At 70.8% G+C, this 56,562-nt stretch carries 54 protein-coding genes and 1 pseudogene (2 of these 55 running past the window's edge); 32 read left to right on the forward strand and 23 right to left on the reverse strand.

Annotation, left to right across the window (positions count from 1 at the left end):
* The 3 genes in view from OG542_RS25995 to OG542_RS26005 are tightly spaced (each overlapping or abutting the next) and all read right to left on the reverse strand, a layout consistent with a single transcriptional unit that may run on beyond the window.
* On the reverse strand, positions 1-1,089 hold the 5' portion of the coding sequence (locus tag OG542_RS25995; RefSeq protein WP_328413857.1) for an ABC transporter permease/substrate-binding protein. 864 nt of this gene lie to the left of the window's left edge; 1,089 of the gene's 1,953 nt are visible here — the first part of the coding sequence; its start codon is at positions 1,087-1,089; its stop codon lies beyond the left edge, outside the window.
* On the reverse strand, positions 1,079-2,599 hold the full coding sequence (locus OG542_RS26000) for a sugar ABC transporter ATP-binding protein (RefSeq protein WP_328413858.1): 1,521 nt from the start codon (positions 2,597-2,599) through the stop codon (positions 1,079-1,081). The genes OG542_RS25995 and OG542_RS26000 overlap by 11 nt, the downstream gene beginning before the upstream one ends.
* Positions 2,596-3,663 carry a LacI family DNA-binding transcriptional regulator gene (locus OG542_RS26005; RefSeq protein WP_311125825.1) on the reverse strand — a complete coding sequence of 356 codons (1,068 nt, stop codon included), beginning with the start codon at positions 3,661-3,663 and terminating at the stop codon, positions 2,596-2,598. The genes OG542_RS26000 and OG542_RS26005 overlap by 4 nt, the downstream gene beginning before the upstream one ends.
* Before the next feature lie 212 nt (positions 3,664-3,875).
* Here OG542_RS26005 and OG542_RS26010 point away from each other — a divergent pair, with 212 nt between their 5' ends.
* From OG542_RS26010 to OG542_RS26020, 3 genes are all read left to right on the forward strand, one after another.
* On the forward strand, positions 3,876-4,241 hold the full coding sequence (locus tag OG542_RS26010) for a cupin domain-containing protein (protein ID WP_328338936.1): 366 nt from the start codon (positions 3,876-3,878) through the stop codon (positions 4,239-4,241).
* Positions 4,242-4,322: 81 nt separating this feature from the next.
* Positions 4,323-4,970, forward strand: coding sequence for a dihydrofolate reductase family protein (locus tag OG542_RS26015; RefSeq protein ID WP_328413859.1), 648 nt, complete (start codon positions 4,323-4,325; stop codon positions 4,968-4,970).
* Positions 4,971-5,219: 249 nt separating this feature from the next.
* A complete protein-coding gene (locus OG542_RS26020) occupies positions 5,220-6,071 on the forward strand; it encodes an MBL fold metallo-hydrolase (protein WP_328413860.1) in 852 nt (283 codons plus the stop codon).
* 139 nt (positions 6,072-6,210) lie between these two features.
* On the opposite strand, the gene OG542_RS26025 is transcribed toward OG542_RS26020, so the two are convergent.
* Positions 6,211-6,546, reverse strand: a complete 336-nt coding sequence (locus tag OG542_RS26025) for a hypothetical protein (protein WP_328413861.1) — start codon at positions 6,544-6,546, stop codon at positions 6,211-6,213.
* Between the two features lie 338 nt (positions 6,547-6,884).
* On the opposite strand from OG542_RS26025, the gene OG542_RS26030 reads away from it, so the two are divergent.
* Together OG542_RS26030 and OG542_RS26035 are read left to right on the forward strand one after the other, a co-directional pair.
* Complete coding sequence (locus tag OG542_RS26030) at positions 6,885-7,709, forward strand: helix-turn-helix domain-containing protein (RefSeq protein WP_193478188.1); 825 nt, start codon at positions 6,885-6,887, stop codon at positions 7,707-7,709.
* Positions 7,696-7,914, forward strand: a complete 219-nt coding sequence (locus tag OG542_RS26035; RefSeq protein ID WP_311125821.1) for a DUF397 domain-containing protein — start codon at positions 7,696-7,698, stop codon at positions 7,912-7,914. The genes OG542_RS26030 and OG542_RS26035 overlap by 14 nt, the downstream gene beginning before the upstream one ends.
* Here OG542_RS26035 and OG542_RS26040 read toward each other — a convergent pair.
* Positions 7,892-8,062: a hypothetical protein gene (locus OG542_RS26040; RefSeq protein ID WP_193478186.1), complete on the reverse strand. Its 171-nt coding sequence runs from the start codon at positions 8,060-8,062 to the stop codon at positions 7,892-7,894. The two genes, OG542_RS26035 and OG542_RS26040, sit on opposite strands and share 23 nt — an antisense overlap.
* Before the next feature lie 194 nt (positions 8,063-8,256).
* Between OG542_RS26040 and recD2 the strand changes: the two genes are divergently transcribed.
* The gene (gene recD2 / locus OG542_RS26045) at positions 8,257-10,527 is read left to right on the forward strand and encodes an SF1B family DNA helicase RecD2 (protein ID WP_328413862.1); all 2,271 of its coding nucleotides are present in this window, start codon (positions 8,257-8,259) and stop codon (positions 10,525-10,527) included.
* 178 nt (positions 10,528-10,705) lie between these two features.
* Positions 10,706-11,995, forward strand: coding sequence for a citrate synthase (locus tag OG542_RS26050; protein WP_184592880.1), 1,290 nt, complete (start codon positions 10,706-10,708; stop codon positions 11,993-11,995).
* A 672-nt stretch (positions 11,996-12,667) separates the two neighbouring features.
* Here OG542_RS26050 and OG542_RS26055 read toward each other — a convergent pair.
* The 3 genes from OG542_RS26055 to OG542_RS26065 all read right to left on the reverse strand — a co-directional run bounded on the left by OG542_RS26055 (position 12,668) and on the right by OG542_RS26065 (position 16,059).
* Positions 12,668-14,905 (reverse strand): heavy metal translocating P-type ATPase, encoded by a 2,238-nt coding sequence (locus tag OG542_RS26055; RefSeq protein WP_328413863.1) that lies wholly within the window; start codon positions 14,903-14,905, stop codon positions 12,668-12,670.
* Between the two features lie 157 nt (positions 14,906-15,062).
* Positions 15,063-15,302 carry a heavy-metal-associated domain-containing protein gene (locus OG542_RS26060; RefSeq protein ID WP_261681551.1) on the reverse strand — a complete coding sequence of 80 codons (240 nt, stop codon included), beginning with the start codon at positions 15,300-15,302 and terminating at the stop codon, positions 15,063-15,065.
* Between the two features lie 82 nt (positions 15,303-15,384).
* A complete protein-coding gene (locus OG542_RS26065; protein WP_328413864.1) occupies positions 15,385-16,059 on the reverse strand; it encodes a TetR/AcrR family transcriptional regulator in 675 nt (224 codons plus the stop codon).
* 160 nt (positions 16,060-16,219) lie between these two features.
* Between OG542_RS26065 and OG542_RS26070 the strand changes: the two genes are divergently transcribed.
* Together OG542_RS26070 and OG542_RS26075 are read left to right on the forward strand one after the other, a co-directional pair.
* Positions 16,220-18,430, forward strand: coding sequence for an MMPL family transporter (locus tag OG542_RS26070; protein ID WP_328413865.1), 2,211 nt, complete (start codon positions 16,220-16,222; stop codon positions 18,428-18,430).
* A 74-nt stretch (positions 18,431-18,504) separates the two neighbouring features.
* Positions 18,505-19,548, forward strand: a complete 1,044-nt coding sequence (locus OG542_RS26075) for a zinc-dependent alcohol dehydrogenase family protein (protein WP_328413866.1) — start codon at positions 18,505-18,507, stop codon at positions 19,546-19,548.
* Positions 19,549-19,573: 25 nt separating this feature from the next.
* Here OG542_RS26075 and OG542_RS26080 read toward each other — a convergent pair whose 3' ends face one another.
* Positions 19,574-19,774, reverse strand: a complete 201-nt coding sequence (locus OG542_RS26080) for a helix-turn-helix transcriptional regulator (protein ID WP_184592873.1) — start codon at positions 19,772-19,774, stop codon at positions 19,574-19,576.
* A gap of 3 nt (positions 19,775-19,777) precedes the next feature.
* Between OG542_RS26080 and OG542_RS26085 the strand changes: the two genes are divergently transcribed.
* From OG542_RS26085 to OG542_RS26130, 10 genes and pseudogenes are all read left to right on the forward strand, one after another.
* Positions 19,778-20,167 carry a hypothetical protein gene (locus tag OG542_RS26085; protein ID WP_328413867.1) on the forward strand — a complete coding sequence of 130 codons (390 nt, stop codon included), beginning with the start codon at positions 19,778-19,780 and terminating at the stop codon, positions 20,165-20,167.
* A gap of 139 nt (positions 20,168-20,306) precedes the next feature.
* Positions 20,307-21,257 carry a 5-dehydro-2-deoxygluconokinase gene (gene iolC, locus OG542_RS26090; RefSeq protein ID WP_328413868.1) on the forward strand — a complete coding sequence of 317 codons (951 nt, stop codon included), beginning with the start codon at positions 20,307-20,309 and terminating at the stop codon, positions 21,255-21,257.
* Positions 21,254-22,144: a Cgl0159 family (beta/alpha)8-fold protein gene (locus tag OG542_RS26095; protein WP_311125813.1), complete on the forward strand. Its 891-nt coding sequence runs from the start codon at positions 21,254-21,256 to the stop codon at positions 22,142-22,144. The genes iolC and OG542_RS26095 overlap by 4 nt, the downstream gene beginning before the upstream one ends.
* A 49-nt stretch (positions 22,145-22,193) precedes the next feature.
* Positions 22,194-22,361: pseudogene (locus OG542_RS26100) on the forward strand (5-deoxy-glucuronate isomerase); the annotation flags it as partial.
* Between the two features lie 23 nt (positions 22,362-22,384).
* Entirely contained in the window at positions 22,385-24,262 is a 1,878-nt protein-coding gene (gene iolD, locus OG542_RS26105; RefSeq protein WP_328413869.1) for a 3D-(3,5/4)-trihydroxycyclohexane-1,2-dione acylhydrolase (decyclizing), read from the forward strand.
* A gap of 14 nt (positions 24,263-24,276) precedes the next feature.
* Positions 24,277-25,785 carry a CoA-acylating methylmalonate-semialdehyde dehydrogenase gene (mmsA, locus tag OG542_RS26110; protein WP_328413870.1) on the forward strand — a complete coding sequence of 503 codons (1,509 nt, stop codon included), beginning with the start codon at positions 24,277-24,279 and terminating at the stop codon, positions 25,783-25,785.
* A gap of 199 nt (positions 25,786-25,984) precedes the next feature.
* Positions 25,985-28,642: an alpha/beta fold hydrolase gene (locus OG542_RS26115; protein ID WP_328413871.1), complete on the forward strand. Its 2,658-nt coding sequence runs from the start codon at positions 25,985-25,987 to the stop codon at positions 28,640-28,642.
* Positions 28,639-29,505: an ABC transporter permease gene (locus tag OG542_RS26120; protein ID WP_311125809.1), complete on the forward strand. Its 867-nt coding sequence runs from the start codon at positions 28,639-28,641 to the stop codon at positions 29,503-29,505. Before OG542_RS26115 ends, OG542_RS26120 begins: the two co-directional genes overlap by 4 nt.
* 148 nt (positions 29,506-29,653) lie before the next feature.
* The gene (locus tag OG542_RS26125; RefSeq protein ID WP_328413872.1) at positions 29,654-31,162 is read left to right on the forward strand and encodes a vWA domain-containing protein; all 1,509 of its coding nucleotides are present in this window, start codon (positions 29,654-29,656) and stop codon (positions 31,160-31,162) included.
* Positions 31,163-31,320: 158 nt separating this feature from the next.
* Positions 31,321-32,043, forward strand: a complete 723-nt coding sequence (locus OG542_RS26130) for a chaplin (protein WP_328413873.1) — start codon at positions 31,321-31,323, stop codon at positions 32,041-32,043.
* A 188-nt stretch (positions 32,044-32,231) separates the two neighbouring features.
* Here OG542_RS26130 and OG542_RS26135 read toward each other — a convergent pair whose 3' ends face one another.
* Complete coding sequence (locus OG542_RS26135) at positions 32,232-33,500, reverse strand: NAD(P)-binding domain-containing protein (RefSeq protein ID WP_328413874.1); 1,269 nt, start codon at positions 33,498-33,500, stop codon at positions 32,232-32,234.
* On the reverse strand, positions 33,500-34,762 hold the full coding sequence (locus tag OG542_RS26140) for a carboxylate--amine ligase (RefSeq protein ID WP_328413875.1): 1,263 nt from the start codon (positions 34,760-34,762) through the stop codon (positions 33,500-33,502). The genes OG542_RS26135 and OG542_RS26140 overlap by 1 nt, the downstream gene beginning before the upstream one ends.
* Positions 34,763-34,931: 169 nt before the next feature.
* Between OG542_RS26140 and OG542_RS26145 the strand changes: the two genes are divergently transcribed.
* Positions 34,932-36,191: a glycoside hydrolase family 26 protein gene (locus tag OG542_RS26145; protein ID WP_328413876.1), complete on the forward strand. Its 1,260-nt coding sequence runs from the start codon at positions 34,932-34,934 to the stop codon at positions 36,189-36,191.
* Between the two features lie 29 nt (positions 36,192-36,220).
* Here the strand turns inward: OG542_RS26145 and OG542_RS26150 are convergent, their stop codons facing one another.
* Genes OG542_RS26150 through OG542_RS26185 form a run of 8 tightly spaced genes read right to left on the reverse strand, consistent with a single transcriptional unit; the run spans position 36,221 to position 45,623 of the window.
* Positions 36,221-36,877, reverse strand: a complete 657-nt coding sequence (locus OG542_RS26150) for a YveK family protein (RefSeq protein WP_328413877.1) — start codon at positions 36,875-36,877, stop codon at positions 36,221-36,223.
* Entirely contained in the window at positions 36,874-38,025 is a 1,152-nt protein-coding gene (locus tag OG542_RS26155; protein WP_328413878.1) for a glycosyltransferase, read from the reverse strand. Before OG542_RS26155 ends, OG542_RS26150 begins: the two co-directional genes overlap by 4 nt.
* Before the next feature lies 1 nt (position 38,026).
* The gene (locus OG542_RS26160) at positions 38,027-38,791 is read right to left on the reverse strand and encodes a polysaccharide deacetylase family protein (protein ID WP_261683585.1); all 765 of its coding nucleotides are present in this window, start codon (positions 38,789-38,791) and stop codon (positions 38,027-38,029) included.
* Positions 38,775-40,472, reverse strand: a complete 1,698-nt coding sequence (locus OG542_RS26165; RefSeq protein WP_328413879.1) for a lipid II flippase MurJ — start codon at positions 40,470-40,472, stop codon at positions 38,775-38,777. The genes OG542_RS26160 and OG542_RS26165 overlap by 17 nt, the downstream gene beginning before the upstream one ends.
* On the reverse strand, positions 40,469-41,809 hold the full coding sequence (locus OG542_RS26170; RefSeq protein WP_328413880.1) for an O-antigen ligase family protein: 1,341 nt from the start codon (positions 41,807-41,809) through the stop codon (positions 40,469-40,471). The genes OG542_RS26165 and OG542_RS26170 overlap by 4 nt, the downstream gene beginning before the upstream one ends.
* 3 nt (positions 41,810-41,812) lie before the next feature.
* Positions 41,813-43,240 (reverse strand): exopolysaccharide biosynthesis polyprenyl glycosylphosphotransferase, encoded by a 1,428-nt coding sequence (locus tag OG542_RS26175; RefSeq protein WP_328413881.1) that lies wholly within the window; start codon positions 43,238-43,240, stop codon positions 41,813-41,815.
* Positions 43,237-44,487 carry a glycosyltransferase gene (locus tag OG542_RS26180; protein ID WP_328413883.1) on the reverse strand — a complete coding sequence of 417 codons (1,251 nt, stop codon included), beginning with the start codon at positions 44,485-44,487 and terminating at the stop codon, positions 43,237-43,239. Before OG542_RS26180 ends, OG542_RS26175 begins: the two co-directional genes overlap by 4 nt.
* A gap of 50 nt (positions 44,488-44,537) precedes the next feature.
* Positions 44,538-45,623: a DUF3344 domain-containing protein gene (locus tag OG542_RS26185; protein ID WP_328413884.1), complete on the reverse strand. Its 1,086-nt coding sequence runs from the start codon at positions 45,621-45,623 to the stop codon at positions 44,538-44,540.
* 401 nt (positions 45,624-46,024) lie between these two features.
* On the opposite strand from OG542_RS26185, the gene OG542_RS26190 reads away from it, so the two are divergent.
* The 4 genes from OG542_RS26190 to OG542_RS26205 all read left to right on the forward strand — a co-directional run bounded on the left by OG542_RS26190 (position 46,025) and on the right by OG542_RS26205 (position 49,079).
* Entirely contained in the window at positions 46,025-46,720 is a 696-nt protein-coding gene (locus tag OG542_RS26190; RefSeq protein WP_328413885.1) for a hypothetical protein, read from the forward strand.
* 200 nt (positions 46,721-46,920) lie between these two features.
* Positions 46,921-47,514 (forward strand): hypothetical protein, encoded by a 594-nt coding sequence (locus OG542_RS26195; RefSeq protein WP_328418336.1) that lies wholly within the window; start codon positions 46,921-46,923, stop codon positions 47,512-47,514.
* 196 nt (positions 47,515-47,710) lie between these two features.
* The gene (locus OG542_RS26200; RefSeq protein ID WP_328413886.1) at positions 47,711-48,229 is read left to right on the forward strand and encodes a tyrosinase family oxidase copper chaperone; all 519 of its coding nucleotides are present in this window, start codon (positions 47,711-47,713) and stop codon (positions 48,227-48,229) included.
* Positions 48,213-49,079: a tyrosinase family protein gene (locus tag OG542_RS26205; RefSeq protein ID WP_328413887.1), complete on the forward strand. Its 867-nt coding sequence runs from the start codon at positions 48,213-48,215 to the stop codon at positions 49,077-49,079. Before OG542_RS26200 ends, OG542_RS26205 begins: the two co-directional genes overlap by 17 nt.
* 142 nt (positions 49,080-49,221) lie before the next feature.
* On the opposite strand, the gene OG542_RS26210 is transcribed toward OG542_RS26205, so the two are convergent.
* Entirely contained in the window at positions 49,222-49,512 is a 291-nt protein-coding gene (locus OG542_RS26210; protein ID WP_328413888.1) for a chaplin, read from the reverse strand.
* Between the two features lie 470 nt (positions 49,513-49,982).
* Between OG542_RS26210 and OG542_RS26215 the strand changes: the two genes are divergently transcribed.
* From OG542_RS26215 to OG542_RS26230, 4 genes are all read left to right on the forward strand, one after another.
* Positions 49,983-50,261, forward strand: a complete 279-nt coding sequence (locus OG542_RS26215) for a hypothetical protein (RefSeq protein ID WP_328413889.1) — start codon at positions 49,983-49,985, stop codon at positions 50,259-50,261.
* Between the two features lie 75 nt (positions 50,262-50,336).
* Positions 50,337-50,615: a hypothetical protein gene (locus OG542_RS26220; RefSeq protein ID WP_328413890.1), complete on the forward strand. Its 279-nt coding sequence runs from the start codon at positions 50,337-50,339 to the stop codon at positions 50,613-50,615.
* A 159-nt stretch (positions 50,616-50,774) separates the two neighbouring features.
* Positions 50,775-51,044, forward strand: a complete 270-nt coding sequence (locus tag OG542_RS26225; protein WP_193478154.1) for a hypothetical protein — start codon at positions 50,775-50,777, stop codon at positions 51,042-51,044.
* A 146-nt stretch (positions 51,045-51,190) separates the two neighbouring features.
* Complete coding sequence (locus OG542_RS26230) at positions 51,191-51,469, forward strand: hypothetical protein (RefSeq protein ID WP_328413892.1); 279 nt, start codon at positions 51,191-51,193, stop codon at positions 51,467-51,469.
* Positions 51,470-51,593: 124 nt separating this feature from the next.
* Here the strand turns inward: OG542_RS26230 and OG542_RS26235 are convergent, their stop codons facing one another.
* A complete protein-coding gene (locus tag OG542_RS26235; protein ID WP_328413893.1) occupies positions 51,594-52,553 on the reverse strand; it encodes a D-2-hydroxyacid dehydrogenase family protein in 960 nt (319 codons plus the stop codon).
* A gap of 215 nt (positions 52,554-52,768) precedes the next feature.
* Positions 52,769-53,140, reverse strand: a complete 372-nt coding sequence (locus tag OG542_RS26240) for an ABC transporter permease (RefSeq protein WP_328413894.1) — start codon at positions 53,138-53,140, stop codon at positions 52,769-52,771.
* Positions 53,141-53,245: 105 nt separating this feature from the next.
* Here OG542_RS26240 and OG542_RS26245 point away from each other — a divergent pair, with 105 nt between their 5' ends.
* From OG542_RS26245 to OG542_RS26255, 3 genes are all read left to right on the forward strand, one after another.
* Positions 53,246-53,623 carry a VOC family protein gene (locus OG542_RS26245; RefSeq protein ID WP_328413895.1) on the forward strand — a complete coding sequence of 126 codons (378 nt, stop codon included), beginning with the start codon at positions 53,246-53,248 and terminating at the stop codon, positions 53,621-53,623.
* 832 nt (positions 53,624-54,455) lie between these two features.
* Positions 54,456-54,737, forward strand: a complete 282-nt coding sequence (locus OG542_RS26250; protein ID WP_328413896.1) for a hypothetical protein — start codon at positions 54,456-54,458, stop codon at positions 54,735-54,737.
* A 20-nt stretch (positions 54,738-54,757) separates the two neighbouring features.
* Positions 54,758-54,973 carry a hypothetical protein gene (locus tag OG542_RS26255; RefSeq protein WP_328413897.1) on the forward strand — a complete coding sequence of 72 codons (216 nt, stop codon included), beginning with the start codon at positions 54,758-54,760 and terminating at the stop codon, positions 54,971-54,973.
* A gap of 377 nt (positions 54,974-55,350) precedes the next feature.
* On the opposite strand, the gene OG542_RS26260 is transcribed toward OG542_RS26255, so the two are convergent.
* Entirely contained in the window at positions 55,351-55,617 is a 267-nt protein-coding gene (locus tag OG542_RS26260; RefSeq protein WP_328413898.1) for a hypothetical protein, read from the reverse strand.
* A 309-nt stretch (positions 55,618-55,926) separates the two neighbouring features.
* Here OG542_RS26260 and OG542_RS26265 point away from each other — a divergent pair, with 309 nt between their 5' ends.
* On the forward strand, positions 55,927-56,562 hold the beginning of the coding sequence (locus tag OG542_RS26265) for a S8 family serine peptidase (protein WP_328413899.1). 732 nt of this gene lie beyond the right edge of the window; the window shows 636 of its 1,368 coding nt (coding positions 1-636); its start codon is at positions 55,927-55,929; its stop codon lies beyond the right edge, outside the window.

Consider the following 56,562-nt stretch of genomic DNA (forward strand, 5'->3'; position numbering starts at 1 on the left):
CAGGAAGGACGTGGCGCCGACGATCGCGACGGTGACGACGGCCGCGAGCCCGTACGTCGCCGCCTGCTTGCCCTTGCCTCCTTGAGAAGTACCGGCGGCCGCCGGAGTGGCCCCCGCCTTGCGCCGCAGCGTGTCGAACAGCACCGCCAGCGCGATGACGACGCCGATGACGACCTGCTGCCAGAACGCCGACACGTTCAGCAAGTTCAGCCCGTTGCGCAGCACGGCCAGGATCAGTGCGCCGATCAGCGTGCCGGACGCCTTGCCCGTGCCGCCGGCCAGGGACGCGCCGCCGATGACGACCGCCGCGATGGCGTCCAGCTCGTAGCCGTCGGCTGCCTGCGGCTGTGCGGAGGACAGCCGGGCGGCGAGGACGACGCCCGCGACGGCGGCGAAGACGCCGGAGAAGGCGTAGATGGCGAGCTTCTGCTTCTTCACGCGCAGGCCGGACAGCCGCGCGGCCTCCTCGTTGCCACCGATCGCGTACATCGAGCGGCCGATGTAGGTACGGCCGAGCACGAACGCCGCGATCAGCCCCATCACGATCATGACGAGCACCGGCACCGGCAGCCAGCCGCCGAGCGTGTCCCCGAGGTGGGAGACCGAGCCGGGCAGCGCGATCGGCGAGCCCTCGGAGATGACGAGGGACAGACCGCGGGCCACCGACAGCATGGCCAGCGTCGCGATGAACGGCGGCAGCTTGCCGTAGGAGATCAGGATGCCGTTGACCAGGCCGCAGGCGATACCGGTGGCTATGGCCAGCAGGACGGCGACGAAGACGGGGACGCCCGCCGAGGTCGCGGTCCACGCGAGCACCGTGGCCGACAGCGCGGCGACGGAGCCGACCGACAGGTCGATGCCCGCCGAGACGATCACGAAGGTCACGCCGAAGGCGAGGATGGCGGTGACGGCCGCCTGGACGCCGACGTTCAGGAGGTTGTCCGTCGTCAGGAAGTCGCCGGACAGCGCCGACATCGCGATGACGAGGACGATGAGCGCGGTGAGCGCGCCGTTGTCGAGCAGCAGGCGGCGCAGGCCTCCCGAGGCGGCTCCCGCGTCCGTCGTGCTCTTGAGCGTGTCAGTGGCCACGGGAGGCCTCCTTGTCAGTGCTGGGGTTGCTTACGGCGAGCGCCATCACGGCGTCCTGGGTGGCCTCGTCGGAGGAGAGTTCGCCCGCGATCCGGCCCTGGGCCATCACCAGCACCCGGTCGCTCATGCCGAGCACCTCGGGCAGATCGCTGGAGATCATGAGTACGGCGGCACCGGCCGCCGTCAGTTCGTTGACGAGCTGGTAGATCTCGACCTTGGCGCCGACGTCGATACCGCGCGTCGGCTCGTCGAGGATCAGCACCTTGGTGTCGGCGAGCAGCCACTTGCCGATCACGACCTTCTGCTGGTTGCCGCCGGACAGCGTGCGCACGTGCTGGCCGAGTCCGGCCATCCGTACGCCGAGCTGCCCGGCGATCCGGGCGGCGGCCTCCCGCTGCCCCTTGAGGTCGACGAGCCCCGCGCGGGTGGCCGACCGCAGCGTCACCAGGCCGAGGTTCTCCTCGACCGAGGCGTCCAGCACCAGGCCCTGGCCCTTGCGGTCCTCGGGGATGAGGCCGATGCCGGCGGTCATGGCGGCGTTGACGTCGTGACCCTTCAGGGCGGCCCCGGAGACCTTCACGGCTCCCTTGTCGTACGGATCGGCCCCGAAGACCGCCCGCACGACCTCGGTACGACCGGCGCCCACGAGCCCGGCGATACCGACGACCTCCCCGGCGTGCACCGCGAAGCTGACGTCGTGGAAGACCCCGTTCCGGGTGAGTCCCTCGACGGACAGCAACGCGGAACCGCGATCGGCCCGCTCACGCGGGTACTGCTGCTCGATCGACCGCCCCACCATGAGCCGTACGAGCTCGTCCTCGGGCGTGGTGGCGGGCACCTGCCCGACGCTCTTCCCGTCCCGGATGACCGTGACCCGGTCGCCCAGGGCGGCGATCTCCTCCAGGTGGTGCGTGATGAAGACGATCCCGACACCGTCCTCGCGCAGCTTGCGCACGATCGCGAAGAGCTTCTCGACCTCCTCGGAGGTGAGCACGGCGGTCGGCTCGTCCATGATCAGCACGCGCGCGTCCAGGCTCAGCGCCTTGGCGATCTCGACCATCTGAAGGCGCGCGATACCGAGGTCCCGCACCCGCGCGCGGGGCGACACGTTCACGCCCACGCGCGCGAGGAGGACCTCGGCGTCTGCCTCCATCCGCTTGCGGTCGATCATCCCGAACCGGCGCGGCTGGCGCCCCAGGAAGATGTTCTCGGCGACCGTCAGATCGGGTACGAGGTTGAACTCCTGGTAGATGGTGGCGATCCCGAGCCGCTCGGAGTCCTGCGCACCCTGGATGCGCCTCTCCTCGCCGCCGACCAGGATGCGCCCGGCGTCGGGCGTGTAGGCGCCGGAGAGCATCTTGATGAGGGTGCTCTTGCCCGCGCCGTTCTCACCGAGCAGCACATGCACCTCGCCCCGGCGCAGGTCGAAGTCCACGCCGTCCAGCGCGACCACACCCGGGAAGGTCTTCCGTATGCCCTCGATGCGCAGCAACTCGTCCGCGTTGCTCACGTGTGGCTCCTGTTCTTGGCGGGGTGCTGCACAGCGGGGGCCTGTGCAGGGTCCGGCTCCGGGGAGGCCGGGTACGGCTCGCCGCACGAGCGGCGTACGACGAGCCGGGCGGGAAGGGTGACGGACTCCCCGGGCCGGCCCTCGATCCGGGCGACCAGCGCGCGCACGGCGGCACGCCCCAGCTCACCGGTCGGCTGGGCGATCGCGGTGACCGGCGGATCGGTGTGCACGAACCACGGGATGTCGTCGAAGGCGGCCAGCGCGATGTCGTCCGGTACGCGCACGCCACGCGCGCGTACGGCGTCCAGCGCGCCGAGCGCCATCAGGTTGTCGGCCGCGAACACGACCTCGGGCGGCTCGGCCAGGTCGAGGAATCCCTCGGTGACCCGGCGCCCGCTCTCGGCCTGGAAGTCGCCCTGCCCTATGTAGGCGTCGGGGAGTTCGAGGCCGTACGCGCCGAGCGCCTCCCGGAACGCCTCCACGCGCTCCCGGCCGGTCGTGGTCGCCGCCGGTCCCGCGATGATCGCGAGCCGCCGGTGCCCGAGCCCGTGCAGATGCGCCACGAGATCCCGTACGGCGGTCCGGCCGTCCGCCCGCACCACCGGCACGTCCACGCCCGGGATCCACCGGTCCACGAACACCATGGGTGTCCCGGCCCGCGCGGCGTCCAGCATCAGCGGCGAGCCTCCGTCTGTGGGGGAGACGAGCAGCCCGTCGATGCGCCGGTCCAGCAGGTTCCGTACGTGGTGGTCCTGGAGGTCGGGCCGCTCGTCGGCGTTGCCGATGATGACGCTGTAGCCGAGCGCGCGGGCCTCCTCCTCGACGGAGCGGGCCAGTTCGGTGAAGTACGGGTTCATCACGTCGCTGATGACCAGGCCGAGGGTGTGGGTCTGGTCGGTGCGCAGGGAGCGGGCGACGGCGTTCGGGCGGTAGCCCAGGGCCCCGACGGCGGACAGCACGCGTGCGCGTGCGTCGGCGCTGACCGACGGGTGGTCGTTCAGGACGCGCGAGACCGTGGCGACGGAGACGCCGGCCTCGGCAGCGACGTCCTTGATGCTGGCCACCGCCGCTCCACCTCCTTGTGGAAACGGAACCCGCCATGGGTTCGTGGAATCGATTACATCGACGGGTGGATGGAATCGATTACACGGCGGTAAATCAAGACCCCGGCGGCGGGTCGCAACCGGATCGTGATGTCGCGGGGAGCTCGCGTGCGGTTCACGCTGGAAGCACGGAGTCGTTCTCTTGAGGCCCATGCGGCCGGAGCGGAGGAGTCATGACGGCGGCGACCCGGAACGACGTACCCGTCGCCCTCGAAGGCGATGGAGTGGAGCTGCGCAGCTTGCCGATCGGGGGCGGCATGTCGGTGGGCTACATCAGCCTGCCCCAGGGCACGGACATGGGCCCGGCCCTCAAGGGCCTGCCCGACGACGCGTGCCAGTGCCCCCACTGGGGCTACCTGCTGAAGGGCCGGATCAGGATGCGTACGGCATCCGGCGAGGAGGAGTACGAGGCGGGACAGGCGTACTACTGGCCGCCCGGGCATGTCCCGCTGGCCCTGGAGGACAGCGAGCTGGTGGAGTTCTCCCCGACCGACGACTTCAAGCAGGTGATCGAGCACGTGGTGGCACAGTCCGGGTGAAACGAGAAGGGGAATCCCCGAGGACCGATGAGTTCCGCCGGCCGCGGCGGTCCACCCCTCATCGACCACAGGAGGAGCCTCGTGCCTCAGCTGCTGCGCGTGCAGAACTTCAACGTCTCGAGCGACGGATTCGGCGCCGGTGAGAACCAGAGCCTTGAACGGCCGTTCGGCCACGCCGACCCCGGGACCATGTTCGCGTGGGCCGGTGCCACGGCGAGCTGGCCGAACCGCACCGACCCCGGCGGCAGCCGCGGTCTCGACGACTACCTCACGCGCGACTTCGCACACAACATCGGCGCCGAGATCATGGGCCGCAACAAGTTCGGTCCCCAGCGCGGCCCCTGGCAGGACCACGAGTGGCAGGGCTGGTGGGGCGAGGAACCCCCGTTCCACACGCCGGTGTTCGTGATGACCCATCACCCGCGACCCTCGTTCACGCTCTCCGACACCACGTTCCACTTCGTCGGTGGCGACCCTGCCGACGTCCTCGCGCAGGCGCGGGAGGCGGCGCGGGGCAAGGACGTCCGACTCGGCGGCGGTGCCAAGGTCATCCGGGAGTTCCTCGAAGCCGACCTGGTCGACACGCTGCACGTGGCGGTCTCGCCGGGGGTGAAACTCGGATCCGGCTCACGGCTCTGGGAGTCGCCCGAGGAACTCCTCGACCGCTTCCACTGCGATGTGGTGCCGAGCCCCAGCGGGGTGACGCATCACCTGTTCTGGAGGAAGTGAGGCGTTTCCCCAGCCGCTGAGCCGCCGGCGCAACCACACCTAGGGGGTGGTTTTAAAAGTCCCGCACAGCGCCCAGGGGTGTTGACGGCCGCCTGCCCGAGCACGGCCCGGGACCGGCCGGCACCGACCGCACACCCCTCGTCGCCCACCGAAGCCGACCGTCACGAGTTCTGCGTTTGACGACAGCCCGGCACGGGGCTGCACTGGATTCATGGACGCTGCGGCGGCCCCGTCCTAGGGAGAGCAGCGATGACAACCATGGAGAGTTTCGACCTTCTGCAGCCGTACAAGATCGCCGAGGAGACGTTCGTCATCCCGTGGGCCCTTGAGGCCCCGCCGGTCGGCCACTTCCCGATGAACTCGATGGTGATCCGGGGAACCGAACCGGTCCTCGTGGACACCGGGGCGCCCGCGGTGCGCTCCCAGTGGCTGGAGGCGGCCTGGTCCATCGTGGATCCCCTGGACGTACGGTGGATCTTCCTCACCCACGACGACCGCGACCACGCCGGCAACCTCCTGGCGGTCCTCGCGGAATGCCCGAACGCGACCCTGCTGACGACATGGTTCTCCCTCGGCCGCATGGCCGAGGAGTGGGAGACTCCCATCAACCGGTGCCGCTTCATGACCGACGGCGACACGATCGACGCGGGCGATCGCACCCTGGTCGCCAAGCGACCGCCCCTGTACGACAACCCCACGACCCGAGCCCTCTTCGACTCGAAGGCCGGCGTCCTGTGGGCCGTAGACACCTTCGCCACGAACGTGCCGACCCCTATGCCCGAAATCGCGGCGCTGTCGCCTGACGAATTCCGCGACGGCCAGTTCTTCGGCGGAAGCCTGGTCTCCCCCTGGGTCGCCCTGCTGGACGCCCAGAAGTTCGGGACGGTCGTCACCGACTTCCAACACCTGAACGCCGAGGTCATCGCCGGCTGCCACTGCCCGGTCCTCCGCGGAGCCCAGATCCCCGAGGCCTACGACTTCCTCCGCCAGCTCCCCGGAATCCCACCGTGGGCAGAGTTCACCCAGACCGACCTGGACCAGTGGATGGCGGTTGCCGAGAGCTCGGTTCCGCCGGAGCAGCCGCGGCCGTCGGGGACGTGAGCGGCGCTGCCGCGCGGCGTCCCCGCCAAGGTGGCCGCCGGCGCCGAGGCGCTCCTGCCGCACGTCACGACGGTCACGCTGCCGGACGTGTCCCACCACGCCTTGCCTCATGCCGCTCCGGCGGAATCGGGCCGTCTCATCACCGGCTTCCTGGCGGGGGCCGGTGGTTGAGCCTCGGGTTCTGTGTGAGCCGTGTCCCCCTGCTCTCCGCGATCCGCCTGACGTCCCGCAGGCACTCGGTGAGCCGCAGGGCCAGGTAGTGCACTTCCACACTCGTCACCCGCCGCTCCGCGAGGAGTTCCTCGGCGTGCCCGAGCAGGTCGTCCGCCATGCCGAGCTGCACGTCCTCGATCTCGTCGGCGAGGCGTGAGACGTAACCGGTTCCGTCGCCCACGAGATAGCACGGCCTCCCGTCGGCACCGGTCCACGGCAACAGGCGCCCTACCGAAGCGTGTTCGCGCGTTCCATCGGTCATGCGCTTGCCTCCGCCGTCAGATAGGGGCGGACCAGCCGGTTGTCCTCACCACGCAGTGGTCGCTCCGCGGGGCGGCGGGCGGTCGTGACCCTGACGCCGTCGTGGCAGTACGGGCACGGGGCCGGTGCCGGCGATCGCCGTCGCCGCCCGCGAGGGGGGAACAGGATGCGGAGGAGCGGCTCGAGGAGCCGGGCGATGAGGTCTGTCATGTCTGTCGGCCTTCCCACCTGCGGTGACTGCGTTCTGTGGTGAATCACTCACAGAGTGGGGTCGGCCCTCGCTACGCTGCCAGGGGTCGGAGCTTGACATCGCGCTTGTCAAGAAGAGGAGGTGGCCGCATGGACGAACGCCGCGCCCTTCGAACGCCGCGTCAGAAGTACGGAGAGGAACTGCGGCTGCGGCGGGCAGCCGTCGGCCTTACCCAGGAGGAACTGGGTGACCAGGTCGTGTGCTCGCCCACGCTGATCAGCCACTTCGAGGCCGGGAGGCGCCTTCCGAAGCCGGATGACGCGCTGCGGATCGACCGGGCGCTGGGGACGGACGGGTTCTTTGCGAGGTGGCTGGAGGATCTGGAGTCGAAATACACCGATCACTTCGCCGCCGTGGCCGAGCTTGAGCAACTGGCCCTGCTGATCCAGCAGTTCGCGCTCTCGCTGGTCCCAGGAGTGCTACAGACCGACGACTACGCGCGCGCTCTCTTCCGTGCGTACCGACCGAATCACACGCCCGAGGAACTTGACGAGCTCGTTGTCATCCGAACAAAGCGTCGCCGAATCCTTGACGGGCCGGCGCAGCCCGTGGTCTGGACACTGCTTGACGAGGCGGTTCTTCGACGTTGTGTGGGCGGGCCGCAGGTCATGGCCGAGCAGTTGCACAAGATTGCGGACATGGCCGAGTCAGGGCGACTGCGCTTGCACGTCCATCCCTACGGCGTGGGGGCGCACGCGCTCATGCAGAGTCTGCTCACGCTCATGACATTCGAGGACTCGGCCCCGGTGGCCTATGTCGAGGGCTTCCAGACCGGGAACTTGATGGACGATCCCGCCCTGGTGAGCGCCTGTCAGACCGCTTACGCTCTGGCCCTGAGCGACGCGTTGTCGCAGCAGGAGTCACTGTCCCTAGTCAGGGCGGCAGCGGAGGAACACGCGCATGGTCACCAATGAGCGCACCATCACCAAGTGGTACAAGTCCAGCTACAGCGGCGGCGACCAAGGTGAATGCCTGGAAGTAGCCCACGGCCACCCCGACATCCCCGTCCGAGACAGCAAAACCATCCCCGGCCCCACCTTGACCTTCTCCACCAGCGGCTGGGCCGCCTTCGTGACCGCCCTCAAGGACGGGCACCTCAACGCCGCAAGCTGTAACTGACCAGCGACGCCCCCACCACCGACCCGAACGCCGGTACCAGGAACTGTGTGAACGCTGTCCAGCCCCACACGATCCCGGCGAGCGCCGCCGTCGTGTTGACGGCCAGGGCCAGGATCCACAGGGCGACGCTCTGGGCCTGAGGTGACATCGTTCCTCAATTCACTGCGAATCAAGCCTGAATTCTCCCACGGGAATGGCAGCCGAAAAGGACAGCCACGATGCTTGAACTGTAAAGCTTCGGGCTGTTGTTGTGAATTCACCGTGAAAGAAGACCGGCTGCCCGCATACTGATCGGTCGCTTTATTCAAGGGCGTTGTCCTACCCGGGCGGTACGGTCCCCTCATGACCGATCAGGGCGAGCGGCGACTGGCCACGCTGGAAGGCGTACTCGAGCGCATCACCTACGCCAACGAGGAGAACGGCTACACGGTCGCCCGGGTCGACACCGGCAGAGGCGGCGGCGACCTGCTCACGGTCGTGGGCGCGCTGCTCGGTGCCCAGGTCGGCGAGTCCCTGCGCATGGAGGGCCGTTGGGGGTCGCATCAGCAGTACGGCAAGCAGTTCCACGTGGAGAACTACACGACCGTCCTGCCGGCCACCGTCCAGGGCATCCGCCGCTACCTCGGCTCAGGTCTGGTCAAGGGCATCGGCCCGGTCTTCGCCGACCGGATCACTCAGCACTTCGGGCTGGACACCCTCCAGATCATCGAGGAGGAGCCCAAGCGGCTGATCGAGGTCCCGGGCCTCGGACCCAAGCGGACGAAGAAGATCGCCGACGCCTGGGAGGAACAGAAGGCCATCAAGGAGGTCATGCTCTTCCTCCAGACCGTCGAGGTGTCCACGTCCATCGCCGTGCGCATCTACAAGAAGTACGGCGACGCCTCCATCTCCGTCGTGAAGAACCAGCCCTACCGGCTCGCGTCCGACGTCTGGGGCATCGGCTTCCTCACCGCCGACAAGATCGCCCAGTCCGTCGGCATCCCGCACGACAGCCCGGAGCGCGTCAAGGCGGGCCTGCAGTACGCGCTGTCGCAGTCCACCGACCAGGGCCACTGCTTCCTCCCCGAGGAACAGCTGATCAAGGACGCGGTCAAGCTCCTCCAGGTCGACACGGGCCTGGTCATCGAGTGCCTGGCCGAGCTGGCCGAGCCGGGGGAGGGCGGCGAGGAGCCCGGCGTCGTACGGGAGAAGGTTCCGGGGCCGGACGGAGGGGAGCCGGTCACCGCCATCTACCTCGTGCCCTTCCACCGCGCCGAACTCTCCCTCTCCGCCCAGCTGCTGCGCCTGCTGCGCACCGAGGAGGACCGGATGCCGGGCTTCCGTGCGGTGGCCTGGGACAAGGCCCTCACCTGGCTCAAGGCGCGCACGGGTGCCGACCTCGCCCCGGAGCAGGAGGCCGCCGTCAAGCTGGCCCTGACCGAGAAGGTCGCCGTCCTCACCGGCGGCCCCGGCTGCGGCAAGTCCTTCACGGTCCGCTCGATCGTGGAGCTGGCCCGCGCCAGGAAGGCGAAGGTCGTGCTCGCCGCCCCGACCGGCCGGGCCGCCAAGCGCCTGTCCGAGCTCACCGGCGCCGAGGCCTCCACGGTCCACCGCCTGCTGGAGCTGAAACCCGGCGGCGACGCGGCCTACGACCGGGACCGTCCGCTGGACGCCGACCTGGTGGTGGTCGACGAGGCGTCCATGCTGGACCTGCTCCTCGCCAACAAGCTCGTGAAAGCTGTGCCCCCGGGCGCGCATCTGCTGTTCGTCGGCGACGTGGACCAGTTGCCGAGCGTGGGTGCGGGGGAGGTGCTGCGGGACCTGCTCGCCGAAGGGGGACCGATCCCCGCCGTCCGCCTGACCCGGGTCTTCCGGCAGGCGCAGCAGTCGGGCGTGGTGACGAACGCCCACCGGATCAACGCCGGCCAACACCCGGTCACCGACGGCATGAAGGACTTCTTCCTCTTCGTCGAGGACGACACGGAGGCCGCCGGGCGGCTCACCGTGGACGTGGCGGCGCGTCGTATCCCCGCCAAGTTCGGGCTGGACCCGCGCCGAGACGTCCAAGTGCTCGCCCCCATGCACCGGGGCCCGGCGGGCGCGGGCACCCTGAACGGTCTGCTCCAGCAGGCCATCACCCCCGGCCGCCCCGACGTGAACGAGAAGCGGTTCGGCGGCCGGGTCTTCCGGGTCGGGGACAAAGTCACCCAGATTCGCAACAATTACGAGAAGGGCGAGAACGGCGTCTTCAACGGCACCGTGGGCGTGGTGACCTCGCTCGACCCGGTCGACCAGCGGCTGACCGTGCTGACGGACGAGGACGAGGAGGTTCCGTACGACTTCGACGAGCTCGACGAGCTGGCGCACGCGTACGCCGTGACGATCCACCGCTCCCAGGGCAGCGAGTATCCGGCGGTCGTCATCCCGGTCACCACGGGCGCCTGGATGATGCTCCAGCGGAACCTGCTGTACACCGCGGTCACCCGGGCCAAGCGGCTGGTCGTCCTCGTCGGTTCGCGCAAGGCGATCGGCCAGGCGGTGCGCACGGTGTCGGCGGGCCGGCGGTGCACGGCACTCGATTTCCGGCTCGGATCGCACGGATCGCGAAAAGATGATCGATCAAATGAGTCGTGAAGGTCACAGAGGCTTCCGGATGGGGAACACAGGGGGCAGGATGAGCAAGTTGGCGGCACTCAGTGCCGTCAATAGGCCCGATGGTCGACCCCGAGTGCACTCTCCTGAGCCAAGTGGGGGATGGTAGAGACAGTCAGGGCAACCTCGAAGATGAGGCACAACGTCGGTGAGGGAAGACGTGAGCGACAACTCTGTAGTACTGCGGTACGGCGACGGCGAGTACACCTACCCGGTGATCGACAGCACCGTCGGGGACAAGGGCTTCGACATCGGGAAGCTCCGTGCCCAGACCGGTCTGGTGACACTGGACAGCGGTTACGGCAACACCGCCGCGTACAAATCCGCCATTACCTACCTGGACGGCGAAGCGGGCATCCTGCGGTACCGCGGCTACCCGATCGAGCAGCTGGCCGAGCGCTCCACCTTCCTGGAGGTCGCCTACCTGCTGATCAACGGCGAGCTGCCGACCGTCGACGAGCTCTCGACGTTCCAGAACGACATCACGCAGCACACCCTGCTGCACGAGGACGTCAAGAACTTCTACAAGGGCTTCCCGCGTGACGCCCACCCGATGGCCATGCTGTCCTCGGTCGTCTCGGCGCTGTCCACGTTCTACCAGGACAGCCACAACCCGTTCGACGAGCGCCAGCGGAACCTCTCCACGACCCGCCTGCTCGCCAAGCTCCCGACGATCGCGGCGTACGCGTACAAGAAGTCGATCGGTCACCCGTTCGTCTACCCGCGCAACGACCTCGGTTACGTCGAGAACTTCCTCCGCATGACCTTCTCGGTCCCCGCGCAGGAGTACGACCTGGACCCGACCGTGGTCTCCGCGCTCGACAAGCTGCTGATCCTGCACGCGGACCACGAGCAGAACTGTTCGACGTCCACGGTCCGCCTCGTCGGCTCCTCGCAGGCGAACATGTTCGCCTCGATCTCCGCCGGCATCAACGCCCTGTGGGGCCCGCTGCACGGCGGCGCCAACCAGTCGGTGCTGGAGATGCTGGAGGGCATCCGCGACTCCGGCGGCGACGTCGACACCTTCATCCGCAAGGTGAAGAACAAGGAGGACGGCGTCCGCCTGATGGGCTTCGGCCACCGGGTCTACAAGAACTTCGACCCGCGCGCCAAGATCATCAAGGCCGCCGCGCACGACGTGCTGTCCGCGCTCGGCAAGTCCGACGAGCTGCTGGACATCGCGCTGAAGCTGGAGGAGCACGCGCTCTCCGACGACTACTTCGTCTCGCGCAGCCTCTACCCGAACGTCGACTTCTACACCGGTCTGATCTACCGGGCCATGGGCTTCCCGACCGAGATGTTCACGGTCCTGTTCGCCCTCGGCCGGCTGCCGGGCTGGATCGCCCAGTGGCACGAGATGATCAAGGAGCCGGGCTCCCGCATCGGCCGCCCGCGCCAGATCTACACGGGCGTGGTCGAGCGCGACTTCGTTCCCGTCGAGGCCCGCTGAGCGTAGTACCGCACGAGCCCCCGCATCCGACATCCGGATGCGGGGGCTCTCGTGTGATCCCTCGTGTGGTCTCCCGCGTGTTCTTCGCGTGAGGCTGCGGGGAGGAGATCTCTTACGTGATCTCTTACGTGATTTCTTACGCAATGAAGAAGGCGCCCCGGAACGTCAGTCCCCCCACGGGCCGACGGCCAGGGCGCCTTCCCAGTCCCGGTGCGGATTCCCCCCACGGGATCCGGCCGGGCGTCTGTGAGGACAGCGCCTGAATCGCTGCGAGCACAACGAGCAAAACTCGTCATGCCTCTGTCGTGTGCGATCTGCCGGGACAGCGCACGTCCGGGAGGGCCGCTCAAAGCTTCCCGGTGTGCGTGTCCCGGCAACGCATCTCTGGAGAAGTCCCCCAAGACATCTCCAGATGTCAGGTCACGCCCCCCAAGACGCTCCCTGACATCGTCAACTTAGACCTTCGAACCCCTTCGATGGTTACGTTCACATCACTGTGATCTGCGTCTCTTGCATATGTCCGTTAGCTGCGCAAGAGCCCGGAAATGCCGTCCGGGACTCAAGCGTAAGGATGATGCGCGAGCCTTGTGAAGAGCTTATGTGAGCCGGGCCCGGGACTCCAGAGGGGCTCATATCAGGTTCGCCGCGAACTTAGGGCGAATTCAGGGGACTTCACCGGAATGTCCGGAGCCGCAGACTGTTCGTGACGACGAAGACCGATGAGAAGGCCATCGCGGCCCCCGCGATCATCGGGTTCAGCAGCCCCGCGGCGGCCAGCGGCAGCGCGGCCACGTTGTAGCCGAAGGCCCACACGAGATTGCCGTTGATCGTGGCCAGCGTCCGGCGCGACAGCCGGATCGCGTCCGCGGCCACCCGCAGGTCGCCGCGCACCAGCGTCAGATCGCCCGCCTCGATCGCCGCGTCCGTGCCGGTGCCCATGGCCAGGCCCAGATCGGCGGTGGCGAGCGCGGCCGCGTCGTTGACGCCGTCGCCCACCATGGCGACGACCCGCCCCTCGGCCCGCAGCCGCCGTACGGCGTCGACCTTGTCCTCGGGCAGGACCTCCGCGACCACCTGGTCGATCCCGACGGCCTTCGCCACCGCCTCGGCCACCGCCCGGTTGTCCCCGGTCAGCAGCACCGGCGTGAGCCCCAGCGCGCGCAGCTCGCGCACCGCCTCGGCGCTGCTCTCCTTGACCGCGTCCGCCACGGCCAGCACGGCCCGCGCCGTTCCGTCCCAGCCGGCCACGACGGCCGTACGCCCGGCCCGCTCGGCCTCGTCCCGCGCGCGGGCCAGCTCCGGCGGTACGTCGTCGAAGAGCCGCCCCACGGCGACCTCACGGCCCGCCACACGCCCGCGTACGCCCCGCCCGGGGACGCTCCGGAACCCCTCGACGTCCGGGAGCTGTCCGGCCCGCTCCCCGGCGCCCAGCGCGATCGCCCGCGCGACGGGGTGCTCGGAGGCGTGCTCGACGGCGCCCGCGAGCCGCAGCACCTCCTTCGCGTCGGCACCCTCGGCGACGTACACCTCCTGGAGGGTCATCCGGCCCGTGGTGACCGTGCCGGTCTTGTCCAGGACGACCGTGTCGATCCGGCGCGTGGACTCCAGGACCTCCGGGCCCTTGATGAGGATGCCGAGCTGGGCGCCGCGGCCCGTGCCGACCATCAGCGCGGTCGGGGTGGCCAGGCCCAGCGCGCACGGGCAGGCGATGATCAGGACCGCCACGGCCGCGGTGAAGGCGGCGACACCGTCGCCGGTCAGCCCGAGCCACACCCCGGCCGTTGCGACGGCGATCAGCAGCACCACCGGCACGAAGATCCCGGAGATCCGGTCGGCGAGCCGCTGCACCTCGGCCTTGCCGTTCTGCGCGTCCTCCACGAGCTTCGCCATCCGCGCGAGCTGGGTGTCGGCGCCGACCCGGGTGGCCTCGACGACGAGCCGGCCACCGGCGTTGACCGTCGCGCCGGTGACCGTGTCCCCGGCCGCCACGTCCACCGGCACCGACTCACCGGTCAGCATCGAGGCGTCCACCGCGGAGGCTCCCTCGACCACCGTGCCGTCGGTGGCGATCTTCTCGCCGGGCCGTACGACGAACCGGTCGCCGACCGCCAGCCGCTGCGCCGGGATCCGCACCTCGCGCCCGTCCCGCAGGACGGCCACGTCCTTGGTGCCCAGCTCCAGCAGCGCCCGGAGCGCGGCCCCGGCGCGGCGCTTGGAGCGGGCCTCCAGATAGCGGCCCAGCAGGATGAAGGCGGTGACGCCGGAGGCGACCTCCAGGTAGATCTGCGAGGCGCCGTCGCCGCGCGAGACCGTGAGTTCGAAGGGGTGCCGCATGCCGGGCATGCCCGCGTCGCCGAGGAACAGCGCCCAGAGGGACCAGCCGAACGCGGCGAGCGTGCCGAGGGCGACCAGCGTGTCCATGGTGGCGGCGCCGTGCCGGGCGTTCGTCCAGGCGGCCCGGTGGAAGGGCAGTCCGCCCCAGACGACGACCGGCGCGGCGAGGGTGAGCGAGAGCCACTGCCAGTTGTCGAACTGGAGGGCCGGGATCATCGCCAGCAGGACGACGGGCACCGCGAGGGCGGCGGAGACGGCCAGGCGCCGGCGCAGGGTCGAGAGCTCGGGGTCCTCGTCCGCTGCGGCTTCCTCCTCGGGCGCGGGTGCGGGCTCCTCGGCGGTGTACCCGGTCTTCACCACGGTGGCGATCAGATCGGCGACCTCGGTGCCCGCGGGGTAGCTGACCCTGGCCTTCTCCGTCGCGTAGTTCACCGTGGCCGTGACGCCGTCCATACGGTTGAGCTTCTTCTCGACGCGGGCCGCGCAGGAGGCGCAGGTCATCCCGCCGATGAGCAGCTCGACCTCGGCGACCGCCGGCTCGCGGTCCGGCGGCGCCTGGGCGGTGGTGCTGGTCATGTCCTTCACTCCAGGAGGTGGCGGGGTGCCCGGGAAGCGGAACGGGCCGTACGGGCCGGGGCGGCGGCAGTACGGCCCGTACGTGGTACGAGTGCCAGGTCTGGAGCGTCTCAGGCCTGGCGTCCCGGGCTCCGGGGCCCGGCACTCGGTGACGGGGTCAGGCCCTGCCGGCCAGCTCGAAGCCGGCCTCGTCGACGGCGGCGCGTACGGCCTCGTCCTCGAGCGGGGCCGCGGAGACGACGGTGACCTCGCCGGTCGAGGCGACGGCCGTCACCGAGCTGACGCCGGAGATCCCGGAGATCTCGCCGGAGACCGCGCCCTCGCAGTGTCCGCAGCTCATGCCGCTCACCTTGTAGACGGTGGTGACGGGGCCCGTGGTGTCGGTCTGGGCGGTCATGTCGTTACTCCTCGTCGAGGCATGTGGGGCTGTGGCGGCCTGTGGGGGGTCCGCACCCATCCCACTGTACCCCTAGGGGGTATCACTTCACGACGTCCCCGACCAGCGGTCGCAGGTAGCGAAGGAGGACGTCCTTCAACTCCTGGACGTACGCCTCCCGCTCGGCGCCTTCGTGGGCCAGGATCAGCTCCAGGCCGGCCATGTAGATGCCGACGCACATCCGGGCGGTGCGGGTGACGGCGGGGGCGGGCGCGTCGGGCACGAACGGGGCGAGGAACGTCTCGACCCGGGTGACCAGCGTGGTGTGCAGCGCGTCGTGCTCCTCGGCGATGCGCCCCGGGATGTCGGGGCCGTGCATCAGCGCGAAGAAGGCCGGGTGGCGGCAGTTGAACTCGATGAAGCGGTCGACCGTCCCGGCGATCACCTCCTCGACCGGCGTCACCGCGGGGTCGATCGGGGCGAGGACCTCGTCGTACGACTGCCGCATCTCGTGCATGAGCCGACTGCCCAGCTCGATCGCGATCGCTTCCTTGTTCGGGAAGAACTGGTACAGCGTCCCCGGTGAGACGCCCGCCTCGCGGGCGATGGCGTTGGTGCTGGCGGCCGTGTAACCGGTGTTGGAGAAGACCGTCGCGGCAGCCTCGAGCAGCTGGGTGATCCGGCGCTCGCCGCGGGCCTGGCGACGGCGCGGCCGGTCCTCGGTCACCGCGGTCCCCTCTGTTCCGGGCTTCTCGGTCTTCTCGGTCTTCTCGGGCACGCGCTATCCCCAGGTCTCATCACACGATTGACAAACGCGAGCGGTCGCTCGCATTCTTAGGACAGAAATGCGAGCGATCTCTCGTGTTTGCCAGTCTATGGCAGCTCCGTGCTGTCAGGCTGCGCCTGGACACGGGTCACGGTGAAGGGGACACCGCACGATGACCGAAGTCAACACACCACCACGCGTCGGACGGTGGACCCGCTTCGTAACGGCGAGGCCCAGACTGTCGCTGCTGGTGGCACTGGTGCTCACCGCGCTCGCTGTGCTGGCCGGCAGCGGCGTCGCCGACCGGCTCGGCGCCGGCGGCTGGGAGGATCCGGCCGCCGAGTCCACCCGTGCGACCAAGGCCCTGGAGCGCGAGTTCCCCGGCTCCCAGCCCAACTTGCTGCTCCTGGTCGACGCGGGCGACGCCTCGGTTGACGACCCGGCCGTCGCCGCCCATGCCAAGCGTCTCGCCGAGCGGCTGGCGAGCGAGCGGGGCGTCACCGGCATCGGCTCCTACTGGCAGTCCGGCACCCCGGCCCTGCGCGCCGAGGACGGTCACGAGGCGCTGATAGCCGCCCGCATCACGGGCGACGAGAAGACCGCCGCCGAGACCCTGGAGCGCATCGCACCCCAGTACCGCGGCGTGCACGGCCCGGTGGAGGTCACCGTCGGCGGCCCGGTCGCCGTGCGGCACGAGATGCAGACGATCATTCAGGAGGACCTGACCCGGGCCGAGCTCATCGCCCTGCCGGTGACGCTCGTGCTGCTGGTGATGGTCTTCGGCAGCGCGGTCGCGGCCCTGCTGCCGCTCGGCATCGGCATCGTCGCCATCCTCGGGACCAACGCGATCCTGCGCGGCCTCACCGAACTCACCGACGTGTCCGTGTTCGCGATCAACCTCACCACGGCCCTCGGCCTCGGCCTCGCCGTCGACTACGCGCTGTTCATCGTCCGCCGCTACCGCGAGGAACTGTCCACGGGCGCCGAGCCCTTGACAGCGATCGGCACCACTCTGCGCACCGCGGGCCGCACGGTGCTGTTCTCCGCCCTCACGGTCGCCGTGTCCCTGGCCGCGATGCTGGTCTTCCCGCAGTACTTCCTGCGGTCCTTCGCCTACGCCGGGATCGCCGTGGTGCTGCTGGCCGCGGCGGCCGCGCTGATCCTGCTCCCGGCGGCGCTGACGCTGCTCGGGCACCGGGTCAACGCCCTGGACCTGCGCCGCGTGCTCCGGCGCGGACACCGGCCGAAGCCCGCCGGGGAAGAGGGCAGAACCTGGGCGCGTACGGCAACGCTCGTCATGCGCCGCGCCCCGTTCTTCGCCCTGGGCACCACGGCCGCCCTCGTCCTGCTCGGACTGCCCTTCCTGGGCGTGAAGTTCGGCACCGCCGACGACCGTCAGCTGCCCTCGGCCTCCGAGTCCCACGTCGTGCAGCAGCACATCCGGGAGGGCTTCCCCGGCAGCCCCGACGGCGGCCTCGAAGTGCTCGCCGAGGGCCGCGCGACCGAGGCGCAGTACGACGCCTACAAGGAGCGGATCGCCGGACTGCCTGATGTGCAGCGGGTCGACGGGCCACTGGTGAAGGGCGACTCCGCCTACTTCACGGTGCTGCCGAAGGGCGAGGCGGTCGACGATCCGGCCCAGCGCCTGGTCGGTGAACTGCGCGAGGTCCGCGCCCCCTTCGACACCGAGGTGACCGGCGCGGCGGCCGTCCTGGTCGACTCCAAGGACGCCATAGGGGAGCGCCTGCCGCTCGCGGCGGTCTTCATCACCATCGTCACCCTGCTCCTGGTCTTCCTCCTCACGGGCAGCGTGCTGATACCGATCCAGGCGGTCGTGCTCAACGCGCTCAGTCTGACGGCCATGTTCGGCGCGGTCGTCTGGATCTTCCAGGACGGCCACCTGTCCGGCCTGCTCGGCTTCACCAGTCCCGGTTCCATAGAGACGACCCTGCCGGTCCTGATGTTCTGTGTGGCCTTCGGCCTGTCCATGGACTACGGGGTGTTCCTGCTCTCCCGAATCAAGGAGGAGTACGACCACACCGGCGACCACGAGCAGGCCGTCCGGCACGGCCTGCAGCGCACGGGCGGGCTGATCACCGCGGCGGCGGTCATCCTGGCCGTGGTCATGGTCGCGATCGGCACCTCCCGGGTGACCAACACCAAAATGCTCGGCCTGGGGATCGCGCTGGCGGTCCTGATGGACGCGATGATCGTCCGCAGCCTCCTGGTCCCCGCGGTCATGCGCCTCACGGGCCGCGCCACCTGGTGGGCCCCGGGCCCGCTGCGCCGCTTCCACGAGCGTTTCGGCCTGAGCGAGGGCGAACCAGGACCGGCCAAGGAGACGGAAGAGGCCAGAGACAAGGTCGGAGCGTCGCATGCTTGATCGCCCGGGAAGGTAGGAGCACTCCGGGATCCCGGACATGCGCGAACCGGACATGAACGAGAAGGCGGTGGGCCATGCGGGCCGTGGTGTTCGAGCGGTACGGGGAGACGGCCGAGGTGCGGGAGGTCGCGGATCCGCAGCCCGCGGAGCACGGGGTCGTCGTGCGGGTCGAGGCCACCGGCCTGTGCCGCAGCGACTGGCACGGCTGGCAGGGCCACGACCCGGACATCGCACTGCCGCATGTGCCGGGGCACGAACTCGCCGGTGTCGTCGAGGCGGTGGGCGCCCGGGTGACCGGATGGCGGCCCGGCGACCGGGTCACCGTGCCGTTCGTCTGCGCCTGCGGCTCCTGCCCGTCCTGTGCGGCGGGCGACCATCAGGTGTGCGAGCGCCAGACCCAGCCCGGCTTCACCCACTGGGGCTCCTTCGCTCAGTACGTGGCGCTGGACCACGCCGACGTGAACCTCGTGGCACTCCCCGGGGAAATGTCCTTCGCGACGGCGGCCTCCCTCGGCTGCCGGTTCGCCACGGCGTACCGGGCGGTGGTGCGGCAGGGCCGGGTCGCGGCGGGGGAGTGGGTCGCGGTGCACGGCTGCGGCGGGGTCGGGCTCTCGGCGGTGATGATCGCGGCGGCGTCGGGAGCGCGGGTCGTGGCCGTCGACGTATCGGCCCAAGCGCTGGACCTGGCGCGGAGGTTCGGGGCCGCGCAGTGCCTGGACGCGACAGCGGTGCCGGACACCGCGGTGGCGGTCCGCGACCTGACCGGCGGCGGCGCCCACCTCTCCCTCGACGCCCTCGGCTCACCCGCCACCTGCGCCGCCTCCGTGAACGGCCTGCGCCGCCGCGGCCGGCACGTCCAGGTCGGCCTGCTGCCCTCTCCGACCGGCACGACCCCCGTCCCGATGGCCCGCGCCATCGCCCTGGAGCTTGAACTCCTCGGCAGCCACGGCATGGCCGCACACGGCTACCCGCCGATGCTGGAGCTGGTCCGCAGTGGTGTGCTGCGCCCCGACCTGCTGGTGACGTCCACGATCACACTGGACGAGGTCCCGGCCGCGCTTGCGGGGATGGGGACGGCGCCAGGAGCGGGGGCGACGGTCATCGAGCCGTGGCGCTGACGCCCCCGCAGACCGACGCGAGAGGTCAGTCGTCTCTTCGTGCGCGGTTGCCGGGCCTGGAGGCGACCCAGGCCCGGACCGTGTCGGCGTACCAGTAGGGCTTGCCGCTCTCGACATGGTCGGGCGGCGGCAGCAGACCGTGCTTGCGGTAGGACCGCACGGTGTCCGGCTGCACCCGGATGTGTGCCGCGATCTCCTTGTAGGACCAGAGCTTTCGTTCGGTCATGACATGCACCTCCCCGCGCGCACCACGGCGGCAGCCGTGGACGGCCGTCCGGGGGAGCCGGGCGCTGCGCTGGCGATCAACAAGCCTGTGCCGGGTCAACGACGCTCGGTGACACGAGGCAGGGCCTGTGTGCCGGGTGTGACGGAAAACCTGTGCACGCGCGACATGTGTGACAGGAAGGGGGCGTTTGTGACACAGCCGGGGCAAAGCCGCGCGCCGGACCGTCGGCGGGGCGCCTTGACGCGGCACCCCGATCTGTTCGAGCCGGACGGCGACGCTGCCGTGGTGCAGGTGGTGCAGGTGGTGCAGGTGGTGCAGGTGGTGCAGGTGGTGCAGGTCGGCCGCTCGGCGCCGAGCGGCGCGCAACCGGGTCGGACCGACACCGAGGCCTGACCCTGCGGAACGGTGAGACCCGGACCAGGGCATACGGAAAGCGCTGTCGTGATCTGGTCCGAATGTCCGGACAAAACATTGACAGGGCTTCGTGAAGGGAGCTACAAAACCGGGGAGAGCCGACACCGAGGGGTATCCGATGGCGTACGACCTGATCACCATGGGGCGGATCGGAGTGGATCTGTATCCGCTCCAGACGGGCGTCCCGCTGCCGCAGGTCACCTCCTTCGGCAAGTTCCTCGGCGGCTCGGCGACGAACGTCGCGGTCGCCGCGGCCCGCCTGGGACGCCGGACCGCGGTGATCACGCGCACCGGCGACGACCCCTTCGGCACCTACCTGCACGAGGCCCTGAAGGACTTCGGCGTGGACGACCGCTGGGTCACCCCGGTCCCCGGCCTGCCCACCCCGGTCACCTTCTGCGAGGTCTTCCCGCCGGACGACTTCCCGCTGTACTTCTACCGCCTGCCCAAGGCCCCCGACCTGGAGATCGACGCCCACGAGCTCGACCTCGACGCCATCCGCGACGCCCGGGTCTTCTGGGTCACGGGCACGGGCCTGAGCGAGGAACCGAGCCGCACGGCGACCATCGCGGCCCTCGCCCACCGCGCCAAGTCCGGCACGACGGTCTTCGACCTCGACTGGCGCCCGATGTTCTGGAACGACCCCGACGCGGCCCGCCCCTTCTACGAGGAGGCCCTGCGCCACACCACCGTCGCGGTCGGCAACCTCGACGAGGTGGAGGTCGCCACGGGCGTGCGCGAACCCCACGCCGCCGCCCGCGCCCTCCTCGACGCGGGCGTCGAACTGGCCGTCGTCAAGCAGGGACCCAAGGGCGTCCTGGCCGTCAACCGCGAGGGCGCGAGCGCCGAGGTCCCGCCGCTGCCCGTGAACGTCCTCAACGGCCTGGGCGCCGGCGACGCCTTCGGCGGCTCCCTGGTCCACAGCCTCCTGGCCGGCTGGGACCTGGAGAAGACCATGCGGCACGCCAACGCCGCCGGCGCCATCGTCGCCTCCCGCCTGGAGTGCTCCTCCGCGATGCCCGCCCCGGGCGAGATCGAGGCGGCCGTCACCGCGGGGGCCGTCAAGTGACCGTCGACGTCTCCGAACTCGTCCGCCTGCGCAGCCACCGCCCGGAGGCGATCGCCGAGGCCGCCGCCCGCCGCTCCCGCCGGCCCCTGCTGAACGACAACGGCCGGCTGATGATCGTCGCCGCCGACCACCCGGCCCGCGGCGCCCTCGGCGTCGGCGGCCGCAGCATGGCCATGGCCAACCGCGCCGACCTCCTCGAACGCCTTTGCCTGGCCCTGTCCCGCCCGGGCGTGGACGGCGTCCTCGCCACCGCCGACATCCTCGACGACCTGCTGCTGCTCGGCGCACTCGACGGCAAGGTCGTCCTGGGCTCGATGAACCGCGGTGGCCTCCAGGGCGCGAGCTTCGAACTCGACGACCGCTTCACCGGCCACCGCCCCGAGGACATCGAGCGCCTCGGCTTCGACGCGGGCAAGCTGCTCCTGCGCATCGACTACGACGACCCGGGCTCCCTCACCACCCTGGAATCCACCGCCCGGGCCGTCGACGCCATGGCCGCCCGCCGGCTGCCCGTCTTCGTCGAGCCCTTCATCTCCCGCCGCGACGAGACGGGCCGGCTGCGCAACGACCTCTCCGCCGAGGCCGTCACCAAGTCGATCGCCATCGCCTCGGGCCTGGGCGGCAGTTCGGCCTACACCTGGCTCAAGGTCCCGGTCACCGAGAACCCCGACGACATGGCCGAGGTCATGGCGGCCTCCACGCTGCCCGCCGTACTGCTCGGCGGGGAGGTGGGCGGCTCCGCTGAGGAACAGGACGGGGCGTACGAGAAGTGGCGCGGCGCCCTCCAGCTGCCCACCGTGCGCGGGCTGGTGGTCGGCCGTTCGTTGCTGTACCCGGCGGACGGCGATGTGGCCGCCGCCGTGGACACCGCCGTAGGACTGCTGTGAGGGCCGCTTCATGACCAGTGAGCCGTACGTCCTCAAGGAGAACTCCCCCCTCCCGGGCGGGGAGAGCGTGTGCGCGTCGGCCGCCGCCGGCTTCGCGTACGAGCCCCGTGACGCCCGGGCCCAGATCGCCTCCGGCGCGGGAGGCCGCTTTGCTTTGGCAGGAGCGAAGTGCGAGCGACAACTCCCCGCCCGCTACGGCCCCGCGCCGGAGGTCCCCCACACCAAGCGGGAGGGACACCGATGACGACCAGGCTGACGGTCGCTCAGGCGCTCGTACGCTTCCTGTCCGCCCAGTACACCGAACGCGACGGCGTACGGCAGCGGCTCATCGGCGCCACCTGGGGCATCTTCGGCCACGGCAACGTCGCCGGCATCGGCCAGGCGCTGCTGGAGCACCCCGACGCGATGCCGTACCACCAGGGCCGCAACGAACAGGCCATGGTGCACGCCGCGGTCGGCTACGCCCGGCAGTCCAACCGGCTGTCCACCCACGCGGTCACCACCTCCATCGGCCCGGGCGCCACCAACCTGGTCACCGGCGCCGCCCTCGCGACGATCAACCACGTGCCGGTGCTGCTCCTGCCCGGCGACGTGTTCGCGACCCGCCCCGCCGACCCGGTCCTGCAGCAGCTCGAAGTGCCGTACGCGGGCGACGTGTCGGTCAACGACTGCCTGCGCCCGGTGTCGAAGTACTTCGACCGGATCACCCGGCCGGAGGCCCTGATCCCCTCCGCCCTGAACGCGATGCGCGTCCTCACCGACCCCGTCGAGACCGGCGCCGTCACCCTCGCACTGCCCCAGGACGTGCAGGCCGAGGCCTACGACTGGCCCGAGGAGTTCTTCGCCGAGCGCGTCTGGACCGTACGGCGTCCCGGCGCCGACCCGACGGAACTCGCCGAGGCGGTACGAATCATCCGCGCCGCGGCACGGCCCCTGGTCGTCGCGGGCGGCGGCGTCCACCACAGCCGCGCCGAGGAGGCACTCGCCGAGTTCGCCGAGACCACCGGCATCCCGGTCGCCTCCACCCAGGCCGGCAAGGGCTCCCTGCGTCACGACCACGCCCAGGACGTCGGCGGCGTCGGCCACACCGGTACGGCGACGGCCGACGAACTCGCCCGCACCGCCGACCTGGTGATCGGCGTCGGCACCAGGTACACCGACTTCACCACCGCCTCCGGCACGCTCTTCTCGAACCCGGATGTCCGGTTCCTCAACCTCAACATCGCCTCCTTCGACGGCCACAAGCTCGCCGGGCACCCCCTCATCGCCGACGCCCGCAGCGGCCTGACGGAACTCACCGACGCCCTCCGCCTGCACGCGTACCGGGTCGCCGGCTCCTACGCCACCGAGTACACCGAGGACAAGGAACGCTGGGAGCAGCGCGTCGACGCCTGCTACGAGGTGGACGAACCGGACACCCGCCCCAGCCAGCCGCAGGTCCTCGGCGCCCTGGACGAGCTCGCCGACGAGTCGGACATCCTGATCAACGCCGCCGGTTCCCTCCCCGGCGACCTGCACAAACTGTGGCGGACGCGCTCGTACGACCAGTACCACCTGGAATACGGCTACTCCTGCATGGGCTACGAGATCCCGGCCGCGATCGGCGTGAGGATGGCCGCTCCCGACCGGCCCGTATGGGCGCTGGTCGGCGACGGCACGTATCTGATGATGCCGACCGAGATCGTCACAGCCGTGCAGGAGGGCATCGCGATCAAGGTCCTGATCATCCAGAACCACGGCTACGCGTCCATCGGCGGTCTGTCCGAGTCGGTGGGCGGCGAGCGGTTCGGCACCGCCTACCGCTTCCCGTCCGAGGACGGCGCGTACACGGGGCCGCCACTGCCGGTGGACCTCGCCGCCAACGCGGCCAGCCTCGGCATGCGCGTGCTGCGCGCGAAGACCGTACGGGACCTCAGGGAGGCCCTCGCTCAGGCCCGGGCCGCCGACACTCCCACATGTGTCTACGTCGAGACCCAAACGGCAGACACAGTGTCGGGCGCGCCTCCCGCGCAGGCCTGGTGGGATGTACCTGTGGCCGAGACCGCGACACGGCCGTCCGCGGTCAAGGCACGTGAGCTGTACGAACGGCACGTCTCCACCCGACGCCGCCATCTGTGAAGGAGTTCCCGGCCATGACGAAGATCGTCAACCACTGGATCGGCGGCAAGACCGTCGAAGGCGCCTCGGGCACGCACGGGCCGGTGACCAACCCGGCGACCGGCGCGGTGACGACGAAGGTCGCGTTCGCCTCGGTGGACGAGGTGGACGCGGCGGTCGCCGCCGCCAAGGAGGCCTACGCCACCTGGGGCCAGTCCTCGCTGGCCCAGCGAACCTCGATCCTCTTCAAGTTCCGGGCGCTGCTGGACGCCAACCGGGACGCCATCGCCGAGCTGATCACCGCCGAGCACGGCAAGGTGCACAGTGACGCGCTCGGCGAGGTGGCCCGCGGCCTGGAGATCGTCGACCTGGCCTGTGGCATCAGCGTCCAGCTCAAGGGCGAGCTGTCGACGCAGGTGGCGAGCCGCGTGGACGTCTCGTCCATCCGCCAGCCGCTCGGGGTCGTCGCGGGCATCACGCCGTTCAACTTCCCGGCGATGGTGCCGATGTGGATGTTCCCCATCGCCATCGCGTGCGGCAACACGTTCGTGCTGAAGCCGTCCGAGAAGGACCCGTCGGCGTCCCTCAAGATCGCCGAGCTGCTGGCGGAAGCCGGGCTGCCGGACGGCGTGTTCAACGTCGTGCACGGCGACAAGGTGGCCGTCGACCGCCTCCTGGAGCACCCGGACGTCAAGGCCGTCTCCTTCGTGGGCTCGACCCCGATCGCCCGCTACATCCACACCACGGCCTCCGCGAACGGCAAGCGTGTCCAGGCCCTGGGCGGCGCCAAGAACCACATGCTGGTCCTCCCCGACGCCGACCTCGACGCGGCCGCCGACGCCGCCGTGTCGGCCGCCTACGGCTCCGCCGGCGAGCGCTGCATGGCCATCTCCGCCGTCGTCGCGGTCGGTTCGATCGGCGACGAACTGGTGGAGAAGATCCGCGAGCGCGCCGAGAAGATCAAGATCGGCCCCGGCGACGACCCGGCCTCCGAGATGGGCCCGCTGATCACCAAGGTCCACCGCGACAAGGTCGCCTCCTACGTCGAGGGCGCGGCGGCCGAGGGCTGCGAGGTCGTCCTGGACGGTTCGGCGTACACCTATGAAGGGGCCGGCTTCGAGGACGGCCACTGGATCGGCATCTCGCTGCTCGACAAGGTGCCCACGTCGGCGAAGGCCTACCAGGACGAGATCTTCGGCCCGGTGCTGACCGTGCTGCGCACCGAGACCTACGAGGAGGCCCTGGAGCTCATCAACGCCTCGCCGTTCGGCAACGGCACCGCGATCTTCACCCGGGACGGCGGCGCGGCCCGCCGCTTCCAGCTCGAGGTCGAGGCCGGCATGGTCGGCGTGAACGTCCCGATCCCGGTCCCCGTCGGCTACCACTCCTTCGGCGGCTGGAAGGACTCGCTCTTCGGCGACCACCACATCTACGGCAACGACGGCACGCACTTCTACACCCGCGGCAAGGTCGTCACCACCCGCTGGCCGGACCCGGCCGACGCCCCGGCGGGCGTGGACCTGGGCTTCCCGCGCAACCACTGAGCCGAGCGCCCTAAAGGGGCGCGGGGAACTGCGCGACAAGCCACAACGCACCCGCACCCGGCACACAAGAGACCCCACCGAGCCGGAGGCCGTACACCACCCGCGGTATGCCGAAGGCCCCCCGTACGCCTCTGGGAGTGGTGCCACTTCAGCCTCCGGTCGACAACTGTTCGACAGGTTGACCCCGTACCGTTGACGCATGGATCTTCGACTGCCCGGACTCCACGGGCTGCTTCGGAGGCCCCGGAGGCTCCTCGCCGCCGGGGCCGCCGTCGTCGTCCTCGTGGGAGCCGGCACGTGGACGGCCGTCGCGAACGACGAGACGCCCCCGGTCCACCGCTCCGACCGGGTCCAGGACATGGGGAACGGAGTGCGCATCGACACGTCGTACTTCACCTCCGGCGGCGACGGCCGCCGCCCCGCCGTGCTGCTCGGCCACGGCTTCGGCGGCAGCAAGAAGGACGTACGGCAGCAGGCCGAGGGCCTCGCCAGAGACGGCTACGCGGTCCTGACCTGGTCGGCGCGCAGTTTCGGCAAGTCGACCGGGAAGATCGGGCTGAACGACCCCGAGGGCGAGGTCGCCGACGCCTCGAAGCTCATCGACTGGCTGGCGAAGCAGCCCCAGGTCGAGCTCGACAGGGCCGGAGATCCGCGCGTGGGCATGGCGGGCGGCTCCTACGGCGGCGCCATCGCGCTGCTGACGGCGGGGCACGACGACCGGGTCGACGCCATCGCCCCGGCGATCACGTACTGGAACCTCGCCGACGCGCTGTTCCCGAACGGCGTGTTCAAGAAGCTGTGGGCCGGCATCTTCGTCAACTCCGGCGGTGGCTGCGAGAAGTTCGAGCCCGCGCTGTGCCGGATGTACGAGCGGGTCGCCGAGTCGGGCACGCCGGACGCCGAGGCGCGCAAGCTGCTCGAGGCGCGCTCACCGTCCGCCGTGGGGAAGGACATCGACGTGCCGACCCTGCTGATGCAGGGCCAGTCGGACTCCCTCTTCCCGCTCGGCCAGGCCGACCAGGCCGCGAAGGCCATCCGCGCCAACGGCGCCCCCGTCGACGTCGACTGGATCGCGGGCGGCCACGACGGCGGCGACATGGAGAGCGGCCGCGTCCAAAACCGGGTCACGACCTGGTTCGACCGCTACCTGAAGCAGGACAAGGCCGCCGACACCGGCCCCGCCTTCCGCGTCACCCGCACCCTCGGCATGGGCTCCGGCGACGGCGAACCCCGCCTGACCGGCGTGACCTCGGACCGCTACCCCGGCCTGGAGGCCGAGCGGCGCTCCATCGCCCTGGCCGGCCGTGAGCAGAGCTTCGACAGCCCGCCCGGCGCCAGCCCGCCCGGCGTCTCCGCCCTGCCCGGCCTCGGCGGCGTCGGCGGCCTCAGCCAGCTCTCCACCCTCGGCATCGGCATCTCGCTCGACTTCCCCGGCCAGTTCGCCGCGTTCGAGTCGGCCCCCTTCACCGAGGACGTCCAGATCACCGGCTCGCCCACCGCCACCGTCCACGTGAAGTCCACCAGCGACGACGCCGTGCTCTTCGCCAAGGTCTACGACGTCGGCCCGGGCGGCGGCTCCCAGCCGGTCCTGCCCTCCCAGCTCGTCACGCCCCTGAGGGTCGAGGGCGCCAAGGCCGGCAAGGACGTCACGATCACCCTCCCGGCGATCGACCACGAGATCGACGACGGCCACCGGCTGCGCCTGGTCCTCGCCTCGACGGACCTCGGCTACGCCTCCCCGGTCTCCCCGGCGACGTACACCGTCTCCCTCAAGGGCGATCTGAAGGTCCCCTCGGCCCTCGGCCAGCGTGACACCCAGGGCGGGCTGCCCGCCTGGGTGTGGTGGATGCCGATCGCCGGCGCCGTGATCGCCCTGGCCCTGATCATCACGGGCCGTCGCCGCACGGCGGCCCCCGCCCCGCCCGACCCCGGGATGGCCGAAGTCCCGCTCCAGATCACGGACCTGACCAAGCGCTACGCCAAGTCCTCCGACCGGTACGCCGTCAAGGACCTGTCCTTCCGCGTGGAGAAGGGCCAGGTGCTGGGCCTCCTCGGCCCCAACGGAGCGGGCAAGACGACCACCCTGCGCATGCTGATGGGCCTGATCAAGCCGGACGGCGGCGAGATCCGTGTCTTCGGCCACGCCATCAGCCCGGGCGCCCCGGTCCTCTCCCGGGTCGGCGCCTTCGTCGAGGGCGCGGGTTTCCTGCCGCACCTGTCCGGCCGCGAGAACCTGGAGCTGTACTGGCGCGCCACCGGCCGCCCCGCCGAGGACGCGCACATGGAGGAGGCCCTGGAGATCGCGGGCCTGGGCGACGCGCTCGCCCGCGCGGTGCGCACCTACTCCCAGGGCATGCGCCAGCGCCTCGCCATCGCCCAGGCCATGCTCGGCATGCCGGACCTGCTCATCCTCGACGAACCGACCAACGGCCTGGACCCGCCCCAGATCCGCGAGATGCGCGAGGTGATGATCCGCTACGCCGCCGCGGGGCGCACGGTCATCGTCTCCAGCCACCTCCTCGCGGAGGTCGAGCAGACCTGCACCCACCTGGTCGTGATGGACCACGGACAGCTCGTCCAGGCGGGCCCGGTCGAGGACATCGTCGGCTCGGGCGACACCCTCCTGGTGGGCACGGCCACGCCGGTGGACGAGCCCGTCGTGGAGAAGGTCGCCGCCCTGCCGGGCGTCGCCTCCGCCGTGCCCGTCGACGAGGGCCTCCTGGTCCAGCTCGACGCCGACGGCACCCCGCAGCGCCTGGTCGCCGAGCTCGTACGGCTGGACGTGCCGGTGCGCTCGGTCGGCCCGCACCGCCGCCTGGAGGACGCCTTCCTCACCCTGATCGGAGCCGAAGCATGAGCAAGCTCGCCGAGCCGCCCGTCGAGGTCGCCGACGGCTACCGCGCGGGCCGCACCCTGCCCTTCCGCGTCGAGCTGGTCCGGCAGCTGAAGCGGCGCCGCACGATGGTCATGGGCGGCGTCCTGTTCGCCCTGCCGATCATCCTGCTGATCGCCTTCCAGGTCGGCGGCGACCCGGGCGGCAACAACAACCGGGTGAACCTCATGGACACGGCGACGGCGTCCGGGGCGAACTTCGCCGCCGTCAACCTCTTCTCCGCCGCCGGCTTCCTGCTCGTCATCCCCGTCGCCCTGTTCTGCGGCGACACGGTCGCCTCGGAGGCGAGCTGGTCCTCCCTGCGCTACCTGCTCGCCGCGCCCGTGCCCCGGGCCCGGCTGCTGTGGTCCAAGCTCGCCGTCGGACTCAGCCTGAGCCTGGCCGCGCTCGTCCTGCTCCCGATCGTCGCCCTGATCGTCGGCACGGCCGCCTACGGCTGGGGCCCGCTCCAGCTGCCCACCGGCGGCACCCTGCCCACCAGCACCGCCGCCGTGCGCATACTGATCGTCGTCGCGTACATCATGGTGTCCCAACTGGTCACCGCGGCCCTCGCGTTCTACCTGTCGACCCGGACGGACGCACCGCTCGGCGCGGTCGGCGGCGCGGTGTTCCTGACCATCATCGGCAGCGTCCTCGACGAGGTGACGGCCCTCGGCGACTGGCGCCACTTCCTGCCCGCGCACTGGCAGTACGCCTGGCTCGACGCGGTCCGGCCGCAGCTGGAGTGGTCGGACATGATCCAGGGCACGTCGATTTCCGTAACGTACGCGCTCGTGCTGTTCGCGCTGGCCTTCCGCGGTTTCGCCCGCAAGGACGTCGTCTCCTAGGTCAACGGAGGGTGTCCTACCGGTCTCGACGGCCCGTCTCCGTGGCCGCTTCGAGACGCTTCCGCAACACCCCGTACCGCACGTTCTCACCCCCTGCGCCGTCACAGTCGCAAGAAGCCGACACCAACGGACCCAGGGGGCACGGACGATGGAGCGGTACCGGATACGAAACCTGTTGCTCGCCGTCACGGCGGCGAGCGGGCTCCTGCTCACCGCGTGCAGCGGAGGCGCCGGCACCAGCGAGGACAGCAAGACGGCCGACCGCGACGGCCACAGCTCGGGCCTGACCGCACCCACGCACCGAGACGAACCCCACGAACAGGAGGACGACCGCCGGGAGAACCCCCGCCACCTCTCCACCTTCGCCCTCGACGTCGACACCGCCTCCTACGACTACGCCCGCCGCGCCCTCGCCGACGGCCGGTTCCCCGACCCCTCGACGGTCCGCCCCGAGGAGTTCGTCAACAGCTTCCGCCAGGACTACGAACGCCCGGACGGCGACGGCTTCTCGGTCACCGTCGACGGCGCCCGCACCGACGACGAGGACTGGTCCCTGGTCCGCGTCGGCCTCGCCACCCGCTCCACGGAAGGCATCGGCGAACGCCCGCCCGCCGCCCTCACCTTCGTCATCGACGTCTCCGGCTCGATGGCCGAACCGGGCCGCCTGGACCTCGCCCAGGAGTCCCTCGCCGTGATGACGGACCGGCTGCGCGACGACGACTCGGTCGCGCTCGTCACCTTCAGCGACGAGGCCGAGACCGTCCTGCCCATGACCCGCCTCGACGGCAACCGCGACGAGATCCACGACGCCATCGCCGAGCTGGAGATCCAGAACTCCACCAACCTCGGAGCGGGCGTCGAGACCGGCTACGAACAGGCCGTCGAGGGCCTTCGCGAGGGCGCCACCAACCGGGTCGTCCTCGTCTCCGACGCCCTCGCCAACACCGGCGACACCGACGCGGATGCCATCCTGGAGCGGATCTCCGGCGAACGCCGCGAGCACGGCATCACCCTCTTCGGCGTCGGCGTGGGCAGCGACTACGGCGACGCCCTCATGGAGAACCTGGCTGACAAGGGCGACGGCCACACCGTCTACGTGTCCGACCCCGGCGAGGCCCGCAAGGTCTTCTGCGAGCAACTCCCGCGCCACATCGACCTCACCGCCCGCGACGCCAAGGCCCAGGTCGCCTTCGACCCTGAGACCGTCGAGGAGTTCCGCCTGGTCGGCTACGACAACCGTCGCGTCGCCAACGAGGACTTCCGCGACGACCGTGTCGACGGCGGCGAGGTCGGCCCCGGCCACACCGTCACCGCCCTGTACGCCGTCCGCACCGAGCCGGGCGCCGAAGGCCACCTCGCCACCGCCACCGTCCGCTGGCTCGACCCGGACACCCGCGACCCCCACGAGGAGTCCGGCGACCTAGAGACCGACGCCCTCCACGACTCCCCGCGTGCCGCCCCCAGCCGCTTCCAGGTCACCGCGGTGGCGGCCTACTTCGCCGACGCCCTCCGCTCGGGAGACGACCGCATCCCGGGAGCCCCGGCCGGCTTCGGGGAACTCGCCGACCGCGCCCGGGCGTTGGCCGACCGCACCGGGGACAGGGCCGTGGACGAACTCGCCGAGGCCATCGAACAGGCGGCCCGCGGGCGGGACTGAGAAGCGCTCGGACTCAGGGGACCCCTTCGCCCGCACGGCGGGCCAACCGGGTGAACCTGCGGAACCAATCCTCCCGTTCCGGGTTGATGAGGCAGTAGAGCATGCGGCGCTGCGATCTTTCACCGCTGCCCCATTCTTCAAGCAGGAGGACAACTACATTGCGACAGACCCTGAGCAAGGGAGCGTTCGCGGCGGCTGCCGCCACCGGGATTCTGTCCCTGTACGGCAGCCCCGCCCTGGCTGACGCCGATGCGTCAGGAGTGGCGAAGGACTCCCCTGGTGTGCTCTCCGGGAACAGCGTGCAGGCGCCGGTCCACGTGCCGGTGAACCTGTGCGGCAACACGGTCAACGGACTCGCGGCGCTCAACAAGGCGATCGGCAACTCCTGCAAGAACACCTCGCACAAGTCGAAGCACCACGACGCGGGCGCGGACGCGTCGGCGGTCGTGAAGGGTTCTCCCGGTGTGGGCTCCGGGAACAACGTGCAGCTGCCGGTCGACGTGCCCGTGAACGTGTGCGGCAACTCCGTCGACGGCGGCGCGCTGTTCAACACGGCGTACGGCAACGACTGCGAGAACGAGTCGTCCGGCGGTGGCGGCTACGGCCACGACCACGGCCACGACACCCCCTCGACGGACGAGGAGAAGACGCCTCCGGTCAAGGAGGTCCCCTCCAGGCCGGACCACGAGACCCCGGACTCCACGACTCCGGACACCGAGACCTCGTCCACCTCCCAGGAAGAGGAAGTGGAGGAGGGCCCGCTGCCCCAGCTGGCCGAGACCGGCAGTGAGGCCCTGGCGGCCGCGTCGGCCGCCAGCGCCGCCCTGATCGTCGGCGGAGTGATGATGTACCGCCGCGGGCGCACCACCTCGTCCCGGTAGCCGTTCCCGGGTGCCGGACGCGATCCGTCCGGCACCGCACCCCACCCGCACCCCCCGTCGATCACGATCCGGGGGGTGTCGGCTGTCCCCTCACCCCCCATGCCCGGCCGCGCGTCCCGGCACCGGAAAAAGGGCCGCTGACGGCTCCGTAGCCGTCAGCGGCCCCTGGGCCATCGTGCGATGTACCGTCAGCGGCGGACCGGCGAGGGCGACTCGCTCCGGTTGCCGTCCACGGGTGCGGGGACGGTGCCACCCGCCGGCATCGCCCCGAGCCGGCGGCGTACTCCCGCGACGAGCGTCGACGCCGTGAAGGCCGCGCCCTGGACGAAGCGCATGGCCGGGCCGAAGCCCGAGGCCGTCACCAGGCCCGCGAGGAACAGGCCCGGGTGGGAGGACTCGAAGCTGTGCCCGACCTCCGGGGAGCCGTCGGGCAGTGCCGCCAGCGTGCCGCGCAGCTCGGGGGCGAGCAGTCCGAGCCGGTCGCAGCGCGCCCGGAACCCCGTGGCGGCGATGACGTGTTCGGTCTCCAGGCTGCGCGGGGCGCCCGTACGGCTCACCGTGTCCAGCCGTACCCCGCCCGGCACCGCGGAGGCCGCGGCGACCTCATGGCCCGGCAGCAGTTCCACCACGCCTTCCACCCGGTCCCGCACCCACCAGGCGCCCGCCGGCCCCAGCGCCGTGGTCGCGATGCGTGCCCGGGTCGGCTCCGGCAGCCGCCGGAAGAGGCCGGGACGCTCCGCGTAGAACCAGTTCCGCCAGCCGGGGCCGAGGCCGCTGTGCGGGGAGCGGGCCGACTGCCACCAGGGGCGCTCCCAGGCCGGCGGCACATCGTTCCACATCAGCTGTTCCGCCCGGGCCAGCACACGCACCCGCGTGCCCTGTTCGGCGAGCAGTGCCGCCGTCTCCAGGGCCGCCTGGCCGCCGCCGATCACCGTGACGTCCTTGCCGCGGAAACGCTCGAGGTCGCTGTGGTGGCTGCTGTGCGTCACCAGCGCGGGGTGCAGTCCACGCAGGGCCTGCGGTACCTCGACGAACGGCATCACACCGACTGCCAGGGCCACCGCCCGCGCGTGCACCTCCTCCCCGTCCTCGGCGATCGCCGTGAAGCCGCCGGGTCCGGCCGCCACACGGGTCACCGTGCGCTCGTCCACCCCCGGCACGGCGTTGCGCGCGAACCACAGGCCGTACTGCGCGAACGCCTCGACCGGAATCGGCTTCGCATGCCGTGCCGTCAGCCCCTGCTCCGCGCAGAAGACGTCCAGCCGCCACCGCCCGGCCGGGTCGGAGAGGTTGGACGCCCACGGCTCCGACTTCAGGAACATGCCGCGGGGCATGTTGTCCCGCCAGGACGCCATGGGCCGGCCGAACACGCGCAGGTTCAGCCCGGCGGCCGCCGCGTGGGACGCGATCGACAGGCCGTAAGGGCCTGCGCCCACCACCAGAAGGTCGTACACCATCAACTGCTCGCTTTCTCGTTGTCGGTCAGGGAGGGCGAGGCTGCCCGGGGGATCAGCCGTGGCGCCGGCTCCGCCACCGCCGGCGTCGTCGTGCCCAGCCGTTCACGCAGCCGGCGGGACACATGTCGGCACCACAGGGCCCACATGACCCGCCCGGGTGAGCGGTCGTCCGCGGCGTACCAGGCCAGTTCGCGTCCGCCCGGCGCCGCGCTCAGGGCGGCCAGCGGCGCGTAGTTCTCCACCACGAAGGTCCGCCCGGCTAGCGGGGACCCCTCCGGCAGCGGACGGCCCGTCATGTCCAGGTGCAGGGCCCGGACGACGTCGAGACCCGCGCTGTCCGCGAAGAGCCGGAACTGGGCGCCGGTGCGCGGGTTGAAGTCGAGCAGGTGGTAGCGGCCCGTCGTGCCGCAGCGGCGGAAGTCGAGGTCGAAGATGCCCCGGTAGCCCAGCTCGTCGATGAGCCGCTCGGCCGACGCCCGCACCTGTGTGTTGGGCGTCCAGCAGCCCACCGCGGTCAGCCCCGCCCCTCGCGGCCAGGCCAGCTGCTTGCGGCCGGGACCGCCCGCGCGCACGGTCCCCGCGTGGTCGGCGTAGCCGTGGAAGAACCAGTCCCGGTCCGGCCCCGGTGCCAGATACGCCTGGAGCAGCAGCGGGCTGCCCGCTTCGCCGGTGCGCAGGAACAGCTCCCGGGCCTGCTGCACGGACCGCACCAGCACCGTGCTGCGCAGCCCGCTGCCGGCGGGCAGCAGCCAGGGCCGGCTCCACTTCGCCACCACCGGCAGCCCGAGCCGCCGCATGGCGTCGGCGACCTCCGCCGGGCTGTCCGGGACCAGCGTCTCCGGGTACGGGACGTCGATGGCCGCGCACACGGCGGCCAGTTCCGCCTTGTCGGCGACGCGCTCGGCCAGGGTGCCCGGCATCGCCGGCAGCAGGTAGGAGGGCGCGAGTTCGTCCCGCATCCGGCTCACGGCGATCGCGCTCGCGTCGTCCATCGGCACCAGGACGGCGGGCCGCCCGATGTGGTCGGCCACGCGGCGCAGCACGGCGAGGATGTCGTCCGGGGAGGCTCCCGGAAGCGGCGGGGAATGCATATGGCGTACGTATCGTGACGCGCCGACGGGACTTCCCGCGGAATCCGCGACGACGTGTACGTCCACGCCCGCCCTGCCGAGTGAACGCGCGGCCCCCAGCGTTCCGTGGTGAAAAGGGTTCCGGTCGATCCGCAGTACTACAGCGGGGACGCGGGTGTCGAGCAGCGACACGAATTCTCTCTTTCTTTTTCGATCGGCTCACCCGCACGGGCGAGCCCGGCACTCGAAAGCCGCAACGGCAGTGGCGTCATTGGCCTTTCTATGGCTGACTTCATATGACTGCCCGTCAATAACAAAAACTGAGGCAGTAGTCCGGACGAGCGCGAAAAAAGGAGCAGGCATGGCCCCACAGCACAAGCGGGCCGGGGTCCGCCGGCTGGCCCTGGGGGCGGCGGCGGTCGCCGCCTCGGCCGCCCTGGCGTCCGGCCCGGTGGCCGGAGTGGGGGTGGCGCGAGCCGCCGAACCCCGGGCCCCGGCGCCGAGCCCGCCGCCGCCCGTGGCCACGCCCTCGGCCCTCACACCGCCGGCCGTCCCCCAGCCGTCGGCGCCGGCCCCGTCCGCCACCACCCCGGCGGCGGGCGAGGAGGCCCCGGCCCTCGGTGTCTTCCTCAAGTCCGACGCCCGTGGCGTGGCCCGGATGCCGCTGTTCAGCCACTGGCTGGGCGGTACGGAGCTGCGCGCCGGCCACACCTATCTGCCGGGCCACCGCTGGCGCGACATCGAGGGTGCTCCCGGGTTCCTGGACGTGTGGGCGCACTGGCGCAACAAGAAGGCCGACCGGATGCTCGTCCTCAACGTCCCCATGCAGGAGCGCAACGAGGAGGGCGTCTCCGACAGCGAGGTCCGGCGGCTGCTGCAACGGGGCGCGGCCGGGGAGTTCGATCACCACTTCCGTGTCCTCGCCGAGCGACTGGTGGAGTTGAAGGTGCCGGACACGGTCCTCGTGCTCGGCTGGGAAATGAACGGCACCACGTACACCCATCGCTGTGGGCCGGACCCGGAGGCCTGGAAGAAGTACTGGAACAGGATCGTCACCACCATGCGTTCCGTGCCGGGCCAGGATTTTCGGTTCGATTTCACGCCGAGCCGTGGCCGCGACGCCGTTCCCTGGACGAAATGCTATCCGGGGGACGACACCGTCGACATCATTGGCATGGACTCCTATGACCAGCCGGCCGGGATGCCGTTCGAACAACAGGTGAAAGAGCCCTACGGGTTGCAGGACCACGTGGATTTCGCCAAGGCTCACGGCAAGCCCATTTCCTATCCGGAATGGGGTCTCTTCCGCAACGGTGACAATCCCGATTACATGCGGGACATGCTCGCCTGGATGGAGGAGCACAAGCCGCTCTACAACACGCTGACCGACTACTGCCCGCACGGTGTGTGGCAGTGCGGGGCCAACCCGAAGTCGTCCCAGCTCTACCGGTCCGTCCTGTTCGGCCGTACCGACCAGGCGACCCCGCCCCTCGTGCCCACGGCGAAGCCGACGCCGCCCGGCACACCGCCGCCACCGGCGGACTGTACGCCGCTGGACCTGGGCAGCTGGGTGGAGGAGTGGATCGGCGGGAAGCTCTGCCTGCGCTTCGACTGGTGGTAGTCCGGCTGATCCGCTCAGGCCCGCCGTCGTCACCGTTGTCCGCGGACATCGGCGGCGGCGGCCGGGCTGGGCACCGAGGGGGCCGGGGCGGGATCGTCCTCCTGGCCGTTTCTCCTCGGCCGCGCCAGCAGGGCCAGGCCGCCCAGCAGACCGCCCGCGCTCGCGCCGACCAGACCGGTCACCGTCGTTGACGCGGAGGTCGGCTCGCTCGGCTCCACCGCCCGCGAGAACTGCACGAGCCGCACGTGCGTGTTGCCCCGGGTGTCGTCCGCGTGCCGGGTCAGCGAGCGGGTGACCGCGTTGGCCATGTCGACGGCGAGGCCGGGGCGCGAGGAGGTGGCCGAGACGGCGACCATCGGCGCGTCCGGCGACGTCGCCGTGCGCACACTGCGCTGCAGGGTGCGCACCGGCACGCCCGCGTACACCTGCGCGTCCCCGAGCACCGCGAGCTGCGTGGCGACCCGGCCGTACGCCTGGGCGAACCCGAGGGCGGCGTCCGGCGAGGACTTGCCCGCAGGCACGGCGATGACGTAGCTGGTGGCCGTGTACGTCGAGGGTGTGAGCAGGCCGTACGAACCGCCGAGCAGGCCCCCGACGAGGGTGCCGGCCGCGACCACGGACCACAGGGGAAGTCCCCGGAGACGAGCCAGGGACAGGCGGCGCTGACGGATCGGAGTGTCGGTCATGAGGAGTTGGCTCCCGGAGAAGAGGGGGACGTCGAACTGGAGACCGCTGCCGCGTACACGTCGGTGAGACGGGACGCGCAGTGGGTGATGCTGTAGTGGTGCGCGACCTCCGAGGCCGTGCGCGGCCGGGCACCGGCCGCCCGTACCTCGGCGATCGCGCGGGCGTATGCCTCGGGGCCGCCGCTCACCCGCCGGACGCCGGCGGAGGCAGGGGGCCGCACATCCTCGATGGCCGGGCAGGAGGCGTAGAGCACGGGCAGGCCGGCCGCCAGTGCCTCCACGGCCGCCAGGCCGAAGGCCTCCTCGGTGGACGGGGAGGCGAGCAGGTCCATCGCCGAGGTGAGCGAGGGCAGGTCGGGACCGGGCGAACCGTCGGGCACGTAGGGACGTTCGCCGGTGAACACGACGCGGCCGGCCACACCGGCCTCCTGGGCCGTGCGGCGCAGCACGGGCTCCTCGGGGCCGCCGCCCACCAGCAGCAGCCAGTGGTCCTTCGGGAGTAGCGTGAGCGCGCGGACGAGGACGTCGAACCGCTTCCCCCGGCTGAGCCGGCCGACGCCGCCGGTGACCCACGCGCCCTCCGGCAGGCCGAGGTGCCGGCGGGTGCGCTCGCGCCGCTCCGCGTCGAAGCGGAACCGGTCCAGGTCGATGCCGTTCGGGACGACCTCGATGCGGGGTGCGGGCACGCCCCAGCTCTCCAGGCGACCGGCCACCGTCGGGGAGACGGCGACCGTCGCCGAACCGAGCCGCTCGCTGGCGAGGTACAGCCCGCGCACCCCCGCCGTCAGCCTGCGGCCCTCCATCTGCGAGTCGCCCAGGGAGTGCTCGGTGGCGACGACCGCCCGGACCCCGGCGAGGCGTGCGGCGAACCGCCCGTAGACGCAGGCCCGGTACAGGTGCGTGTGCACCAGGTCGTAGCCGCCGGCGCGGATCAGCCGGACCAGCCGCGGCAGCGCGCCCAGGTCGCGGTTGCCGCCCATGCCGAGATGCGTGACGCGGACCCCGTCGGCGGTGAGGCCCTCGGCGACCGCCCCGGGGTTGGTGAGCGTCACGACGTCGCAGTCGACGGGCAGATGACGCAGCAGCAGCCGCAACTGCTGCTCGGCGCCGCCGACGCCGAGGCCGGTGATGATGTGCAGAGCCTTCATCTCACAGGCCCTCCACCGGGCGCCGGCGCAGCCGGTGCAGCCGGTGCTTGAGGTGCAGGCGCACGGCCGTGTCGTTCTGGCCCACGTGCACTCGCGGCAGGGCGTGCGGACCGGTCAGCGGGCCCGGGTCGATGGCGCAGGCGTAGGTGTATCCCGCTTCCCTTACGGCCTCGACGGCGCGGGCGTCGACCGTGCCGTACGGATAGCAGAAGCCGTCGACCCAGGCGCCGGTCAGCTCCGTGAGCAGCGCCCGGCTCTCGCCGACCTCGGCCCTGAGGGTGAGGTTGTCCGCCCGGGTGAGGTCGACGTGCGTCAGTCCGTGCGAGCCGATCTCCACGCCCTCGGCGGCCGCGTGCCGGATGCCGTCCGCGGTCAGCAGCGGCTTGCGCGGGCCGAGCGGGTCCCAGGCGTTGTCGCCGCCGAGCCGCCCGGGCAGCACGAAGAGGGTCGCGCGGCAGTCGTAGCGGCGCAGCAGCGGCAGGGCCTCAGTGACGAAGTCGGCGTACCCGTCGTCGAAGGTGAGCCCGACCAGGCCCCGTGCCTCGCCCCGGGCGCGGGCGGCGAGCAACTCGGCCACGGACACGCCCCGCAGCCCCCGGCGGCGCAGCCACGCCAGTTGCCGGTCGAGCCGCTCGGGCGTGACCGTGATGCGGTACGGGTCGTCCGAGCAGTCGCCCACCGAGTGGTACATCGCCACCCACGGGACGGGGCCCCGGTGCGGGGCCGAGGGTCTGCCGGTGTCGAGGGAATCAACGGAAGCGGCCATGTGTGAGCCTTCGTGTGACGGCGCGTAGGAAGCGCAGAGCGGACGCGGGGCCCTGGGCACCGAGGGCCCAGGTGAGCGGGACGAAGACGAAGGTCACGGTGAGAAAGCCGGCCGCGAGGCCCGCCGCCGGGGAGTCCGGCCGGCTCGCGGCGAACGCACCCGCGACCGTGGCGACGACGGCCGCGCCCACCAGCCTGCTCAGTTCGGCCAGGACCTGCGGGACCCGGACCGAGACGCTGTGCGGGTTGTCGCGACGGCCCGTGCGCAGCCCGGCGAGCAGCAGTGCGGCCGTGACGGTGATGCCGAGGGCGTTGGCGGCGGCGATCCCCGCCACACCCCAGGAGTGCACGGTCGCGGCGCCGATCCAGGACGTCACGGCGATGCCCGCCGTCATCGCGCCCAGGGGATACCAGCTGGCCCGGCCGGCCGAGAAGTAGGTACGCACCAGGGCGCCCACCAGGGTCTGGCTCAGCAGTCCGAGGGCGTAGACGCGCATGACGTCCGCCGTCGCCGCGGTGTCGCTCGCGGTGAACGCACCCCGCTGGAAGAGCAGTTCGATCATCTGCGGGGCGCAGGCGATGACCGCGCACATGCCCAGCAGCACCAGACAGGCGGCGAGCGCCAGATCCCGCTCCACGCGGCTGCGGGCCCGTGCGATGTCGCCGTCCGCGAGCGCCCGCGCCACCACCGGGAAGGTGACGGTGCACACCATCAGCGACAGCGTCATCGGGATCTGGGCGACCTTCTGCGCGTAGTTCAGGTGCGAGATGGCGCCGGCGGGCAGACCGGAGGCGAGGAAGCGTTCGGCGAGCACCTGCGACTGGCGGCACAGCGCGAAGAGGAGGACGGCGGCGACCAGGGCGACCTGCATCGGCCGCTCCTCGACGACGGCCCCGGACTTGGCGAAAGACGGCGTACGCGACGTCAGTCGCCGCCACAGCGACGGCACCTGCACCGCCACCATCAGACAGCCGCCCGCCGCCACCCCGACCGCGGCGGAGCGCACGCCCCAGCCCTCGCCGAGGAGGAACATCGCGGCGATGATGCCGGTGTTGTAGGCGACGTAGATCGCCGCGGGCGCGAGGAAACAGCGGTGTGCCCGCAGGGCGGCACTGCAGTACCCGGCGAGCCCGAAGGCCAGCAGGCAGGTCGCCGTGATCCGGGTGCAGTCGACGGCGAGCCGCGGGTCGGGCAGGCCGGGTGCCAGAGCCTGGACCAGATAGGGAGCGGTGCCGGCGACCAGCGCGGCCACCGCGGTGAGGGCGAGGCACAGCCGGGGCAGGGTGGCACCGACCAGGGCGCGGACCGGGTCGCCCGGGGCGCCCCGGGCGCGGCGGGCCAGCGCCATGCTGAACGCCGGGATCAGCGCGATCGCCAGCCCGTCCTCGATGAGCAGCGTGGCGGCGAACTCCGGCACGGTCCAGGCGACCAGGAAGGCGTCCGTGTCGCTCCCGGCGCCGAACAGCCGCGCCAGCGACTGGTCGCGCACCAGGCCGAGCAGCGAGCCGGCGATGGACAGCGACGCCGTCACCAGCGCGGCCCTGGCCAGGAAGCTGCCGGAGGCCGCCGAGGCGGCCGGGTCGGCAGCACCGTCCCCGGCCTTGACGGCGGCCCGCGCCGGGGGCACGGTCGCCGCACCGTCCGTCTCGGGACCGGGGGTCTGCGAAGGCACCACCGTCATCGCGCCATGGCCTCCTCAGCGCGCTCGCGCACCCCGCCCCGGGGCAGGGCCGCACGCGCGTCGCCGGCCAGCGCCCACCACGCCACGAGCCCCATGCCGACGGCGATCAGCACGGTCGAGGGACCGCCGATGTCTCCGTACATGAAGTCGGTCAGCAGCCAGACCAGCAGTCCGCAGGCGACGAGCCCGCAGTCGAGTCCCGGCCCGCGGACGCGGACCCGCAGCAGCCGCCGCACCCCGCACACCAGCAGCGCCAGCCAGCTCCCGGCGAGCGCGAGCAGCCCGATCAGGCCCTGCTCGCTCAGCACCAGCAGGTACATGTTGTGCGGCGACAGCAGCGGCTGCCGCTGGTACGCCACCCCCGCCCCGTCGGTCTCGCTGCCCGACGACAGCGCCAGTGTGGCGTGCCCGTCCCGGTACTCGGGAAAGCCCTTCAGCCCGACGCCGGTCAGCGGGTGCCCGCGCCAGATGTCCGTGGCGGACGCCCACAGGGTGTACCGGTCGACGACGGACTGGTCGGGGGTGTCGGCGACTTGGGCGATGCTGTCGATCCGCTGCTGCAGGAGCGCCGAGCCCACGCCGAACCCGCCCACCAGGATCACGCCCGAGGCGACCGCGGCCGCGACCACCTTGAGCGCGCGCCGCCAGCCGGCCAGTACCAGCTGCATGGTGCAGGTCAGGACGGTCGCGATCCAGGCTCCCCGGCTGAAGGAGAGCGCGAGCGGCAGCAGCAGCACCAGGGCGCACCCGGAGGCGATGACCCGCTGCCGTGCGGACACCCGGCCCAGCGCGATCCCGACCGCGCACACCAGGCCGAGCGAGACCGCCGTCGCCATGCCCATCACGTCCTGCGGCCCGAAGGTGCCCACCGCCCGGATGTTCGCGCCCTGGTAGGAGGCGCCGGTCCGGGTGACGAACTGGTGGACGCCGACGGCCCCCTGACACAGACCGAGCCCCACGAAGGACCAGGCCACCATCCGGAAGCCGGCCCGGTCGCGGAGCAGGAGCAGCACGGCCGCCGGGACGAGGACGAAGGTCTGCAGATAACGTCCGAGGCCGGTCAGCCCGGCCTGGGACGAGAACGCCCCCATGGCGGCGATCGCGAGCCCCACGACGGGCAGGCCCAGCACCACCGCCGCGGCGGGCGACAGCGGGCGCCGCCGCTCACGCAGGAGACGGATCACGCAGTAGACCACCAGGAGCCCGGAGAGCGCGTCGGCGGGCCCGGCGCCGTCCGGTGTCCGCGGCAGGGCCAGCAGGGCGGGTACGGCCACCACGGGCAGGGCCGGCGCCAGCGCGACGACACGGGGCGGGAGCGGTGTCAGTGCGAGGCTCACCTCTCAGCTCCCCGTCGGACGTACCACCGTGGCCGCGGTGCGCAGCAGGATGCACACGTCCTGCCACAGGGACCAGTCGTCGATGTAGGCGTTGTCGAACCGGCAGCGGTCCTCGATCGAGGTGTCGCCGCGCAGCCCGTGGATCTGGGCGAGGCCGGTGATACCGGTCCGCATGCGGTGGCGGACCGAGTAGCCGGGGTAGGTCTGGCCGAACTGCGCGACGAAGTAGGGGCGTTCGGGCCGCGGTCCGACCAGGCTCATGTCGCCCCGGAGCACGTTCCACAACTGGAGCAGTTCGTCGAGCGAGGTGCGCCGCAGCATCCGGCAGAACCAGCGCATCTCGTTCTCGTTCGCCACGCTCCACCGGGTCGCCGACTCGTGCTCGTCGACCGGACGGTGGGTACGGAACTTCAGCAGCGTGAACGGCTCCCCGTTCCTGCCGATGCGCTCCTGCCGGAACACCACGCCGGGCCCGTCGCTGAGCCGCAGCGCCGCGGCGAAGATCAGCAGCAGCGGGCCGACCAGAAGCAGCAGGGCCCCCGACACCAGGATGTCGAGGGCCCGCTTGCCCGCGCTGCCGTACCGGGCGGGGGACATGTCCAGACGCCGGCAGGCGAACCCGGCCAGCCGCTCCCGCGTCGCGTACGACGGGGAGTCGGCGTCGACTTCCCAGACCACGCAGCCCGACTCGGCCAGCGCCCGCAGCAGCGGCTCCTGTTCGGCGCGTACCGAGGGGTGCACGGCCAGCACCGCCCGCACCCCGTTCTGGATGACCGCCCGCTCGACCTCCTCGGCGGTCGTCAGCACCGGCAGGGTCTCGGTGCCGTCCGGCTGCCCGGCGACGATCCCCACCGGCCTCACGCCGCACCGCGGTTGACGCAGGACGGCGGCGGCCACGCGCTGCGCGGTGGCGACCGGGCCGAGGACGAGTGCGGTCTGCGGGTGGCGCAGCAGCGCGGCGCGCCGCCGCGCGTGCACGGCTCCGCGCAGCACACAGCCGGCCGTCGCCTGCAGCGCGAGCCCCGTCAGCACGGTACGGAGGGACAGCGCGTTCTCCGGCCGGTACGCCGCGAGGAGCGCCGCGAGTGCCAGCCAGGCCACCGCGACGCGCCCGCACACGGCGGGCAGTTCCTCCAGCAGCCCCGGTACCGGCGGCCGCCCGTCGCGCCGGCGCAGCAGCAGCGAGAGGACGATCAGCAGGGTGACGAGCAGTGGCTGGCGCGGGGCCTCGGCGAGCACCGGCGCGCCTGCCAGGGCGGCCACGCCGTCCGCTGCGAGCAGCGGGACGGGCGAGGCGGGCCGGGCCGGGCGCCGCGGGGCGGGCAGCCGGAATCCGGTGGCGGTGCCGCGCGGCGGCATGACCGAGACTGGTGAGGATCCGTGCTCCCGTGGCGGTACGCCGGGGGAGGGCACGGTACGTTCGGCGGTCACGAGTGGATGGACTCCCTGTACTCGGTGGGCTCGACGCGCTGCGTTGTCCGGTTCGGCTCGGCGCCACGTCCGGTGTCGAGCCGCTGACCGTGCTCAGCGCTGGGGGTGGCGGCGGTCCATGGGCCGAGCAGATCGCGATAGACGTCCGAAACGGCCTCGGCGGTGTGCCGCACGTCGTGGGTCGACAGCACGTGCCGGCGGCCCTGGTGGCCGAGCGACTCGCGCAGCGGCGGGTCGATCAGCAGCTCGGTGACGGCTCCGGCCAGCGCCGCCGGGTCCTCCGGCGGGACCAGGCACCGGGCGGAGAAGGAGGGCGGCAGGCTCTCGCGGGCACCGTCCACGTCCGTGACCACCACGGGCCGCCCGCAGGCCATCGCCTCCAGCGGCGCCAGGGCCATGCCCTCCCAGCGGGACGGCAGGACGACGAGGTCGGCGACCTGGTACCAGGGGGAGGCGTCGGTGACGGCTCCCGCGAACACCACGGATTCCGGGGCGCCTTCGCGAAGCCGGTCGTGGTCCGGCCCGTCGCCGACCAGGACGAGGCGGGCGTCGGGCACCCTGCGCACGACGTCGTCCCACGCCCGCAGCAGGACGTCCTGCCCCTTCTGCCGGCACAGCCGCCCCACGCACACCACGAGCGGTGCCGCCGGGTGGAGGCCGGCCAGCGGCGCGAGCCCGGAGCGCACGAGGCCGGCGGCGGCCGGGTGGAAGCGCTCCGGATCGATGCCGTTGGGGACGACGGTCCACCGGCCGGTGATCCTGGCGTCCATGCCGGTCGCCCGCTCCGCCTCACTCACACACACCGTCCGTGAGGCCCAACGCGCTCCCCAGCGCTCCCACATGAGCGCCAGGGCCGCGGTGCCCCCGCCGACCGCCTCGAACGACCAGGCGTGCGGCTGGAAGACCGTCGGGATCCGCCCGCGTACCGCGAGGCGTCCGGCGAGTCCGGCCTTCGCGCTGTGCGCGTGCACCAGATCGGGACGCACCTCGTCGATCACCCGTGCCAGATGCCGTACCTCCCGGACGAGCGACGCACCCGGCGACCGCGTCGCGTGCCAGTGCCGTACGCGCGCGCCGAGCGTCCGCAGTCTCGCGGTGAGCACGCTGTCGGGGCAGGCCACGGTGACGTCCAGGCCGTCCGACAGCTGTGCCGCGACCAGGTCCGTCACGACGCGCGCCACGCCCCCGTCCACCGGTTGGGTCAGGTGCAGGACTCTGGGGTGGGGGGCGGTGGATGACAGATGCATGTGCGCGGATTCCTCGCTCGCGAAGGCGTTCGGGGCGGACGGCGACGGGCTCACCGCCGTGCGTCGACGGCGACGAAGAGCACGCCGGCCCACGCCGCGTCGTGCTGGGACTGGATCCGGAAGGTCGCCTGGTCGCCGCCCTGCTGCAGACCGTTTCCGAGGTCGAACACATCGGAGTCGTAGCCGAGGGTGTTGGCGTGGGCGGGCACACGCGACGCGTCCGCCCCGGGCTCGCTGATGGTGGAGTTGAGGACGTCGTCGCGGGGGTTGGCGGCGTTGGTGAGAGCGGTCCCGGACTGGCCGGTCGCCACGGTGAGGGAGTCGCCGCCGGTGCCGCGGTCGCCGTTGTACGTCACCAGGCCCGCACGGCCCCACGCGCCCGCGGCGAAACCCAGGCCGGTCACACGGACCTCCTGGGCACCGGACCTGAGCGGGGTGAAACCGTCCCAGACGGCGAGGTTCCGCAGCGGCTCCGCCGGGTTCTCGTAGGCCACCACGAGCGTCCAGCCGCCCCATGCCCCGGCCGCCGACCTGCCCATGGCGATATTGATCTGCGCCACGGTGTACAGGCCCGGTCCGCCCTCCCGCACCAGCCCCGTCACGTCCGCCGAGGCCTGGAAGGCGTCCATGCCGTCCAGCACGCGGTGGCCGACGATCGTGTCGGCGATCAACTGCTTGTACTCCCCGCCGGGTTCGGCGATCAGCACACGCCCGTTGTCCTCCGGCGGCTTCTGCTCGCCCACCCGCAGGTTGCCGCCCCAGTAGAGGCGCGCGTAGGTCACCCGGGAGCCGCTGGGCAGGCGGACCTCGGAGCGGGAGGAGTTGTAGGTGTTGGGGTCACGGTCGACATCGACGTAGAACATGTCGAAGTCGCCGTTCGCGGCGACACCGCCCGCCTGCGCGTCCGGGCAGGAAGGCCGCTGGGCCGCGCGGCAGGTGATCGACGCGTTGGCGGCGCGTACGATGCCGCCGTGCTGGAGCGCGCGGTACCGCTCGGCGAAGGCGAGACTCTCGGCCTCCGGCGAGGGCGCCGCAGCCGGCGCGGCGGCCGGGGAACTGCTGGCTGCCCACACGGCGGCAAGGGCGAGGGCGCCCACGGTCGCGCGGCGAAACAGCGGGCCCAGGGAATGGCGCATGACCGGTCGTTGCCCTTTCGGAACAGGTGGCCGTGGCGGCAGCGCCACGAGTGCGATGTGTCCGCGCTGAGGAGTGCGTCGGGCGGTTCGCAACTCTAGTCATCAATCGGACATAGTCGATGAAATTCGGTGAAGTCTGACAAGTGTGTCGGAATCGTGAAATCGCAAGTGTTTGCTGGTTCCGGCCGTCGCCCCCGGCGCCGGGCCGCGCCTCCGCCCGGCGAGGGCCGGGCCGTTACTCCGTCAGAGGCCGAGCCGCTGCGACCTGACAAAGCGTCTGATCAGGCCGGACGCGGCGAAAGAGGGAATTATGTATTCCCGAAAAGCCTATGAATGGTTGCGGAAAGCCCTGGGTTCTTTCACGGTGGGCTCAAGATCCATCGCCGTCGAAAGGAATACCCATGCGTGCTCTGCCCGCACGGCGCCTCGCGTCCAGCGCACTGTGCGCCGCCCTTCTGGTCGGGATCACCGGCCCCGTCGCCATGGCGGCCGACTCGGCCCGCGGGCATGGCCAGGTGGCCTCCGATGCCCGGCTTCCCGGCGCGGACGTGCGCCTCGTGCAGATCGGGAAAATCAACTGGGGCACGCTCACCCCCGTCGCCGACCTGCTGAACGCCGTACTCCGGGACAACAACGGCCGACTGTCCGCGGCCGAGGCGACGAAGCTGGGTGACGCCGCGAAGGCCGCCCTGGTCGAGGCGGCCGCCGAGGACGCGCACACCCCGGCACCCGTGGCGCCCCTGACCCCGGCGCCGGTCGTGCTGCCGGCTCCCGTCGTGCCCGCTCCCGCCCTGGTGCCCGACCGGCGCGCCGCCGACCCCGTGACCGACCTCCTGGACCTCGTGCTGGGGGCTGTCGACGGCCTCCTGCAAGGGATCACCGGTGGTGCCGGAGGCCTCCTTCCCCTGGTCGACGACCTGCTGGGAGGTGCCGATGAACTCCTCGCCGAACTGACCTCGGGCGAACCGGCGCTCCAGGACGAGGAAGCCGTTACGACGGTGACGTCCAGCACGTCGACAACCTCGGCGGCGGAGCCCGAAGCCTTCTTCTCGCCCCGGATCTCGGTGCTGACGCCGCTGCTGCCGCCGGCCCCTTGAGCCCGTCCAGTCGTGGTGCCGGCCTCAGGGAGCGGCGCCACGACTGTTGTTCTTTTACAGCCGGAGGTCCGGTCTTTTAATAGATCTCGTATGAGGTATTGGCAATCTTCGGCAGTTCCGGTTTCCGCCCAGGCCAGGGCTCGTTAGGCACGGCGACAGAAACCACTCCGGCGACGTGCGTTGCCGAAGAAAGGAACACGATGAAGTCTCTGAAGGCTGCCGCCGTCTTTGCCGGGTCCTTGATCGCCGCTGGTTCCGCCACCCCGGCGTTCGCCCAGGACGCCATGGTCGCCCCGAGCGCCCCCGCCGCTCAGAGCGTTCCGGATGTGCAGAGCGCTCCGGTGGCCCAGAGTGCTCCTGCCGCCCCGGTCGCCCAGGCCGCCCCGGTCGCCCAGGCCGCCCCGGTTGCTCAGTCCGCTCCGGCGCAGAGCGCTCCCGTCGCTCAGAGCGCTCCGGCCGTTCAGAGTGCTCCGGTCGCCCAGGCCGCTCCGCAGCCCGCTCCGGTCGCTCAGCCTGCTCCGGCTCCCCAGCCTGCCCCGGCTGTTCAGAGTGCTCCGGTCGCTCCGCCTGCTCCGCAGCCCGCTCCGGCCGCTCAGCCCGTCCCCGCCCCCGAGCCCGCTCCGGCCGCTCAGAACTCTCGCGACCTTGCGTCCACCGACCTCACCGGCGGCGTGAGCACCAAGGTCCCCCTGGACGTGACCGCCGAAGGCAAGGAGTCGCTGGTCCACACGGCGAAGAACGCCGCTTCCACGGTCAACGACGCCAAGCCGGTGCACGGCAACCTGTGGTTCTAGGGCTGGAACCACGCCCCGCGGAGGGCCGGTCCTCGGAAAGTCCGAGGACCGGCCCTCCGCTTGTGTCCGGCACCTGACGCGGGCCCCTCCCCGCCGGGACGGCCCTCGGTGATCACTTGTCTGGCCGCGTGGCGGTGACCGCGCGGGACGTCCGGCGGTTACGGCTACGACACCGGAACCGGACGAGGAGTGGGCCATGGCCGTCAGCATCGGCGGAGGACCGGCGGGGGACGGGGCGCCGGCCCCGGCGGGCCCCCTGCCGGCGGGCAGCACACGGCAGGAGGTGACCCGGCGGGAGGCGACACGCGGCCTGCGCGTCTGCGCTTTCGCCGCGGCCCTGGCGGCCCCGGTGGCCACGGTGGCCGCGGCCTTCTGGCCGCAACGCCTCGGCCCCGAAGGCGTTCGGAAGGACAGCGCCTTCGCCGAGACCTACCGCGGCCGCCGCATCGGCGTGGCGTGGACCCCGCCGAACGGCCCGGCCGGGCAGGGCCGGTGGCACGTCACCGTGGACGGCTGCCCGCTGCATCTGATGCGCCGGGCCGACGGCACCTGGCTGAGCATGGTCGACCACTACTGCTCCTACCGGACACCGCTCGAGGCCGCCCGCGCCGCCGTCGACGCACTCGGCCCCGGTCAGCGGCTGCGCGAGCCGGCTCCGGGACTGGAAGGCCCGGGGCACATCCACACGGAGGACCGGCGTGGCGTACGTACGTAGGGACGCCGCCACGCTCACCAGGGCCGAGCAGCGCCGGTTCGTCAAGGCGCTGCTGGAGGTCAAACGGCGGGGCGAGTACGACGAGTTCGTCCGGATGCACATCGAGTACTTCTCCGCCGACGGCGAGCACGGGATGCGCGCCGCGCACATGGCGCCCTCCTTCCTGCCCTGGCACCGCCGCTTCCTGCTCGACCTGGAGCGCGCGCTGCGCCGGGTGGACTCCTCGGTGACGGTGCCGTACTGGGACTGGACGCGCGACCGCACGACCACCTCCGCGCCCTGGACGGACCGTCTCCTCGGGGGCGACGGGCGCCGTTCCGACCACCAGGTGATGACCGGTCCGTTCGCCTACCGGCACGGCAACTGGACCATCAAGGTGAACGTGGCCGACAGGGACTTCCTCACCCGGGAGCTCGGGCGCCCCCGCAGATCGATGGACCTGCCCACGAAGAGCGAGCTGGCCTGGGCACTGAAGGACCCCGTCTACGACGTGGCGCCCTGGGACTCGACGGTCACGCGGGGCTTCCGCAACAAGCTGGAGGGCTGGGGCACCGGCCGGGGCAACACGCCCTGGCGCAACCACAACCGGGTGCACGGCTGGGTCGGCGGGGACATGCTCGGAGGCGCCTCCGTCAACGACCCCGTGTTCTGGTTGCACCACGCCTTCATCGACCTGCAGTGGTATCGCTGGCAACGTCGGCACCGCGGGGCCCGCTACCTCCCGGCCACGCCGCCGGGCCAGGGTGACCGGCAGCACGGCCGGATCGTGGCACGGCGCCAGAGCCTGCCGCCGTGGGACGTGACGCCGCAGGAACTGGAGGATGTCGGCCGGATCTATCGCTACGCGTGAGGGGACACGGGGTCGGTACGGGTTCGTGTTCCGTACGGCCTCGTGTTCCGTACTCGTGTTCCGTACGCGTACAAGGTTCGGGGGGCATGGGGAGAGCCCCGGCATTCGGGGGGCCGGGGCTCTCGGGTCATGACAGCAGAAGTCAGTGGCGGTGGCCGTGCTTCTTGCCACTCTTCTTGTCGTGGTTCTTGTGGTCGCCGTTCTTGCACTCGTTGCCGACGGCCGGGTTGAGCAGGCCGACGATGTTCACGGTGTTGCCGCACACGTTGACCGGAACGTGGACCGGCACCTGAACCACGTTGCCGGACAGGACGCCGGGCGAGCCGATGGCCGCGCCCTTGGCGCCGGCGTCCGCCGCGGCGAGACCGGCCCCACTGAGCACCACGGCGCTCGTGCCGAGAGCAACAGCGCCAACCTTCGCGATGCGAGACATCACGTTCTCCCTTACTGACTAGGTAAGTGCGGCAGCAGTACGCGCTGCCGCACTGCCCGTTCAACGCCGTGGCCCCCGACCGGTCACGAGAAATCTTCTCCGGATCACCCATCTTGAACAGAGGCTCCGCCAAATGGGTGCTGATGGGCGGCCGTCTGCGTATTCCCCCGCCCGTGACCTGTCTACTGGCCGCGACCGTCGTCCCCGCGTGTGCGGCGGGGGCGGGTCCCGCTCGTCGTGAGCGGCGGCTGCCCGAACGGGAGTTGGTTCGGCGTGGCGGCCGTGGCGGCCGTGGCGGCCCCTGAATGGACCACCAGGTGGAACCGCCGCAGCGCTGCGACCTGCACTTTCACAAGAAGCTCACGCCACGAGGCGTTTCGTGTGGCAAAAGTCGCAAACGCCGCTTATCTTAGCGACTGTCAGTGACCGGACTATTACGGTCTGTGTCGATTCGAGAAATCGGAGAAGTAATGCGCAAGTACCAGAAGGCCGCGGTCGTCGTGGCCATGCTCGGCAGCGTCAGCTTCCTCGGCGCCGGCGTGGGTCACGCTGCGGGCGGGGACGGGAAGTTCAAGCTCGACAACGAGCAGGCCCAGTCCTGCGAGCAGAACGACAGCACCCAGGGTCTGGTCAACGTCGACGACGTCAACGTCAACGTCGCCGCCATCCTGGGTCTCGCCAACCAGGACAACAGCGAGCGCGAGTCGCAGAACTGCTCGCAGTCCTTCTCGCTGCGTGGCGGCCACTGATCAGGTTGATCCAGGCAGGCCCCGGGGCTCGATTCGAGCCCCGGGGCCTGCCGCCTGACTAAAGGGAAAAGGTAGATGTTCAATTCGAAGAAGATCGCGGCGGCAGCGGGAATCCTGGGGGGCTTCGCCCTGATCGGCCTCGGTGCCGTCCAGGCCTCCGCGCAGGGTGGTCCCGGCACGTGTGTCCAGGACAGCAAGGGCAACGTCCGCTGTGTGCAGATGAGTGAGTATCAGGTCATCACGGACAAGGCCGGCAGCGTCACCGTCGTCAACGACTCGACGCAGACCTGCCCGTCCTCTCACGGTCAGGTCAGCTGCGTCGACAGTGTCACGGTCCCCGTCAAGAGGGGCTGACGATCCCGTCGGTCGGCGCTGTCGTACAACAGGTTTTATCCAGAAAATTACGTGATTGGGCGTTTCGCCCGAGCAAGAGGTGCACACGCCGCCTAAGGTTGGAAACTGTCGGTGACCAGCCCATCACGGTCTGTGTCAACTCGAGAAAACGGAGAAGTAATGCGCAAGTACCAGAAGGCCGCGGTCGTTGTGGCCATGCTCGGCAGCGTCAGCTTCCTCGGCGCTGGCGTGGGTCACGCTGCGGACGGCGACGAGCAGTTCAAGCTCGACAACAAGCAGGCCCAGTCGTGCGAGCAGAACGACTCGCGTGAGGGACTCATCAACATCGACGACGTGAACATCAACCTCGCCATCCTGGGTCTCGCCAACCAGGACAACAGCGAGCGCGAGTCTGTGACCTGCTCGCAGACCTTCTCCCTGGGCAAGTAATCACCGACCAGGTGATACAGGCAGGCCCCGGGGCTCGAACCAGGTGTCCGAGCCGCGGGGCCTGCCTCTTGGCTTCTCAGCCGGTATATGCGTCCGGAACGACTCCTCGTCAAGCGGCGGGCAGTCGACCGCAAAGGAAAAGGTAAATGCTCAATTCGAAGATGATCGCGGCGGCAGCGGGAATTCTGGGGAGCTTCGCTCTGATCGGTGTCGGCGCCGCCCAGGCCTCCGCACTCGGTGACCCCGGCAAGTGCGTCGACGACGGCAACGGTCAGGTTCGCTGCGTGGAACTGAGCCAGTACACGTACACCACCGACAAGGGCGGCAAGGTCACCGTCACCAACAACTCGTCGCAGCAGTGCCCGACGTCGCACAGCCAGGTCTCCTGCGTCAGCAGCGCCGTCGTCCCCGGCAAGAGGGCCTGACTCCCGCCGAGCCCGAGGCGCCTCGTCCACGGCGGCGCCCCTCGCGTGAGTCCACCCGCGCAGCGGAGGATGGCCGGGACCCGAATACCGGGTCCCGGCCATTGTTGTGTCTCCAGCCGTCGTGTCAGGGCAGCCGTCGTAGGGGCGCGCCCGCGAGAAACGCGCGGATGTCCTCCACCGCTTGGCCGTAGTACGTCGTGTAGTTGGCGTCGGAGACGTAGCCCAGGTGCGGGGTGGCGAGGAGACGGGGGGCGGTGCGCATCGGGTGGCCGGCGGGCAGGGGCTCGATGTCGAAGACGTCGATGCCGGCGCCGGCGATCCGGCCCTCGTGCAGGGCGGCGAGGAGGGCCTCCTGGTCGACGATGGCCGCGCGCGAGGTGTTGATCAGATACGCGGTCGGCTTGAGGAGCGCGAGTTCGGCGGGCCCGAGCAGTCCGCGGGTGCGGTCGCTCAGCGCGAGGTGGACCGAGACGAAGTCGCTGCTCGCGAGGAGGTCCTCCCGGGAGGCAGCGAGTTCGACGCCGATCTCGTCGGCACGCTCCTTGGTGAGGTTCTGACTCCACGCGCTGACGTGCATGCCGAAGGCCAGGCCGACCCGGGCCACGCGGCTGCCGATCTTCCCAAGGCCGAGGAGCCCGAGGCGGCGGCCGTGCAGGTCGGCGCCGACGGTGGACTGCCAGGGGCCGCCGGAGCGCAGGGCGTTGCTCTCCTCGACGAGGCCGCGGGCGAGGCCGAGCAGCAGGGCCCAGGTCAGCTCCACGGGCGGGGTGGAGGAACTGGCCGTGCCGCACACGGTGACGCCGTGCTCCTCGGCGGCCGCGTAGTCGATGACCGAGTTGCGCATGCCGGAGGCGACGATCAGTTTCAGCCGGGGCAGGCGGGCGATCAGCGACCCGGGGAACGACACGCGCTCGCGCAGGGTCACCACGATGTCGAACTCGGCCAGCGCCGCGGCCAGGGCGTCCTCACCGTCCACATGCGTGTCGAAGGAAACGACCTCCACCTCGCCCGCGATCGGCGACCAGTCGACGACCTCGGTCGCCACCCTCTGAAAGTCGTCCAGCACAGCACAGCGCAGCCTCACATCGCGCCCCTTCCTCGGACCAGGTCCGGTTCCAGGACCATGATCGCGCCTGGGGACGGGCAGCGGGAAGCCCCCTCCCGGAACCGCCACGGCTTCCAGGACGGGACGGGGACATGGTCTGGCTGCGGAGTACTCCGGAGGGCTGCGGAGTGCTGGGGAGTGCTAGGGAGCGGGGGGCGTGCTGTTCTGTTCGCCGAGGCGGATGGCGAGGGCGGTCAGGAGACCGCCCTCGCCAGGCCCCCTGGCGTGGCCGCGGCGCTCCGCATGGCCAGGCGGCCGGCGACCGTGACCGTGGCGACGGCGGCCACGGCCGCGCCGAAGGCCAGCGCGGCCAACGGCCCACCGGCCAGGGCCGGGACCGTGGAACCGGTGATTGCGATGCTCAGCGGTACCAGCACAGACGCACAGACCACTGTGGCCAGCAACAGCGCGACCACGCCGGTGAGCACGGCCTCCCAGGCCAGCATGCGCAGGACCTGCGCGGACTGTGCGCCGGCCAGTCGCAGCAGGGCGAACTCCCGTCGGCGGCCCGCCGTCGCCATGCTCAGGGTGTTGACGACGGCGATGGCCGTGAACACATCTGGCACCGCCACGAGCCGCTGCCACCCAGAGCTTGACCCAGAACCTCCAGCTGTAGATCGTGATCTGGCTCGTTTGAGGCCGGTGCGCGGTGCTGCTCTACGCTGCCCGGCATGATCGCCAAGCTGCAGTGTGTGGTGTTGGACTGTGCCGATGTCGTTGAGCTGTCCCGGTTCTACCAGTCGCTTCTCGGTGGCGTGGTGAACCAGCCGGATCCGCGGTGGTCGCTCGGCGACGGCTGGGCGACGCTCCACACCGGCGGTGGGTTCGTGCTGGCTTTCCAGCGGGTGGAAGACCATCAGCCACCGCGTTGGCAGGATCCCGTTCGGCCCCAGCAGTTCCACGTCGACCTGGAGGTCAAGGACCTGGACCAAGCTCAGGAAGACGTTCTCAATCTGGGCGCCACACTGCTCGATGAGGGTGACGAAAAGCGGAGTTGGCGCATCTTCGCGGACCCGGCAGGACACCCGTTCTGTCTCGTCCGGCACTGACGGGCGACACTGCAGGGTTGCGGCCACCATTGATCATCGTGAGTCGTGTGGACTGACGAAGAGACGATGGCCGCAAGTCACAGCACAGATCCCGCCCGTTGGCGGGAGGCGTTCAAGGTGGCCACGGGCCGGATAGCGGGACGCTTTGCGGGGTCGAACCCCGGCTGCGGACCGGGCGGTTGGTGTGGGCTGCCGTCGGACCTGCCGCGTAAGAACTCCCTGCTGCCGCGTCACGCAGTACGGCCTCGTCGGTGCTTTCACCGTGACTTCCCGCCGTTCCCCGTCCGATCTGGTGCGCTTGTGGTGCGTGCGTCGTCGTCGAGTGCTCGGCGGGCTATCGCTTCTGTGCTCTGTACGAGCGTCCTCAGTCGGGGCGTAGCCCAGCGGTGCGACTGTTCGACTGGCTGTTTCTGCGAGGCACCATCGACGGCTGTCAGGCTCCCGTGCTGGACCCATAACTGCGGGACGAACTGAACATCCGGAGCTGTTGATGTCACCCGTGGATGTCGGCGACCTTCTGATCCGTAGCTCAAGCCAGGCCGGTCGACTGCGGTCATTCGGGGCAGAGTTGAGGGGCAGTCGCCCATGTGCGAGCGGTGAGGGTCACTGGGGTTGCTGTACTTCGTTGCTGTACCGCAAAGCACGCCCCGGGGGCGGCCTGGCTGCTCCTCTACTTCAACTTAATGGCTGCTGGTTCAACTTCAGGGCTGCTGACTCCGGAGCTCGATTTGCGAAGTGCGCATACATGGGCAACGGTATTAGTACGACAGTGTTTCGAGTGAACTGTCGCGAGACACTGTCGCCTCAGCCCCGCAGCCTGGGAGGCAAAGTCATGGCTGTTTTCGACATTGGTTCAGCCACGGTATCGGCGAACGGGTCCTTGGATTGGTTCATCCACGGGTTCACCAATAAGCAGGCGGTGGCATTTAGTATCGTGGTATTCCCCGGCACCGGACCGGGAGTCCCGTTTCCGAAAGCACACGCAACACTCAGGCAAGGCGAGTCGTTCCAACACGTGGACGGCACAAAGGCATACAAGGTCTACATACAGAACCATGCCCCCTTCAACACCTGCAACCTCCGCCTCCTGGCGCAAGTCGAGTCACTGCCGTGATGCTCAGCTGAAGGGATGAAGTGGAAATGGCGAAAGTAAAGGTTTCGGTCGTTCACGACACCGCAACTGGTCGCATCATTTCTGTATCGCGGCCATCAGAAGAGGCGAACGTGATAGTTCTAGGCGGGAATGGCGAATCTGTGCTCGAAACGGAAGTGGAAGAAGACGGTATTACCGAACTGGCCAGTGGCAAGCACGTAGTAGACGTGACAAACAAGTCGATCGTGGCCAGCTGACGCTGTCTCAGGCAGAGCGGCGCTCTTGAAAGCCGTCGTGGCAGCGATGTCACGGTGGGTTCAAATCCCACCGCCTCCGCTCAGCTAGCAGTGAGAACGGAGAACGGCCCCCTGATCAGGTGCATCGGTCAGGGGGCGTCACGCTGTGCGCTGTCCGGAAGTGACTGCTGTTCCCCGGTGTTTACCGCCCGATCGGGCACGGTTGGGCCACGCGTTGAGACCCCCTTCGCGGCGGGATAGGAGCTCAGCTTGACGAAATCGGCTCCGAGCTCCATCAGCTTCTCTGCTTGCATCGGGTGCTGATCAATGCCGCCGTCTCGACGATTGTTCGTCCAGACCTCGCTGTTCTCGGTGTTGATGACTCGGATGCCGTGGACCTACTTGTTCCGCTCCCTGAACGCGACGCGGCACTTGCCGGACATATCAGCCATCTCTCGCACGGCTTCCTCCGAGACTGCTCCAACGGCCATGATCCTCTTGATGGCGTCGAGCAGGCCGGAACCCTGTATGCCAGCAGTCATGAGCGTCGCGTACCGTCCCCCGACCAATCGTCGAACGGTCTGGTGCAGGAAAAACTCCAGCGTCGCGGCCTGGTGGGCCATGAAGCCAAGCGCGAGGTCAAGCTCCTTCTGCTCTGGATTCACTTCCTGACAAGGCTTTTTCAGAGGGTGTGCTGGTCAGCAGTTGAAGGGCGGAGGGACGGGTCGCCTGTAGGCCGTTCGGGGGTATCAAGGTGCGGTGCCGCATTTGCGCGGTGAGTATGGGCAACGGCGCCTGATCCGCGTCTGCCCACCGCGCGCTCGGCCTCGGCCGATCCGCCGGTCGAGGGCAGGTCGCAGGGTAGGCCACTCATCGCCTCTCAACGGCTCCCCACCCAGCCGCACCCTCCGCGAGCCGCCGTGGACGAAACGCCGCTCGCGTGCGCTGGAGTCCGTCCCACATCGAGGAGAACCATGCGTGTCCTCATCCAGATGAAGCCCGAACGCGACGTCGTCGAAGCCGTCGCCAACCCGCAGCTCACCGCGACCACTCAGGATGTCGCCGGGGCGATGCCCGGCGTCGAGCTGGACCAGTCGTTCACACCAGTGGCGCTGCCCAGGCCCGTGCCGTCCACGGCCGAGGGGGACCCGCTGTCCCTGACCCAGCCGCTCCGGTTCTCCATGCGGCCGGAAGACGCCACCGTCCTGGTCCGTGGCGAGATCCACGACTACGACGCCGCCAGCCGGCTCTCCATGCTGGCCCTCAGCCGCCCGCAGATCGTCGGCATCTCCGCCGACCCGGTCATCCAGACGTCGCCCACGTGTCCCGGGGACGGACCGGTCGGCAACTGGCAGGACGTGAAGAACCTCCTCGCCGAGCTCGGCGCGGACGACCTGGACGGCAGCGGTATCGCGCTGGCGATCACCGACACCGGCATCAACACCCAGCACCTGAGCAACGAACTGGACCGTCCTGTCACGGTCGACGCGGCACGGAGCTGGAATCCGCCCGGAGTGACCGGCAAGCCGGGCAAGTTCCCGGTCGACCACGGCACCATGTGCGCCTTCGACGCCCTCATCGCCGCACCGAAGGCGACGCTGATCGACATC

It is taken from the genome of Streptomyces violaceus (assembly GCF_036014075.1).
Lineage (GTDB): Bacteria > Actinomycetota > Actinomycetes > Streptomycetales > Streptomycetaceae > Streptomyces > Streptomyces violaceus.

Bases quoted from the DNA above. Each gene is read 5' to 3' on its own strand.
- OG542_RS26010 (WP_328338936.1), top strand. From the start codon at position 3,876: ATGACGGCGGCGACCCGGAACGACGTACCCGTCGCCCTCGAAGGCGAT.
- OG542_RS26020 (WP_328413860.1), top strand. From the start codon at position 5,220: ATGACAACCATGGAGAGTTTCGACCTTCTGCAGCCGTACAAGATCGCC.
- OG542_RS26025 (WP_328413861.1), bottom strand. From the start codon at position 6,546: ATGACCGATGGAACGCGCGAACACGCTTCGGTAGGGCGCCTGTTGCCG.
- OG542_RS26030 (WP_193478188.1), top strand. From the start codon at position 6,885: ATGGACGAACGCCGCGCCCTTCGAACGCCGCGTCAGAAGTACGGAGAG.
- OG542_RS26035 (WP_311125821.1), top strand. From the start codon at position 7,696: ATGGTCACCAATGAGCGCACCATCACCAAGTGGTACAAGTCCAGCTAC.
- OG542_RS26040 (WP_193478186.1), bottom strand. From the start codon at position 8,062: ATGTCACCTCAGGCCCAGAGCGTCGCCCTGTGGATCCTGGCCCTGGCC.
- recD2 (WP_328413862.1), top strand. From the start codon at position 8,257: ATGACCGATCAGGGCGAGCGGCGACTGGCCACGCTGGAAGGCGTACTC.
- OG542_RS26055 (WP_328413863.1), bottom strand. From the start codon at position 14,905: ATGACCAGCACCACCGCCCAGGCGCCGCCGGACCGCGAGCCGGCGGTC.
- OG542_RS26060 (WP_261681551.1), bottom strand. From the start codon at position 15,302: ATGACCGCCCAGACCGACACCACGGGCCCCGTCACCACCGTCTACAAG.
- OG542_RS26070 (WP_328413865.1), top strand. From the start codon at position 16,220: ATGACCGAAGTCAACACACCACCACGCGTCGGACGGTGGACCCGCTTC.
- OG542_RS26075 (WP_328413866.1), top strand. From the start codon at position 18,505: ATGCGGGCCGTGGTGTTCGAGCGGTACGGGGAGACGGCCGAGGTGCGG.
- OG542_RS26080 (WP_184592873.1), bottom strand. From the start codon at position 19,774: ATGACCGAACGAAAGCTCTGGTCCTACAAGGAGATCGCGGCACACATC.
- OG542_RS26085 (WP_328413867.1), top strand. From the start codon at position 19,778: ATGCACCTCCCCGCGCGCACCACGGCGGCAGCCGTGGACGGCCGTCCG.
- iolC (WP_328413868.1), top strand. From the start codon at position 20,307: ATGGCGTACGACCTGATCACCATGGGGCGGATCGGAGTGGATCTGTAT.
- iolD (WP_328413869.1), top strand. From the start codon at position 22,385: ATGACGACCAGGCTGACGGTCGCTCAGGCGCTCGTACGCTTCCTGTCC.
- mmsA (WP_328413870.1), top strand. From the start codon at position 24,277: ATGACGAAGATCGTCAACCACTGGATCGGCGGCAAGACCGTCGAAGGC.
- OG542_RS26115 (WP_328413871.1), top strand. From the start codon at position 25,985: ATGGATCTTCGACTGCCCGGACTCCACGGGCTGCTTCGGAGGCCCCGG.
- OG542_RS26120 (WP_311125809.1), top strand. From the start codon at position 28,639: ATGAGCAAGCTCGCCGAGCCGCCCGTCGAGGTCGCCGACGGCTACCGC.
- OG542_RS26125 (WP_328413872.1), top strand. From the start codon at position 29,654: ATGGAGCGGTACCGGATACGAAACCTGTTGCTCGCCGTCACGGCGGCG.
- OG542_RS26135 (WP_328413874.1), bottom strand. From the start codon at position 33,500: ATGGTGTACGACCTTCTGGTGGTGGGCGCAGGCCCTTACGGCCTGTCG.
- OG542_RS26145 (WP_328413876.1), top strand. From the start codon at position 34,932: ATGGCCCCACAGCACAAGCGGGCCGGGGTCCGCCGGCTGGCCCTGGGG.
- OG542_RS26150 (WP_328413877.1), bottom strand. From the start codon at position 36,877: ATGACCGACACTCCGATCCGTCAGCGCCGCCTGTCCCTGGCTCGTCTC.
- OG542_RS26155 (WP_328413878.1), bottom strand. From the start codon at position 38,025: ATGAAGGCTCTGCACATCATCACCGGCCTCGGCGTCGGCGGCGCCGAG.
- OG542_RS26160 (WP_261683585.1), bottom strand. From the start codon at position 38,791: ATGGCCGCTTCCGTTGATTCCCTCGACACCGGCAGACCCTCGGCCCCG.
- OG542_RS26165 (WP_328413879.1), bottom strand. From the start codon at position 40,472: ATGACGGTGGTGCCTTCGCAGACCCCCGGTCCCGAGACGGACGGTGCG.
- OG542_RS26180 (WP_328413883.1), bottom strand. From the start codon at position 44,487: ATGCATCTGTCATCCACCGCCCCCCACCCCAGAGTCCTGCACCTGACC.
- OG542_RS26185 (WP_328413884.1), bottom strand. From the start codon at position 45,623: ATGCGCCATTCCCTGGGCCCGCTGTTTCGCCGCGCGACCGTGGGCGCC.
- OG542_RS26190 (WP_328413885.1), top strand. From the start codon at position 46,025: ATGCGTGCTCTGCCCGCACGGCGCCTCGCGTCCAGCGCACTGTGCGCC.
- OG542_RS26195 (WP_328418336.1), top strand. From the start codon at position 46,921: ATGAAGTCTCTGAAGGCTGCCGCCGTCTTTGCCGGGTCCTTGATCGCC.
- OG542_RS26200 (WP_328413886.1), top strand. From the start codon at position 47,711: ATGGCCGTCAGCATCGGCGGAGGACCGGCGGGGGACGGGGCGCCGGCC.
- OG542_RS26210 (WP_328413888.1), bottom strand. From the start codon at position 49,512: ATGTCTCGCATCGCGAAGGTTGGCGCTGTTGCTCTCGGCACGAGCGCC.
- OG542_RS26215 (WP_328413889.1), top strand. From the start codon at position 49,983: ATGCGCAAGTACCAGAAGGCCGCGGTCGTCGTGGCCATGCTCGGCAGC.
- OG542_RS26220 (WP_328413890.1), top strand. From the start codon at position 50,337: ATGTTCAATTCGAAGAAGATCGCGGCGGCAGCGGGAATCCTGGGGGGC.
- OG542_RS26225 (WP_193478154.1), top strand. From the start codon at position 50,775: ATGCGCAAGTACCAGAAGGCCGCGGTCGTTGTGGCCATGCTCGGCAGC.
- OG542_RS26230 (WP_328413892.1), top strand. From the start codon at position 51,191: ATGCTCAATTCGAAGATGATCGCGGCGGCAGCGGGAATTCTGGGGAGC.
- OG542_RS26245 (WP_328413895.1), top strand. From the start codon at position 53,246: ATGATCGCCAAGCTGCAGTGTGTGGTGTTGGACTGTGCCGATGTCGTT.
- OG542_RS26250 (WP_328413896.1), top strand. From the start codon at position 54,456: ATGGCTGTTTTCGACATTGGTTCAGCCACGGTATCGGCGAACGGGTCC.